Here is a 57,173-nt window from a genome sequence, read left to right as displayed (position 1 = left end):
AGATTCTCCGCCAGAATGCGATCCTCAACAAGACGGACCACGCGGTCCTTCGCATCCTGGTCAAACTTCTTAGGCATGTTCCAGATTTTCCCATCCACTCAAGCGGAACAAAACCTGGGGCACTTCAGTTTTATCCGCCCGACTGAGCGCGATATCAACTGTCTATTAACTCTAAGCAGCGGGGCCAGAGACGCGAAGCTACGAGGCCAGCGTGGACACAATGTCGTCGATAAGTCGGGCTGCTAGTTTCGCCGATCGCCCATCGACATCAAACTTTGGGTTCAGCTCGACTACATCCACGAGCCGCAGCTTACCGGTCTGTGCTGCAGCAATCGCCATGGCACGAATACGAGGCAGATCCACACCTAAACCAGCAGGTGCAGAGACCCCGGGCATAACCCCAGCTGGCAGAACATCCAAATCAATGGACAAATGCACGTGATCGACTTCAGCAGCGGAACGAGTCACCAATTTTGCGCATTCTTGGAGAGGCAACGCTAACAGCTCCTCATCTAATGCCACAGTGACACCCAAGCGATCCGCCTCTTGGAACAGTGCCACGGTGTTGTTCGGTTTCGAAATGCCAAACACCGAGTAGTGGAAATCGTGAGAGAAACGATCCGCAATTTGTTTGAAGGGTGTTCCCGAGGTCGGCAAATCAGCGGTACGCAGGTCAAAGTGGGCATCAAGGTTTATGATCCCCATTGATCCTGGGACAGCGGACCGCAAACCGCAATGCGAACCATACGCAGTTTCATGTCCTCCCCCTAGCACAATCGCGGTATGCCCTTGGCCAATGAGCGATGCAACTTGCCCTGCGAGCTCTTCGTGGCCTTTTTCCAAGTCACCGTCATCCACAGCGACGGTACCTGCATCGAAAAGTGGCAGATCATGGTGGACCGCCAGCCCAGCCAGCGTCCCACGAATCTGGTCAGGCGCCTGAGCTGAGCCCACGCGCCCCTTATTGCGACGCACCCCCTCATCGCTCGCGAATCCGATCAACGCAACACCCGGTTCAGACTCGAAACTAAAGGGTTGTATTCTCGAATTCCAACGAGCGTGTTCTTTCCCGGGACCATCGACGCGTCCCTGCCAAGCAGCAATGTTTACAGTCATGGTTTCAAAAGGATAGCAACGAATGGGAGTCTGTACAGTGGCAACATCTAGTTCCCAAGTACCGGCAGCACGCAACACGCTGCGGATTCTATCTCTCCTCACAAGCATCGATACGCCAATTTCAGCATCCCGAATCCAGTCGGAGCTAGACCTGCCCCGCTCCACTGTGTACCACCTACTTAAAGTCATGGAAGAATCCGGATTTGTGGTTCATTTACCAGGGCAACGAACTTATGGGCTAGGGCTGGCGGCTTACGCCATGACCAGGGCGTATGCGAGCCAACAACCACTCGTGCGAGTGGGGGCAAGACATTCGAAACAGCTGGCTCATGCAGTGGGTGGCAGCGTACACATTTCTTGTCTGGCTACGACCCAAGTTTTGTATCTGTTGGAGGAGCGTGCCCCTCAAGCAGTCAGCCTTGTTACCGATGTTGGCGTGCACCTTCCTGCATTGCTCACCGCGAGCGGAAAGTGCCAATTGGCCTATCTTTCAGAAAAGGATCTCCGCGCCACGTTCACTCTCGCGAGTCCGACTGGATCGACCTGGGCCCAGCTCTCTGAAGAATTGGAAATGATTCGAGCGAACGGCTTTGCGGAGGAAATCGGCATCGTATCTCCCGGACAGCAAACTGCGGCGGCGCCCATCTTGGACCATTTGGATCGACCGGCGGCTGCGCTTGCAGTAACTTTTGGCATCGGTTCATTGAATGAAGACCAAATACAAGAAGTGCGCGCAGAGGTCATACAACGGGCGGGTCAAATTTCCACTGCCCTTTACGGACGCCACACCGACTAGACAAATATGGTGCGCGTCACATAGAATAAGTCCATGCGCAGGCTGTCGCGCATATTGCCACTTTCCCGTTTTGCCGACCCCGTCGGCATATTTCGAAAGCGTACAATCATGTCCCCGCAGCCTCATGCCAAAGTGCAAAACCATCATCCAAATGCCAATGCAATTGAACATTCCATTCTGCGTTCCGGAACCCACGCCCAACACAAGCCGATTTGGCCGTTTTTCCTCTATTCAGCGATCGGTATTTTCGTCTTCTTCGTACCCATCACCTGGCGCGGGAATAATACCATTATCGTTGACCACGCCGTCTCAGCTTTGCGAGCCTACGCGGGATCGATCGTCCCATGGGTATTGCTCGCGTTGATGTCTTACGGCATGATCCGCCAATTTGTCACGGGCAAGTGGCGTAACGACGCCCTCACCATGGTTTTCTCTTTTGCCAACATCGCAGGAGTGATCGTGTCCGCCCTGTACGTGACGGGCACGCTAAAGGGATTTCTCAATGCAAAAGACCTTGTCCCTTTTCTATTTGAGAAGATTGCTACCCCGGTGGGCCTGATTGTCCCCATCGGCTCGATGTTTCTTGCCCTCATCGTCTGCTATGGACTCCTCGAATTTGTAGGAGTGCTCATGCAACCGGTCATGCGGCCAATTTGGCGCACGCCGGGACGCTCAGCAATCGATGCGGTCGCATCCTTTGTCGGCTCTTACTCCCTCGGCATTCTTATCACGGACAGGGTGTACCGTGAGGGTAAATACACCACCCGCGAAGCTGCTATTATTGCCACCGGATTTTCCACCGTCTCCGCAGCGTTCATGGTTATTGTGGCCAAAACCCTGGACATTATGCAGTATTGGGGCCAGTTCTTCTTCGTCTCCCTCATAGTGACCTTTGTGGTCACGGCAATCACCGTCCGTATCCCGCCGCTTTCCCTGTTCCCAGACGATTACCACAAAGATGCCGCCCCTCAGCCGGAGGAGAAGATTACTAAAGGCCGATTCACGTCGGCGTGGGGAGAAGCCCGCGAAACGCTTGATGAAGCCCCACCACTACCAAAGGCCGTATGGATCAATTTTGTGGACGGCACAAATATGGCTGCCGCAATCACACCGTCGATCATGTCCGTAGGCCTTGGCGGCCTTCTATTGGCCAAATTCACTCCAATTTTTGACTGGCTCGGGTACCTCATTTATCCCTTCACCTGGGCTGCCCGAATTCCCGAGCCTATGGTGGCAGCAAAAGCCTCTGCCGTAGGCATCGCGGAAATGCTCCTTCCCGCCACCCTGGCAGCAGATCAGCCTTCATTGGTATTGCGTTTTGTGATTGCTGTTGTTGCCGTCAGCGCCATCATCTTTTTCTCCGCGCTGGTGCCCTGCATTTTGGCCACTGAAATCCCAGTAAAGGTCTGGCAAATGGTGGTGATTTGGTTTGAGCGCGTCGCGCTGACCATCCTACTGACTGCCCCAATCGCACACCTGCTGCTTTAGCTCTGAGTCTGGCATCCCAGACAGAAGCATTGTTTTTCTGCTTCTCTCGCGATACATCGCTACATACACTCAAATCTACAAGTGACCTACACCACTATCTGTGGCAGGGTTTGATGACAGCCCCGGTTCGCCGGATCATCCCGCCACAGGCAGTGCTTAACATTCAAGGAGACTTGGCCAATGTCTGAGCCACGCACCGTCCGAGCCCCACGTGGAACCGAAATATCTGCAAAATCCTGGCAAACTGAAGCGCCACTGCGCATGCTGATGAACAACCTCGATCCGGAAGTAGCAGAACGTCCAGAGGATCTCGTTGTTTACGGCGGTACAGGCAAAGCAGCCCGAAACTGGGAATCCTTCGACGCCATCGTGGCTTCGCTTAAGGACTTGGAGGATGATGAGACGCTCCTCATTCAATCCGGTAAGCCAGTAGGCATTTGGAAGACTAATCCCTGGGCTCCTCGCGTGCTCATTGCCAATTCAAACCTGGTGGGAGACTGGGCAAACTGGCCCGAATTCCGCAAACTTGAGGCCGAGGGTCTCATGATGTACGGACAAATGACCGCCGGATCGTGGATCTACATCGCCACCCAGGGCATTTTGCAGGGCACATTCGAAACCTTCGCTGCCATCGGCCGCAAAAGGTACAACGGCACGTTACAGGGCACCATCACGCTCACCGGCGGGTGCGGCGGTATGGGCGGCGCACAACCTCTCGCCGTGACGTTGAACCACGGTGTGTGCATCATTGCTGATGTAGATCGGAAGCGTTTGGAGCGTCGACAAGCAAAGCGCTACCTAGATGAGGTCGCAGACAGCCTTGACGACGCCATTGCCCGCGCCAACGCCGCCAAAGAAGAAGGCCGTGCACTGTCCATCGGTGTCGAAGGCAATGCTGCGGAAATCTTCCCTGAGCTGCTTAAACACCACCGGGCCGGTGACATCAAAATTGATATCGTCACCGACCAAACCTCGGCGCACGATCCGCTGTCATACCTGCCCACCGAAGTGCCCTTCGAAAACTGGAACACCGAAGCAGAAGAGGACCCAGAGACTTTCACTAAAAAGTCCCGGGAGTCCATGGCAGCGCAGGTCCAGGCCATGGTTGAGTTCCAGGACGAGGGCGCTGAGGTCTTTGACTACGGCAACTCCATCCGCGATGAAGCCCGCAAAGCCGGCTACGCCCGCGCCTTTGAGTTTGCAGGTTTCGTGCCGGCTTACATCCGCCCACTGTTCTGCGAAGGGCTCGGCCCTTTCCGCTGGGCTGCGCTGTCCGGCGATCCGGAGGATATTCGCGTAACGGACCAAGCTCTGAAGGAGCTATTCCCTGAAAACGAGCACCTGCATCGCTGGCTCGACGCCGCCGAAGAGTACGTGGAATTCGAGGGGCTACCGGCACGTATTTGCTGGCTGGGTTACAACGAGCGCCACAAGGCCGGCCTGCTTTTTAATGACCTCGTGCGAGAGGGAAAGGTGACAGCACCGATCGTGATTGGCCGTGACCACCTTGACTCCGGTTCGGTGGCTTCCCCTTACCGCGAGACCGAATCGATGCTGGACGGTTCCGATGCCATTGCTGACTGGCCACTGCTCAACGCTCTGACCGCCACCTCCTCAGGTGCCACGTGGGTGTCCATTCACCACGGTGGTGGCGTAGGTATTGGGCGTTCGATCCATGCTGGCCAGGTATCCGTTGCAGATGGTACTGATCTGGCCGCTGAGAAGCTCGCCCGAGTGCTGACCAATGATCCTGGCATGGGCGTGATCCGCCACGTGGATGCTGGCTACGATCGGGCTGATGAAGTAGCTAGGGAGCGCGGTGTGCGCGTCCCGATGCCATTCCACTCCCGGGAGAACTAACCTTGAGCACTCTTTTCACTGGAATTTCTGAGCTCCGTACTGTCTCTGAACTGGGCACGCTTGAAGATGCTGCCTTAGTCGAAAATGGGGGCGTCATTCAGTGGATCGGACCGGCCGCCGAGGCTCCAGCTGCAGACAATGCGGTGGACCTCGGCGGTCGCGCCGTTCTACCAGGTTGGGTGGATTCCCACACGCATATGATTTTCGATGGCGATCGCGCTGCCGAATTCGAAGCCCGCATGGCCGGTGAATCCTACGCAGCCGGTGGCATTGCGGTAACTATGAACGCAACCCGCGCTGCCGGTGATGCACGCCTGATTTCATTGCTCGATGAGCGCATCGCCGCAGCCCGGGCGGGCGGCACTACCACCGTGGAGACCAAAACTGGGTACGGATTGGATGTTGCGTCCGAAGCTGAAGCCGCTCGGATCGCAGCCTCCAGACTCGAAGATGTCACCTTCCTCGGAGCACACCTCGTACCTCCTGGAGCCGACGCTGACGAATACGTCGACTTGGTCTGTGGCGAAATGCTTGACGCTGTCGCTGATCACTGCACATGGATCGACGTATTCTGCGAGCGTGGCGCATTCGACGAAGAGCAGTCCCGACGCGTTCTTAGTGCCGGTGTTTCTCGGGGGCTTATTCCCCGTGTTCACGGTAACCAAATCGGTCACGGTCCGGGCGTAGCATTAGCCGTTGAAGTTGGCGCAGCCAGCGTCGATCACGTGAATTTTGTTACCGATTCCGACATCGAACTTCTCGCGGCCTCCGACACTGTCGCCACCGCACTTCCGGCCTGTGACCTTTCCACCCGCGCCCCACTAACCCCGGCCCGCAGGCTTATCGACGCGGGTTGCACACTAGCTCTTGCCTCCAATCTCAACCCCGGCACTTCCTACACCTCCGCGATGAACTTCTGTGTCGGCACTGCCGTTCTTCAGATGGAGCTGACTCTCGAAGAAGCGATTCGCGCCGCCACGTATGGCGGAGCCCGGGCTTTGCATCGCGAAGATGTTGGCACCGGACAAGATCGTCATGGCCGTCCTGCGAAAGGCACACTCGTTGTCGGCGCGGCAACTGACCTACATGTGCTGAATACCCATACGGCAGTTGACCTAGCATATCGGCCCGGGATGCCTCTTTCCTACCAGACCTACGTGGGAGGGATATTGGTGTAGCAGGAACGGGCAACAGCGCCTCGATCGGTAGAAGTCGGGACTGCTAGATTCGCAGTTTCGACTCCCTTAAAACCCCATCACCCGCTGAAATTCCAACCCGACCTCGTCCCCAATAGCCACCGGCTCTGATGCGAACGCCCGAAATGTCAGCCCCCCGGAAAGCACGGTGATCGAGTACCCGGTGCGCTCGAACAGCACGGATTGAACGATGCCCCGACGCGAGGCTGCCTCAGACAAGACCACATCCGCAGGCATCACGGCTTCCCCAGAGGGAAGTACAGTGGCGTCCCCCATGAACGATGCCACGAAGGCAGAAGCGGGACTAGCCAAGATCTCACGCGGCGATCCAACTTGCTGCACAATGCCATCGGAAAGCACCACTACCCTGTCTGCCAGCGCCAATGCTTCCGAGCGGTCATGAGTCACGTGCACCGTGGTGAGGCCCTGGCGCCGGACTAATGCGAGGATGTCTCGTCGCAAAGCATCACGCAACGGCTCGTCGAGTGCGGACAGTGCTTCGTCGAGAAGCAACACGCGCGGGTTGGCCACCACTGCACGGGCCAAGGCAACGCGCTGCCGCTGACCGCCGGACAGGCTCGCCGGGGCGCGCTTCCCGAACCCGTCGAGCCCCACTAGAGAAAGGGCCTCGGAGACTGCCTCGGCGCTGAATGTGCCAGCGCGGCGTAGCGGATAGGCCACGTTTTCAAACACGTTCATGTGCGGCCACACCGCATGCTGCTGGAACACCATGCCGAGGCCGCGCTTTTCCGGTGGCACGCCGTCCATCGCGGCACCGGCGATCGATAGCGCCCCGGAGGAAGGCGAGACGAAGCCGGCGATGGTGCGCAGGAGCGTCGTTTTGCCGGAGCCGGAGGGGCCGACCAGGCAGATGAACTCGCCGGGCTCCACCTCGAGCGAAATATCGGACAGCCCCACCGTCCCATCCGGGAACGTCACGGATACGTCAGTCAATGAGATCAAGAGACCTTCTCCCTCAAAGTTAAGCCCAGCGCCAAAACGCCGATGAGCACGAACAGCAGTGACAGCGCGCTGGCTTGGTTGTAGTCGCCAGCCATCTGGAGGTTAAACACTTGGACACCGAGAGTCGTGGTCCCCGGCGCGACCAGCAGAACCGAAATGGTCAGCTCACGCACTGCAGTGACCAGCACCAACACCGCCCCGGAAATCGCCGCGGGCAGCGCCATCCGGCCGGTGGTATCGAGCAAAGAGCGCAGCTGAGAGGCACCCGAGATCCGGGCTGCTTCCTCCACCGCGAGTGGGGTTTGCTGCAACGGGGCGCGCACTGCCTGCAGCACCAGCGCGGTGAAAGCGCAGACGTAGGCGCCGAGGATGACCCAGCGGGTGTTGTACATGCCGGTATAGCGCCCCAGAATCAGCCAGCCAACACCGATGATCAGCCCGGGCAGCGCCGTCGGCAACAAAATCACCAAGCTCATCGCGGTGTTCGACCAATGCCGAGTCCGCGTGAGCAGAACTCCCGCGAGCCAGCCCAGCACACCACACAGCACAGCTGCACCGCACGCCAGCAGCGCCGAATTGCTAAAGCCTTCGATCACCCGCGGGTTACCCAGCGCCAGCTCGAAGTTGTCCAAGGAGATCGTTTCGAGCGTGAACGGCACGCCCGGTGCGGGCAGCAGAGATCGGTATCCGAGTCCCACCAGCGGTGCGAGCGTGACCACCAGGCCCAGCAGCCAGGCGATGGTTGTGGTGAGGCCACGTGCCCGGCCCAGCGGGTAGCGTTGGGTCGCGCCGTCCGCCACGCTTGTCGACGCCCACAGCGACACCACATAATCGCAGATCACTGCCCCAATGCCAAGCAACAGCAATACCACTCCAACGGTGGATACCACCTGGAGCGGATTAGCCACGGTGCCGGAATCCATGAAGCGGTAGATCATGGTGGCGAGCGTCTCAAAGCGTTCCGGAGAGCCGAGGATCGCAGGGATGCCAAAGTCCGCGAGGTTCGCCACCGCCGTCAGTGTGAAGGCACTCAGGATTGCGGAGCGCAGCAGCGGCAACGTCACGGTGCGCATCGCGGTCCAGGTGCTGGCACCGGAGATGCGGGCAGCGTGTTCCATGTCGCCGGGAATGTGCTTGAGGGCGCTAGCGATCACCATGTACACCACCGGGTAAGAGTGCAGGATCATCAGGACCACTACCCCATCGGGCCCGTAAACATTCCAGATTTCGCGGTCGAACCAACTGTTCACGCCCTGCCGCGGGCCGAACAGCTGCATCCACGCGATCGCCCCAATGAACGGCGGCACCAGCAGCGGGCTCAGTACCAACAACCGGAGGGCTTTGGCGCCACGGATGTCGGTGCGTTCCAGCATCAGCGCCGCCAGCGTGCCGACGACCACTGCCCCAACGCTTGCCAGGACCGTGGTGTACGCGGAATTCCACGTTGCCGTGGCGATTCCCTGTTCCAACAAAACTGGGACTTGGTTGCCACCCAGCGCCAAGGACACCACCAGGCCGAGCGGTGCGAGGAAAAGGCCAATGAGGATGAGCCACAGGCCCATCCTCATGAGTCGAACCTGGGTCACTTCATCGCGTCCTGGAACGCAGCGGTGGCGGCCTGCTTATCAGCAGTGATCTTTTCCAGATCCTGATCCATCAGCTTGATGTCCTTCAGTGCTGGGGCGTCCTTCGGGGAGCCGGCATCCTCACGAACGGGCAGGTAGTTCTGCTTCACCGCGAGCTCTTGGCCCTCCTTAGAGATCAGGAATTCCAGGTACTTCGTTGCGGCGTCCTGGTTGGCGGAATCCTTGAAGATTCCCGCTGGCTCCGTGATGTACGGTGCGCCCTCCGTTGGGTAGGCCACTGCAACGGGCGAGCCCTTCACTGCGAGGTCACGTACCAGGTAGTCCACCACGATGCCGACTGGGCGAGAGCCGCTGGCGATCTCCTGGGAGGTGGGGCCGTTGGACTTAGCGATCATCGGCTTGTTCGCGCCGAGCTGCTTGATCCACTCCTCGCCCAAAGCTGAATCGTTCTTCCAGGCAGCGGCGTTGAACGCAGCGGCACCGGAGACCGCTGGGTCCGGGAGGACCAGCTTATCCAGGTACTTCGGATCGGTCAGGTCTGCCCACGACTTCGGCGCGTCGGTGATGTCTTTGGTGTTGTACGCGATCACGGTAGGGATGAAACGGGTGCCCACATAGAAGCCGTTGGGATCCTTGGCCTCTGCTTTTATCTTGGCAGTATCCAGCTTTTCGAGCTTGGCGAGGTCGCCTGCTTTTGCATAGGTCTCAAAAGTCGGGGCATCGGCGGCCCACAGGATGTCGGCGCCGACCTTGCCGGTCTTCTTCTCGGATTCGATGCGCGCATTCAGATCGCCGGTGCCGGCGCGGAACACCTCGACCTGGATGTTCGGATTCTTCTCCATGAATGCCTTGTTGATCTCATCAACCTTGGCCTCCGGCTCGGAGGTGTAGACGGTGATCTTGGCGTTATCTGCGTTCTTATCTTCTGCTTTGTTGTCTGCAGCTGGCTCAGCGCAGGCAGTGAGCAAGGCAGCCGCGGTTACGACGGCAATTGCTGGCTTGATCAGGTTCGTTGCGTTCATTGCGGGGTCTCCGATTCGCATTCGGCGGTAGCGATTGGTGCGAATCTTGATCTTGGTATGGGTAGCCTAAGTTCGCAGGGTGAGGGTGAAGAATGGGGGTAGGGGTAGAAAATGATCTTAGACCGAACTTTGCATTATGTTGAGCATCATGGATGCAAAAGAGTTTCCCGAAGATTTGCTCGATCGGACGCTTACAGAGGAGGAAATCGAAGACCAGTCTGAGGCCCCTCCCCAAGAAGAACGCGTAACCTTTCACACCCAAGACTATCCAGTTGACGGACTCGTTAAGCGCCTTGAGCGTGGCACAATGCTCATTCCACAATTCGGCACACCGGATGACAAAGTTCAATCTGCACTTTTCCAAAGAAAGTTCGTTTGGACAAAAAAACAGATGGACAGATTCATCGAGTCATTGCTTTTAGGATACCCGGTACCTGGCATTTTTTTAGTGAAACAGGCACCCGATAATAAACTCCTTGTTCTGGACGGTCAGCAACGATTGGAAACTCTACGCCGCTTTTACTCAGGGATTCATAATGGACGAGAATTTCGCCTCGAGAATGTAAGTGGAGATTTTAAGAATTTAACATACAGAACTCTTCCTGAAGACTATCGCAACCAACTTGACGATTCATTTCTAACAGCTACTATTGTCGCCGCGACCGACGATGATAGTTACGAAGCTGTGTATCAGATTTTCGAAAGGTTGAATGCCGGGGGAACTAACTTAACCCCCCACGAAGTACGAGTAGCATTATTCCCAGGTGAATTAATGTCGAGAGTAGCAGAACTCAACGACAATACACATTGGCGGTACCTGTACGGAAACAAGTCAACACGACTGAGAGACCACGAACTTGTATTGCGTATTCTAGCACTATCGTTTAGAGGAGCAGTTTACCAGCGCCCTCTAAAATCATTTCTTAATAGTTTCACGTCTGACTTTCGGAAAAATACGGAAAAATTGGAGCCCTACTTTCAAAAGTTTGAAAGTACTGCAGAGCTAATCCGCAAGTTCATCGGCCCCGAAGCCATTCGGCGACCTGGAAATAACCAGGTAAACGCCGCACAAGCTGAGGCTATCTTTGTGTCATTGATGAGAAGCGACAGCGTAGCAAATCTTGAAGACCTGAAAGAGCAGTTTGAATCACTCATCCATAACCAGCTCTTTGTTCAATCTACAACCAGAGCAACGGCGGATTCGGATGCTGTTTTTTCTCGCCTTCAACTTGCAACCGAATACCTGACCACTCCTGCTGGAGAATAGAGACATGAAAGGCCTCCCGACACATCAATGGCCACCATTGATAGTAAAACAGCAAATCGATGAATACCAAGGACTAATCAGTACAATTCGCACTTCAGTATCAGATTCAATGCCCCCACGTGTTGAAGCTTACTTAGTGCGCTACGCAGTTGTCCGTTCCGCTGGACTTTTAGAGTCCGTACGGGATGACCTCGCCCGTGAATATAGTAGAACTATCGCCCCGGAGAGAGTCTTTAATCGCATCAAGAAGAGCCTAACCAGTTCTTTAGGCTGCACTCCAAAGCAGCTTCAAGACTTTGTCCGCACTTTTGATTCAATCTGGGCTGATGAACTGGCTAAACTGTTTCAAGCCGATGATTCTCGTCATTCAAATAACGTCGGCAGTTTGGTTGAAACAAGAAAGAAAATCGCCCACGGAAAAAGCTCCCAGGTTTCGACAAGCCAAATCCTTCGATGGTCTGACAGCGTAATTCAAATTACCAAATGGATGGTTAACCGTTTCGACCCAAACAACTGAAAACTTATCGCATACTCCCAATTAACATTGGGGCAGATTTCTTCTGATGAGATCTGTCTTCAGCTAAACTTGTTTGGCTGACGCTTTCACTTTAAACAGCAAAACAAGTACGGTAAAGATCTAGATCTAGAATCAAACAGGAAGGTCGGTTGGCTAGCCACAAACTGTTGCACCCTACGCCAGCTCGGGATCCGCAAACTAGGCCTACAGACAATGTGCGCAGCTAGTCTCGATTCGGTCAGATTTCGTCTTTGTTTTTCCGTCTTTTACCGGTTTGATCTTCACATTACACAAATCAGAAGACTTTAAATGGCTGACTGTGCAGTCCACTTCTTAGTCAGGTCCGACCAAGACGTTTTTCCAAACTCATTCGACAAATTCCTCCGTCAACTTCGTTTGCAGTCCGGATCCGAATCTCGTTAAACCAGCGACACTCTCACGAAATTACAACTCGACCCTCTAGACTTTAACCCAAATCATATATTCCACTTTCCAGGAGCAGACTTTGCGTAACTAACTCCGATGGTCTTGAAGTGCTCAGTTGCGGCATCAATTTTTGCTTGCTCTGTAGATCTAAGAAGGTGCTCGCTCATCGTGCTCTTGGTCTCGCGGACCATATAAAGCTTGTCTTCGCCTTCAACACGTTTCACAATCGCCCAGTCCGGGTTATAGGGCCCGACCGGAGTGTCGATCTTGAACATTGGCGGAAGTTTTAAGAACAGCTTGATATCGTCGCGGCTATCGAGAAGCTCTGCAAACTCTCGCTCCGTCTCGGAGTCGTACACAACAAAGTCGTAGTCCGTCTTGTCCTTGTTCTTCACCTTGTAGAGGTTATCCAGGAAGTACTGCTTTTCTTCCAAACCATCGCGCTGAAGTTCCGTTAACGAATAGACACTTCCGCCGATCTTCTCGTACTGAATACCTTCAGTCACGATCGCCGCCAGCTCGGCCTCAATAATTTCGCGGACCATCTTGACGTAATCATTAGGGTTAGCAATGAAGTCATCCAAACGTCTGCTTTCAATCAATATTTCGATGATCGTCTTGCGAGTCAGAGAAGTAGCTTCCTGGAGTTCAGTCACAATATTGGGCAGCTTATACCCGCCCCGCAGATCAGTGGTACGACTACTAGTTTCGGCACCCTTCGTGCCACCGCGAGCAATACTGAGCTTGGCCTTCTTCACTTCGATGCGCAGTGGCTCAATTTGTTCAGCTTTCTTAATTTTCGCAACAGCATTCTTGATCAACACGTTGCGGTCCACTGACACACTGTAGGTCGTGCGCTGACTAATCTTTTCCCAAAACTCCTCAAACTCGCGAGATGTGAAATACAGCTGCTTGTTGAGCTTTCGGGTTCTGCGGTCGCGCTTAGGCTTGACATGATTCTTGATATTGGCGCGCTTGAGGACATCAATAATCAAGGCCTCAACGACGCTAAACTCGGGGCTTAGATTGAGAGCGAAGTCCTCAGCATCCGGCCTAAACGACTCAGTGACATAGCCGTCCTTTTCCAGGAAACCTTTCTGTTTGAGTTCTCCCCAAATCTTTTCGGACAACGCATACCCCAAGTTCTGTTCACCTGCGGTTTCAGGCTTCGGCAGTTTAGCGAAATCTCCCTTGCGGATGTATCCAATGGCAACGCCCGCCTTCTTGTATTCCTTCTGAAGGTTGTTCGCGAATTCCTGGTAGGATTCGTTCGCCACGACGGTCAGCTGGGCGACAGACCTGTCAACCACGCGCTCACCATCTTGGTTAACAGGTAGACGAAGTCCACGGCCAATTGTCTGGCGACGCTCGGTCTCTGAGCCCATTTCCCGCAACGTACAAATCTGAAAAACGTTCGGGTTATCCCAGCCCTCTCGCAGCGCCGAGTGCGAGAAAATGAAGCGCACTGGCTCGTCTTCGCTGAGCAGTCGAGCTTTGTCTTTCATGATCAGATCGTAAGAATCGTCATCTTTCGACGTCTCACCAGAAGTGTCGCCGTAAACACCTTTCTTGATCTGCGAGAAGTAAGCCCGTCGCAGCTCAATGGGGTCCTGGGGCAACAGCTCCTTGTAGTGCGGGAAGCGTTCTCGCTCTTCAACGAATAGCTCATCGAACCACTGAGCGAATTTGCCATCTGCGGTTACATTGTCGCTGCCTTCGCCGAGGTAACTAGCAACTTTATCGACGAAGAACAGACTCAACACCTTAATGCCATGCTTGCGCATCAGAGATTCTTTACGGAAATGCTCGCGAATAGTCTCACGGATCATCTCCCGATAAACAGCTTCATCATTGCTGCCAATAGACTCCCCTACCTGAAGAATTCCGTGATTGGTGAGCTCGATGAAACCTTGACCGTCAAGATTGATCTCATTGATACGCCAGTTATTGTCGTAAGCCGGGTTGTCAGTCACCTTGGCCAAGTCTTGATTCTGCTTGACCTTTTTGACCTGTCGATCGAACGATCCGTCTTTCTTTCGGCACACCAGCTCTAGGGTTGCTTGCCATGGGTTACTTTCTACCGAGAGGAGCTTGATGTACGGCTTGGCATCTCCGCCGTGTTCTGTTGCTTCGGCCACCACAATCTGTTTGACCAAGCCAAGCTCATGGGCATCGACCGGGTCGAGTCGATACGTCACGTTTCGGGTCTCGCGATGGGTCGCACTATAACGCAGAATGAAGGCTGGATCCATTCCTGCGAGGGCTGTCTTGGACAGCTCCGACTCCATATTCTGCGGCTCATCCATGATCAACACCGGACGTGTTGCACGAAGGAAATCGATGGGGCGTAGACCGTTCAGTTTGTCACGTGTCTGATTCATGATCAGGTTATTGCCCCGACCACGAACCGAACCAATCGTCATAACCATGATCTGGATGCTTGTCGACGTCGCGAACGACTGAACCTCTTCCGCGTTTTTGCCGCTGTACACCATATGGTCGAACGGCAACTCTGGGTAAAGCTGACGGAAGTGATCGTACATCAACTCAATACTGGTTGTGACGCCTTCGCGAATTGCAACGCTTGGAACCAGAATCACAAACTTGGTGAAGTTGTACTTTCTGGCCAGCTCGAAAATGGTGCGCAGGTAGACATAGGTCTTACCGGTTCCGGTCTCCATCTCAATATCGAACTGCAAACCATCCTTCAGTTCACGTGCGGGCTTGAGGCCTTGTGCGTTCTGCACAACTTTTAAATTTTCAAGCACAGTTTCTTCGTCTAGAAGAAAGTTGTTACCAACCGCACCAACCTCTTCACTAAGATCCAGATCCAAAGCTTGGTTGCCAGATTTTGGCAGCTCTGTCGTAGTAAGAAAAGTCGTAAGAAAATCGCCTGCATTGCTCGGCTGACCATCGAACAGATCGGTCACCGAATTGATCGCCGCTATCTGATAATCCTGTTTTGCATCAAACTTAAATTTCATTGTCACCTCCTCCTACGCGGTCCATAATTCAATATTGTTGGTCTTACACATCTGCGCCAGATTCGTCTTCAACTCATCATCGCCCTGGAAAGCATCTTCCAAAATGATGAACTGAACTGGCTTTGTATCGACAGCCGCCCGAAGTTGAGACAGGGATGGCTTAGTGTGCTCATCGAGGTAGGCAAGTACAAAGGTGTCTTCTTCGTCCTTCTCCTCATCCAGTCGAACTACAGACTTGTACTTCAAGTCAGCGATTGAGAGTTCACGAATCTGCTCAACTAAAGAATGCCCTTGCTTGATCAAGATCTCGGTTAGCAAGTCATCTGCAGTCGCATTGTCGTCGCTGCTGTCGCGCAATTCCAACAAATGCTGCTCCAACTTGGTTGCATCGATGTCAGACTCGGTTCGCCATTTGGTGAAGTTGGTGTCGGCGAGCATGTAAGAACGAAAACCGGTATCAAGTCGACTTGAGCAAGTAGGTGCCTCGTTTTTAGTCACTTTCGAGATTTGTTCGGCTGCTCGACGAACGCGTTCTCGTGACACTTCAGCGATCGTCTTGTAACCTTCAGATTCAGCAATCGACCCGCTAGGTACTGGTTCTGGCAGCTGAACAAGGATAAATCTTCTTCTGTGTTGATCAGAGCTATTTACTCGCATGACGGATTCTGCGGTGGTGCCGGAGCCAGCGAAGAAGTCCAGAATAATACCAGGCTCGACAAGGGAAACCAAGTACTGAATCAAAGAGGTAGGCTTCGGATAATCAAATACTTTCTTTTTCATCAAGCTGCTCACCTCGGCGGTTCCCTCATCGCTGGTGCCAACCTTTTGGCCGAAGCGGCTTTTTGTCGCGTTGACCGCGCCACCGTTCGTGAAAATCAACTCTCTGGGCGACTCTTTGAAAGTCTTGCCAGCACCGTAAATTGCACGAATTGCAAATGCTTGTGTTTTTACCCAGTAGGTAGTCCCCATTGAAACTTCGTCGATTACTTTTTGAGCAGACCACCTTGAACGAAACTCAAGTTCAAAATCATTAAGGTTTCTCCCATCAACGACCCGAACTTCAGACAAAAGACAGTATTTTTCATCCGTTGAACGTGAATACTCGCCGTCCTTGATATTGAACTTGACTGTTCCTGCCGGAAATTTGACTACTTTAGTTGGATTCGATGCATTATAGAGAGGTGCATCTTCAAACTCGTTCTTTTCATACTCAACCAGTAGTTCCTTTTTCATGCCGTCACGGCTATAAAGCTGACGCGCAAAACATAGCACATAGTCATAATTCGAGTAGGTATTCACCTTTTGACGGCCAAAATGTTGAGTCTTTTCCCAGACAAAGGTGGCAATATGGTTTTGTTCTCCAAAGACTTCATTGCAGATCTTCTTCAGATTGTCCATTTCATCGACACCAATGCTAATGAAGATAACGCCATTGGCTTCAAGTAGATTTCGCGCTAGCTTCAACCTCGGATACATCATATTGAGCCAGTTAGAGTGATAGCGCCCCTCAGATTCTGAATTCGAAGACATCTTTTTGCCTTCTTCGTTGACCTGCTTAGACCACTCCAAATAGGTGTTAATTCCCTCTTTGAAATCGTCCTGGTAAACGAAGTCTTTGCCTGTGTTGTACGGCGGATCGATGTAAATCATTTTGATCTTGCCGTGGTAGTGCTTCTGCAGGATCTTCAATACTTCGAGATTGTCGCCCTCGATGAACACGTTTTTGGTGGTGTCCCAATCTTTGGAGTTTTCCTTGTCGGGGCGAAGAGTCGCGGTCGTTGGGGTTTGGGCTGCGCGCATAGCACGCTTTTTACCTGGCCAAAACAAACCAAAACGCTCGCTAGTGTCAGAAGCATCGCCTTCGAGTAGCTCCTTGAGCTTTTCAACATCTATCTTGCCGTCAGCGATCGCCTCAGGAGCAAGATCCGCCAATTGCTCAGCGAGCTCAGTGCGGAACTCAGGGCTACTGCCTGGCACTTCATTGATCATTTCTCGTTCTTCGTTCACCATTATCTCCTTTTGCCTTTTGTTTACGATTTGATCCGCCACCGAATAGTGAACATTTCTTTCTCTACCCGCTTGCCCTGCAACGACTGCTTAATCAGAATATGCAACTCATCGACATGATCTCGCAGATCTCGCTTTTCTTTTCGATACCTATCTTCGATCTCATCAATTTCAACATCCAGCGCGCGAGCCTTCTTCTTAAACCTGAGCTGCTCCATCGAGTCATCCGCTTGGTTTGCCTGCTTACGCAAGTCCTTGCGCTTTTGCTCTAGTTCCCGAACAGCTTTTCTGCGCTCAGTGTCCAAGTCGAGAATCTGCGACTCAAGCAACTCCTCTTGCTGGTTGTAATAACTCGAATTGCGGAGTTGCACTTCCTTTTCCAGTGACTCTTGCTGCTTGCGTATAGCCTCAGCAAACACCTCCGGAGTGATTCCTCTTTCCCCATCGAGGTACTCGGATACCCGCAGGTCCATCATTTCGGCAACATCTTCTTGGTTGAGGGATTCACCGTTATCGGACTCACCAGCTGCCAGCAGATAGCTTTCAGAAATGTCGTTATCGTTGGCCTTCATCGTGAATGTCAGGCTACGAACCGTCAGAGCGCCAGATTGTCCAACTAGTTGCTTCATTCGAGAGCTCACACGCTCTGATTGACTGATATCAAACACCAGCTCTTGATAAGGCGTTTCGGCGCTCATTGCGCCATCAATGACATATTTAGCCAAGTCGCTGTGGTAACGGTACTGTCGAGAATTCTCGCTCGGTGAAGACTTAAAGTGATAGCGACCTGTCGCAATGTCGCCTATAGGAGCGGTATGAAGCACGAAGTTGCGACCATCACCGTCAAACTCAGCCATGTTCTGCAGACGATAAATCGTCAAGAGTAAGAGCAACTGCTCAAACTTATTGAGCACCTCGCCAGACTGTTCATCGTACGACTTCAAACGGTCACGAACCGATGGATCAAGATTGTCGAAAACCTTTGATCGGGCCTCAGCCATATCTTTACTGACCGTATCAGCGTACTTTTCTTCCAGCACTTGGAATGCCGTGTTGATTTCATCTGCTGTGCGGTAATTGTCGTAAATCTTGGCGATCTCCTGGGCGAAATCAAACCCACTCTCGATTCGACCAAGCACTTCGTCACTGGCGCCGAAGACGCTATCAAACAAGTGGAATTTGTTTTCAAGCAGCTCCAGGATGCGAGCTTCAGCGGCATTACCTTCATTAAAGAAATTGACGATGACGACATCGTACTTCTGGCCATATCGATGGATACGGCCAATACGTTGCTCAACGCGCTGAGGATTCCACGGCAGATCATAGTTAATCAGCATCGAACAGAACTGAAGGTTGATACCCTCCGACGCCGCTTCGGTAGCGATCATGATCTTGCCGCTGTCGCGGAAGTAGTCGACTATGGCCTTACGGCGGTCCGCTGACGGATTACCAGTAATGACGTCACTGCCAGCGTTCTTCTTGAGCCAGGCCCGGTAGATTTCTGTTGACTCGGGAGAGTTATTTTGACCATTGAAAAACACCAATCCGTCGCCATAACCGGCAGTCCGCAAAGTCTCCGCTAGGAAGTCCTGGGTAGCAGTGTATTCAGTGAAGATAATGGCCTTCTCAGGCGCTCCAACTTCCCGAAGCCTTTCAAAACCACGCTCGATAGCTTCACCAAGTTTCAGCGACTTCTGATTCTGGTGGATCGATTCCGCCAACGATGCGTACTCGTTAAGCTCATCGATCTCGGATTGCACAAGCCGTCTAACCTGCGGATCTGACCAATCGTGTCCTCGATCATTCTCGGTCATTTCACCGAATGCTTCAAACGCCGCTTGTTCTTCATCAAGAAGTTCATCTTCAAAATCAAAGAAACTCTGTTTGCTGATGCGACGGCCCTCAGCCGCCAACTCTTCAGCCAAACGACGAGCCGTATTACGAAGAGTAATACCAACCGCATACGTGGACGAACCGAGTCGCTTACGGATCACCTGCGAAGACAACGACCGCTGAGAACTATTAAAGGCATACAGCGTCTCGCGCTGAAGATAGCTATTAACCAGATCATAAAGTTCCATTTCAGCCTGGGAAGGCTGAAACTTAACAGTGAGCGGATCACGCTTCGTAAAACGAATATACTTTTCGGCATCCCGACGCAACGTTCGCTTGGTCAAATGACCGACACGTTCAGCTAAATCGTCCGGACTAAACTGCGAACCATTGGACTTAATATAACGCTCACGAAAAACCTCCAACGAACGGAAGTACTCCGGGTCGAAAAGCGAAACTAGGCCGTAAATCTCTTCCAAACGGTTCTGCAATGGAGTGGCAGTCAGTAATACAATTTTGCCTGCACCATCCAGAACATCACCGACCGATGATGCCACCTTGGACTGAGCACGGCCCTTATAGAAGTTGCGCAGACGATGCGCTTCATCAGCGACAATCAGATCCCAACGCCTGAGCAGATCGGCCTTGTTTTGCTGCACAAATTCATAGGACGCGATCAAGACCTGACTCCCGGTCTTCACTTTGAGCAAGCTAACCTTAGACTTTGAATCCAGCAATTCCGAGGGAATCAAAAACTTCTCGTATAACTCCTGCTTCCACTGCTGCCGAAGGCTTGCCGGAGCAATAATTAGAATCTGGCGCTTACGCTCCGCCCAATACTGCGTAATCACAATGCCGGCCTCAATCGTCTTACCAAGACCAACCTCATCCGCCAGAATCACACCGCGAGTTGCATTGCCCTTAAGCGCAAACAAAGCCGCCTCAATCTGGTGCGGCTTCGGCTCCACCTGAGCATCAAACAAAAGCCCAGCCAACTTACCCACATGATCATTGGAATAGCTACGCTCTAGCTCATGAGCAAAGTATTTCGCCTGATGATTAGATAAATGAGTAGCAAAATCCCTCATTTCAAGCCTTCCTTGAGAAAAGCTGAACTCGTTGGCCGACCACGATGCTTGTTGAGAATGCCGCTCATTCCTATTATTTTCCTCAATTGCGGTACAAAAGCTCGAATTTCAATAATGTAATTATAAAGGATCAAACTGACTCTGTAGTCAATTCATCTCAGTCGAACGCCATCGGCCAGAAACGGAAATCATTAGGAACTTGTCCCGAAAGTATTGCGATAGAACTCATTCTATGTAGAGACAACGAGGACTTAAGTTTGCCCGATTCTAGACATACCCTGATGGCCGCCCCCCAGAATTCCCCGAAAATGGCCGTCGAGAAGCCAAAAGCAAACTACCCCTCATCCGTACTCAGCGCCGCCACAAACGCTTCCTGCGGCACGGACACGGAACCGATGTTCTTCATGCGCTTCTTGCCTTCCTTCTGCTTTTCCAGCAGCTTGCGCTTACGGGAGACGTCGCCGCCGTAACACTTGGCCAGCACGTCCTTGCGCAGCGCACGGATGTTTTCGCGGGCGATGACCTTCGTGCCGATCGCAGCTTGAACAGGCACTTCGAACTGCTGCCTAGGAATAAGCTCCTTGAGCTTCACGGTCATCTTGTTGCCGTACCACTGGGCGTTGTCGCGGTGGACGATGGCGGAGAAGGCGTCGACAGGCTCGCCCTGCAGCAGGATATCCACCTTGACCAGGTCAGACTCCTGCTCCCCTGCTTCCTCGTAGTTGAGGGAGGCGTAGCCACGCGTCCTACTCTTGAGCATGTCAAAGAAGTCGAAGATGATCTCGCCAAGCGGCATGACGTAGCGCAGCTCCACGCGGTCCTCAGATAGGTAGTCCATGCCGCCCATTTGGCCGCGCTTTTGCTGGCATAGCTCCATCGTGGTGCCCACGAACTCTGCCGGCACGATGACGGTGGTTTTCACGATCGGCTCCCACACCTCACGCAGCTTGCCGCCCGGCCAGTCCGAAGGGTTGTGCACCATCATCTCTTCGCCGTCTTCGGCGACGACGCGGTAGCTTACCGACGGCGCGGTGGAGATCAGGTCCAGGTCGAATTCGCGCTGCAGGCGGTCGCGGGTGATTTCCATGTGTAGCAGGCCGAGGAAGCCGAGGCGGAAACCGAAGCCGAGGGCGACGGAGGTTTCAGGCTCCCAGGTCAAGGCGGCGTCGTTAAGCTGCAGTTTCTCCAGCGCATCGCGCAGGTCTGGGTACTGCGCCTGGGAGATTGGGAAGAGACCGGAGTAGACCATCGGCTTCGGGTCTGCGTAACCCTGGAGTGCATCTTCGGCACCGTTTTGTGCCCAGGTGACGGTATCGCCGACCTTGGACTGGCGCACGTCCTTTACACCGGTGATCAGGTAGCCCACCTCGCCGGGGCCCAGGCCCTTGCACTTCTTCGGGGTCGGGCTCACGATGCCGATTTCCAGCAGCTCGTGGGTAGCGCCGGTGGACATCATCTTGATCTTCTGGCGTGGTTCGAGCTTGCCGTCGATCATACGAATATAGGTGACCACGCCGCGGTAGGTGTCGTAGACGGAGTCGAAAATCATGGCGCGGGCAGGCGCGTCCACCGGCAGCGCGTTGGACGGTGAGGGCACGAGTTCGCACACCTTGTCCAGCAGCTCTGGCACACCGACACCGGTCTTTCCGGACACACGCAGCACGTCTTCTGGCTCGCAGCCAACGATGTTCGCGATCTCCAGGGAGTACTTCTCCGGATCGGCGGCTGGGAGATCGATCTTGTTCAGGACTGGGATGATCTCCAGGTCATTTTCCATGGCCAGGTAGAGGTTAGCCAGCGTCTGGGCTTCGATGCCCTGGGCGGCGTCGACAAGCAAAATGGCGCCCTCACAGGCCTCCAACGCGCGGGAGACCTCATAGGTGAAGTCCACGTGCCCCGGCGTATCAATCAGGTGCATGACGATCTCTTCGCCGGCATGCTTACCCGTGGTCGGAGTCCACGGAATGCGCACGTTCTGCGCCTTGATGGTGATGCCGCGCTCGCGCTCAATATCCATGTTGTCCAGGTACTGATCGCGCATGTCTCGCGCCTCGATGACGCCGGAAAGACCCAGAATGCGGTCGGCCAGCGTGGACTTGCCGTGGTCGATGTGCGCGATGATGCAGAAGTTACGAATCTGCTTCGGATCCGTGAACGTGGTTTCCGCAAAGTTCTTTGGCATGGATGTAGGGGCCCTTTCCTCTATAACGCTTTAGAAGCCTACCTGAGATGCGCAGCATTCCAGAACCAAACGATGGCTAGCGCGCAGCCTTCGCATGAATTCGCATTCGCGCAGGATTAATCCAAATACTCGAGCACTCAATCGCCTGCTGATCTGCTGCAAAAGACACCTGCTCCATGTACAGCATCGGGGAACCGGGCGCTATGCCGAGCGCTCGCGCTTCTTCCCCACCCGCAGCTACCGCCGTGATGGAGCGTTCGCCGTATGCGATGGGGTGTTCCTGAATCCGCTCAATCTCCGCGAACAGGGATTCCCGCTCCAAGTTGGTGGCCAGCAGCTCCGCCCGCTCGGCGGCCGACAGGGTGACGTAGTTGCGGATGAAGGCGATGGGGCCGATCGCGTCGAAACGCAAACGCTCCAGATGCACCAATTTCTCGCCGGGGGGCAAGCCCAGCCGGGCCGCGATGGACTCATCCGCCCGGCATTCTTCTTGGGTGAGCACCCGTGTGGAAAAGTCGATGCCGCGGCGGGTCAATTCCTCAAAGATGGAGGACAGCGTGGTGGTCATCGCAGAATCGATCGCTTGTTCTGTCACGAATGTTCCGCGCCCTCGCACTTGCACGAGGAGCTTTTCTGCTCGTAGCTGCTCAATCGCCTTGCGCAATGTGCCCCTGGAGACGCCACATTCTTTTGCTAAATCCGGCTCAGAAGGCAACCTCAATTTCGAGGGCCACTGCCCAGAAAGGATTTTCCCGCGCAAATAGTCCGAGACCTGCCGATACAACGGATCGGGCAGGCCCAAGTCAATGACCTGTGCCGTGTTTTCCTTTCCGATTCCCACTCTTTCAGCCTAGCTTGCATGGAGAAAACAAAGGCAATGGGGAACTCATCACAATTCATGTACATAGTTGTTCACATTGTGTAGATTTGTACACATATCACAGGCTGCATTCACATCGCCCTTTCCCCGAAGGAGAAGCTAGATGAAACTCTTGGTTGTTGGAGGCTACGGAGTCGGCCTTTCGTTCTATACCCAACGAGCGCCGACAGCGGGAGAAACCGTCTCTGGCGCTCGGTTGGAAGAACACCACGGCGGCAAAGCTTCAAACCAAGCGGTCGCCGCTGCTCGGCTTGGAGCACACGTCAGCCTCTTTTCGGCTGTCGGCGAAGACGAACGCGCGAAGCTCGCCCGCACCCTCTGGCACGAGGAAGGCATCAATGCCGACGGCGTGATATCCATACCGGGCAACACGATGGTGGGCTGCATCATCACAGAAGCCTCCGGCGAAAACCGCATCGTCCTCGCAAACGGGGTTCTCGACGATCTAACGCCCGCGCTGTTACAAGATCGCGCCGCGGCTTTCGAGGAAGCAGACATCGTCTTGATCTCCTGTGAAATCCCCGAGGACACCATTCGCGCCGCGATTCGGCTTGGGCGCGAGGCAAACTGTCGCGTCATTTTGAATCCCGCGCCCGCGCCGCAGCTCACAGAAGCGGACTGGGCGAATCTGGACCTGATTACCCCGAATTACACCGAGGCCTGCCAGCTGCTTGGCGTCGGCGAAGCAGTCGGCGAAGCTGCCGACACCGCCGAGGATATCGCCTCGCAGCTGGCCCAGCGCCACCACGTGGATGTGATCCTCACCGACGGTGCACGAGGCGCCGTAGTTGTAAGCAAAGACTCCCCGTGCAAAGCGCACCGAGTTGATCCAATAGTCCCGCAGCAAATCGTGGACACCACCGGCGCGGGAGATACCTTCAACGCCGGTGTCGCCGCGGCGCTGCTCTATGGCCACGACCTCACCTTCGCGAGCAGTTTCGGCTGCCTCGTCGGTTCAGTTGCAGTTGAGTCTGAAGGTGTCATCCCGGCTTTGCCGACGGCTCAACTCATCAAAAATCGTTTCAATATCACTCTCTAAGGAAAGGTCTTCATGACTGTCTCACCGGAAAACATCGTCAATCCGAGCGATCTGGCTCCATACATTCAGCACACCCGCATCGCCATTGGCACCACTAAAGAGGAGGCAATCCAGCACGCCGAAGAAGCCGTCACCTATGGCTTCAACGCTGCTATGGTCGCCGGCTCCCGGGTAAAGGAAACCGCCGCAGTCCTGCGTGGTACCGGCATCGAAGTCGCTTCGGCATTGGACTTCCCTACCACTGGTGTGATGACCTCCCGTGGCAAGGCTGCGGAGGCAGAAGAACTGGTACGCCTGGGCGCCACCCAGATTGATATCGGAGTGCAGATCGGCTGGCTCAAGGATGGCGAGTTCGATCGCTTCCGCGAGGACATCGCCGGCGTCGTCGCCTGCGGCGTGCCTATCAAGGTGATGCTGGAGCTGCCACTGCTCACCCCTGAACTGCAGAAGACTGCCGTGGAGCTCTCCATCGAGGCGGGCGTGAAGTACCTCAAGAACGCCTCCTCCGGCTCGGTTCAAAAGGCGGATGTGGAATCCATCAAGTTCCTCAAGTCCCTCGCTCCGGAAGGGGTGCTGGTGAAGGGCTCTGGCGGTATCTCCACCTTCGAGCACGCCCTCTCCCTGATTCAGGCGGGCGCTGCCCTCGTTGGTTCCTCCAACTCGGTAGCAATCGTCACGGGCCACCTAAATAACGCTGATAGCTACTAACCACATAAGGATTCACGCCACATGTCTAAGATCCCTTTCATTCTTGACACCGACACTGCTCAAGACGACTGTGTCGCCATCATGCTCGGTCTGCTTGACCCGGTAGCCGATCTCCGCGCCATCACCATGGTTGCCGGAAACGTGGGCTTTGAAAAGCAGATTGCTAACGCTCACATGACGTTGAGCGTCTGCGGCAAATTGGGCGAGGTGCCCATCCATATTGGTTGCGATAACCCCATGATGCGCCCTTGGGCCTCTGCGGAAAACGTCCACGGCGATGGCGCCGGCGGCCTGTCCATGGACTTCAGCAATTGCTCCACCTCTACCGAGCATGCTGTGGATGCCATGATCCGCATCGTGGCCGAAAACCCAGGCGAAGTCTCCGTCGTCTGCATCGGTCCGCTCACCAACATTGCGACGGCCATTGTTAAGGATCGCAGCTTTGTAGACAACGTTAAGAGTGTCTACATCATGGGCGGCTCTAATAACGGCCGTGGCAACATCACCCCGTCCGCTGAATTCAACTTCTACGTTGACCCTGAGGCTGCCCAGATCGTCATGGATGCCGGCTTCAAAGACATCGTGATCCTGCCATGGGATCCAGTAACCCTCGACGACGCCACCATCACCCGTGAGGTCTATGACCGCACGGTGTCCGTGGATACGCCTATCGCACGCTTCTTCAAGCGCGTGTGTGACACCACCTTGGACTTCAACGAATCCGTCGGTGTCTTCGGCTCCACGCACCCAGATTCGATGACCTTGGCAGCATTGCTGCACCCTGAGATCGTCCTGCAAGATGGCCGCTACCGGGTTGATATTGAGACGAACTCCGAGCTCACCCGCGGCTTCTCCGCGATGGCTTGGGACAAGTATGACCTCACCCCTAACGCCACGGTGATTGAGAAGGCCGACCACGCTGCGTTCTTCGCGATGCTGGACACCATCCTGGCCACCCCAACCGTCCCTTCGATCGAATTGATGTGGTGATGTCAGGCTCAGCTCCGGTAGCCGTGGATAAAGTCCGCGGTAAAGATGCCTCCCCGGCACTCGTATTGACCGCGTTGATGCTGGTCATCTCAAGCTTCCAGCTCAACGCCACCATGCTTTCGCCGTCGATTGGCGATATGGCCCACCGCCTCCACACCAACCCGGGTGTCATCGGCTGGTCCTCTACTGTCTTCCTTTCAGTAGCTGCCGCGCTCGCCGTCTTCTTCCCTCCTTTCGCGGACAAGATCGGCCGTAAAAGGGTTCTGATCGTTTCCGTTTCCGTCATGATCTTCGGAACCCTGCTGATCCTGTTCACCGCATCCCCATTGTGGCTGATGATCGGCCGCGCACTGCAGGGCTTCTGCGGTGCGACCTTCGCGCTGGGCAACCTGACTCTGCGCGCCATCCTGGATCCGAAGCGATACGGCTTCTACATCGGCCTGGTCGCTGCCATCAACTCCGGTGTCGCGGGCATTGATACCTTGGTCGGCGGCATGCTTACCGACGCCTTCGGCTACAAAGCCGTGGTCCTGTGCATCCTGGCCGTGGAGCTCATCGCCTTGCTGACGCTCCTGGCCTGGGTCCCAGAAACCAGGGTCACCGCGGTAGCGAATATGGACTGGCTGGGCGCAATCGCGCTCACGCTGGCACTGTGGTCCTTCAACATGGGCGTGACCTTCGGTTTCAGTGAGCTGGGTTGGTCGAGCATGTGGACCATGGCAATGTTCGTCATCGGCATCGCCTCCGCATTCGCCTTCGTCGCAGTGGAGAAGAACCACCGTGACCCGCTGGTTCCACTCGTCGAGCTGAAGAAGCGCTCCACCTGGGGACTCTTGGGCACCACCCTGTTCACCATGGCCTCGGCCTTTGCCACCCTGCTCTACCTCATCCCAGCGATCTCCCAAGATCCCGCCGGCTTTGGTATGAGCAGTACGGTGTCCGCGCTGATGTACCTGACGCCATTCTCGCTGGCTGGTTGGCTGATCTCCCCGTTTGTTGGCAAGTACGCGCCACTGGTGGGCTACCGCCTGTTGCTGCGGATCGGTTTGTTCGGATCCACCGTGTTGCTGGCGCTGTTCGTGTTCACCGGCTACCACGACAAATGGATCGTCTTCGCGATTGCATTGTGCCTGGGCATCAGCTACACCGCGATGTCCAACACCACGATCAACGCGATGGGCGTGCTCTACTCTTCAGAAACCCGCCCTGGCGTGCTCCCGGGTCTGAACTCTGCGGCCTTCAACTTGGGTGCCGGCCTCGGTATCGGTGTGATGGCCTCGACCGTCGCCCAGGCTGCTGCCACCGGCGGATCCGGCTACTCCACTGCCATGATTATCGGCGTGGGCTGCGGCCTGATCGCGCTACTGTTCTCCCTGGTACTGCCAGGAAAGGAAGACAGCGAAGAGAAGATCTAGCTGCTAGACCACGCCACGCGGCACAATAACCGGGCTCGCGGACGCAGGATCATCCCAGATTTCTGCGCGAAGCCCATAAGCCTGTGCCAGGTTGTCGGCGGTCAGCACACTAAGTGGGGATCCGTGCGCAAGCACGGATCCTTCTTTCATGAGCACCAGCTCGTCAGAGTAGGTACCCGCCAGCATCAAGTCATGGAGCACCATGATCACAGTCTTTCCAAGCTCCGCCTGCGCCCGAGCCAGCTCGAGTACCTCGATGGCATGGGCGGGGTCGAGATAGGTGGTGGGCTCGTCCAGCAGGATCACCGGGGTATCCTGCGCGAGCACCATGGCAAACCACACGCGTTGGCGCTGTCCACCGGAAAGATCATCAACCAGGCGATCCGCGAGCTCGCTCGTGGCGGTGGCCGCAAGGGCGGCGTCGATGGCGGAATTATCGGCGTCGGAAAGCCCGCCGAAGAATCCCCGGTGCGGATGCCGCCCCCTTTCGACGAGCTGGCGCACAGTCAACCCCGCCGGTGCCAGCGGATGCTGCGCCAGCATGCCGACGAGCCGCGCCGCCTCCCGCGGTCGCAGGTCTGCCACCGCTTGTGCCCCGACCGTCACCGTTCCGGAGCGCGGATCGAGCACCTTGGACATCGTCTTGAGCAGTGTGGATTTGCCGCAGCCATTAGGCCCGAGCAGCGTGGTCACAGTCCCGGCAGCGGCCTCGAGGCTCACCCCGCGCACCACTTCCGGCTCCTCGCCGTAACCGGCCACAACATTCGAAGCTTTCAGGATCATCGCTTCCTCCTAGCGGAAACCAGATAGACGAGCATGAGTCCGCCGATCGCGGACGTCACCAAACCAACTGGCGCCGTAACCGGCAACAGCGCCACGAGGACGCCACACACGAGCAGCAGTGCCGCCCCCATCAGCGCAGACAGCACCACACCGGGCACTGCGGTACCGCCAAGGATGCGGGCCAACTGCGGCGCAACCAGTGCCACGAAGCCCAACGGCCCCACCACGGAAACCACCACCGCCACGATCCCAGTTGCCGCCACCACGAGTAACAGTCGAGTGCGCCGCAATGGCACACCCAGAGCAATCGCGGTGGCATCATCGTGCGCGAGCACCGGCAGATCGCAGTGCTGGGAAAGCCCCAGGATCACGAAGGGCGCCAGCCCCAACACGAGCGGCAGCACTACCTCCCAGCGCGCGAAACCGGTGGAGCCAGCAAGCCACACCTGGGCCTCTGTCGCACGCATCAAGTCCGCGCGCAACAGCAGATAGGACACCGCGGACTGGGCAAACAGCGCCAAGGCCACACCAATGAGAATCAGTTGCTGGGTGGTGCGCCCCAACCCGAGCAGCAGCAACAGCGTGAGCGTAACGATGCCGCCCAGCAGGGCGAGCCCGGCGCGCGCCCAGAAATCATTCACCTCGAGCAGCACGGTACCCGCGACGACTGCAACAGCAGCGCCACCACTGATACCGAGCATGTCCGGTGATGCCAGTGGATTGCGGGCCAGGGTTTGGGTCCAGGCACCGGCCGTCGATAATGCTGCGCCGACGATCGCAGTGACGAGGGCGACTGGGAGCCTTAAGTCCCACACCACCTGAACAGCTCGGGCAGAGCCGCCGCCGGTGAGCGCGGCCAGCACGTCAGCGGGAGTCAATGCCACCGCACCCAGGCACAGGAGGCAGATGTATGCGGCGCTCGCTAGCAGCGCTACGCCGACGCACGTGAGTACGTAACGGGTCACAGTCGGGCCCCCTTGCGGATCAGCCAGATCATCAAAGGCGCGCCGATCGCTGCCAGGACCACGGAGAACTCTACTTCGCCGGGCCGCAGGGCAAGCCTGCCGATCATGTCTGCCAGCACCGCCAAGATGCTGCCGACGAGAACCGTGGGCAATAGCAGGTCACGTACCGTCACGAGCCCGAGGCTGCGTACCATGTGCGGTGCGGCGAGGCCGAGGAAGGCAACTGGCCCCACCACTGCCGTCGCAGAGCCAGCGGCAACGACGAGCGCCGTGATCACGAGGGCCAGGGTTCGATTCACCGAGATCCCGAGCGCGGCTGCGGTATCGCTGCCCATCGCCAGGATATCGAGGTCCCGGGCGACCACGATGCTCACCAAGAACGCGATCAGGAAACCGACCAACGCCACGAGCACCTCGCCATAGCCCCGCCCAACGGTGGATCCCACCGACCACTGGCGCATGTCATTGAACACCGACTCCGACTGCAGGGCCAGCAGCATGGTCAGTGCCATGAGCATCGCGTTGATGCCCACTCCCACCAGGATCAAGGTCATGGAATCGCTCGTGGTGCGGGCGACCAGCAACACAACACCCGTGGCCACCAATGCCCCCAGCAGCGCCAGCACGCCCTGAGTCCACAAGCCACCACCAACACCAGCGATCGCCGCGAGGGCAATAGCAAATCGCGCACCAGCGGTAATCCCCACGATGCCCGGGTCCGCCAGTGGGTTCCGGGTCCAGGCCTGAGCAAGCACCCCGGCCAACGCCAATGAACCGCCCGCTAGACACGCCAAGAGCCCACGCGGGATACGCATGCCCCACACGATGTTGTGAATATCGGCGGGGCCGTTGCCCGCGAGGGCAGAAAGGACGTCGGCTAGCGGCAGTGCCCTAGAACCAACGGCGAGTGATACAACGAGCAGTGCAACGAGGGTGAGCGCGCTACTTAAGCTTTTCAAGAGCCCACGGGATGCTGACAGGGTTCGGAACACTCATGGCGTTACCGACGGACTGCTCAATGAACTTGGCCTTTGGTAGCAAAGCGGCGAAGGCAGGATCCGTCTTGAGAGGCTCGGCGGAGCCCTCGTAATCCAGCACGTACAGCACGTCTACCTGCTCCAGGATGGAGTAGTTCTCCGGCGCAATATCGAGGTAGAACTGGGACTTATCTGTGCCCTGGACCCCGTCCGGGATCTCCATACCCATGGACTCGATGAACTGGCCACGGCCGTCCGCATCGGTGTACAGGCCCAGCTTGCCGCTGTATGACATCACGACGGCAGCCTTCTTGCCTTGCAGCTCAGGGTGGCTCTTCTTGTACTCCTCGAAGGCGGCCTCCGTGTCCTTGATCAGCTTCTCACCCTCCTTTTCCTTATCCACGGCTCCGGCGATCTGCTCCACCTGGTCTTTCCACGGGATCTGCCAGTCCGCAAAGCCTTCTGGCTTCAGGGTGGTGGGAGCGATCTTCTCCAGCGCTTCCTTCGCCTGCGGATCCACTGCCTGGTTCACGGCGATGATCTGGGAAGGGTTGGTGGCAGTAACCTCTTCCAGCACCCCGGCGGTAAAGCCCTTGGAGGTGTTGAAGATCGGGGTCATTTCTTTGCCCTCACCGAGCTTTTCAGCCCATGGCTCGAGACCATTCTTGGACACTGCGTCAGGCGCGGAGAATGGTGCGACTGCCACTGGGGTGACGCCGAGAGCGAGGAGGGTGTCAACGTCGCCAAGCCCAAGGGCGGCGATACGCTCTGCACCCGGACCAGTCTGTTCGACATCGGCCTTAGAGCAACCGGTGAGCAGCAGGACGGATACCGCTGCAGCGGCAAGGAAGGAACGGCGATTCATCATCAGAATTTCCTTATTGTCGTTCAATACATTTGTTAGTAAGGTTAGCCTAATCAAAACCTAGGAGGGAAATTGTGTCAAACCGACTACTTTGCTGCACCGTAGCAGCGACCGCAGACATAGCGCCCAACCTGCGCAGAATCACCCTCCACTCCCCCGGATTCTTCGGCTATAAGCTCGACGGCCCCGACGAATTCTTCGGCCTCCTCATGCCCCAACCCGGCCAAGAATTCACGCCATTCCCCAGCAGCGAACCCAACATCCGCGCAAGCGTCGCCGCCCTCCCTGCAGACATTCGCCCCGGGCTGCGCTGGTACACCATCCGCTCGGTCGACCCAGTACAGGGGCTGCTCGACTTCGACGTTGTACTCCACCAAGACGCCCCCGGCCCCGGCTCCCACTGGACCTCCACCGCTAGCGTCGGCGACACCTGCGGTTTCTGGATCTGCCAAGCACTCTGGCAGCCCACCGCCGGACCACAGGTATTGGTCGCGGATGCTACCGGCACACCCGCCCTACTGTCCATCCTGGACCAACTCGACTCCCTCGCAAGCACCTCAGCCCTCGTAGTAACCCCTTCATTAGAAGACATCGAGCTGGACGCATTAGAGCGGCTCCCCCTACGCAACCTCGCCGTCCACGTCGCCCCGCCAGCCGAAGCACCGAGCACGCTTAACGACGTCCTTTCCGACTGGTCACTCACCGACACCACAAAACTGTGGGCCAGCGGAGAGGATCGACTAGTAAAGGCAGCGCGCGCCTTCGGCATCAAATCACTCGGAATGAACTCCAAGAACATCACGTTCGTACCATTTTGGTACGAGGGACGCCCCAGGCCTTAGCGAGTCCCTGCGCCTTCCCGTCCCGCGCTGTTCTTGTCCCGCGCGAACCCCTTTTGCCGAACTTTCCAGGACACGGCTATTGAAAACTAGTGACATCCAGGAATGTTCACCCAAAGGGGTTCACCAAATTCAGCGCGGCCCGCGCTCCAGTAACCTCCGTAGTCCTGAAATGAATGAACCATCACACAAATCGCGCCACTTCACCCGATACAACGTGTAGCCCGCATTCAAGAAGTCGCGCTCACGCTCGCGCTCTAACTTGATTACGAACGCGGGGTCACCGTACGTGCCGTCATATTTGATTTCCCCGTCGACTTCAATGACCAGCCAGCCGTCGATAATGAAGTCCGCGCGTCGTCCACGCCGGCCCACCACCATTTCGGCATTTTGAACCACACTGCGCGTGTCTACCCCTGCCTCAATGATCTGGGATTTTGCCAAGCTTTCCGCAACAGATTCCGATTTCCCGGTTGCATGCGACAGGACCCGGCGCGCTTTCGCCACCCCATGGCCCCGGCCAATCCCGCGCAGCACTCGCCACAATTCTGACTTCCGGTACCCTGCACGGAGATAGCTTTCCGCGACGACGATCCCGTCGGCGAAGCTGCCCCACCTGCACGTGTCCACCACGGTTCTGGCCGCCGAGGTGTACGCAACCCCTTTGCCTTCCAGGATTTCCGCGCGAGGTAGGTACATCGTCCGATAGCGGATGCCCGGGGCCCATTTTCTGCGCGGCGGTGGCCTGCCCGATCCGGGATATGCCAGCTCGATAGGGAAACTAGCCTCAAGTACCCCGAAGCCCCACAGCACCGCCGCGGCTCGACCTACCACCACCGCCCGATGCGCCTGCTTGCCGACGGCAAGCACCTTCAATCGATGGCGTTCCCACTCCTTGAGCGCATCATAGTGTTCGCGCCATATATAGAAGCTGCCATGAAGCTGTACCCAATTGCCACGAAACTCTTCCTCGTAATACTGCTGATCAGCTGCAGAGATCGCGCGTCGATCCTGCACCGCAATGCCATTCCCCCACAAAGACATGCCGTTGACCCTAGTGTGAAGGGCTACTTGCTGTGGCTCAGGGGCGGAGCTGGATGTGAATAATGCCTGTCTATCCACAATCCCGGAACCCCTTTTGCCGAACTTTCCAGGATGTCGTCGATTTTCAATATCAGCCACCTGGGACACTCGGCAAAAGGGGTTCGCGCGACAGCGCGCAAACTAGGCATCACTCATTCAGAATCTCAGCCCACTGCCAGCTTGGGGCAGGTAATGTGGTGAACCATGGCAGGAGAAGAAGTATCCACCACTTGGTCCGCCCGCTTTAGAGACAGTCTTCGCTCTTTCGTCGCCGCCCGCGCAGAGGCGCGGCGCTCCCGCTTGGACCGCGGCCTAGACCGGATCGGTAACCGGTTGGGATTGCAGCAAGACCCTGACGGCACGGACACCGAGCGTGTGGAAGCTGTCTGCAACGTGCACCCCACTGAACAGATGGTGCGCAATATCTACTACGCCCCCGACATGGATGGACACGCCGAACCTGGCGAGGTGGTGTGGATCAAAATCAGCACCGACGACGAGTCCGCGGCCCAAGATCGCGCACTGCTCGTGGTCGGCCACGGCCTGGAGACCATTCTTGGCCTGCTGATCAGCGCCAACTCGGATCATGCCAAGAAGAAGGGGTGGATGGACATCGGTTCCGGTTCCTGGGATTCGAGTGGCGCCCCTTGCTGGCTCCGCCTCGATAAGGTGATCGAGGTGCCAGAACTCGCTATTCGACGCGAGGGTACGGTGGTGCCCCGCCGTCGATTTGAGCGCATCGCCACCAAACTCCGGACTGATTATCACTGGGGCTGATTTCTATTCCGCGCGCGTGAGTGCTAAAGTTTGCGTGTTGTTCACTTTTCACCTGTGGGCGTTAACAGGCGGTCAGGACCTTGGGTCCGCCTCAGCACGCAGGTTTCTAGTGGAAACAGTTCAATAGTTTCCTACTTTCAAGAGGTATTTACGATGGCAAACATCAAGTCTCAGATGAAGCGCATCAAGACGAACGAAAAGGCTCGTCAGCGCAACCAGGCAGTACGTTCCGCAGTTCGCACCGAGATCCGTAAGCTCAATGCCGCTATTGTGGCTGGCGACAAGGCTGCTGCAGAAGCTCAGCTCCGCATCGCTTCCCGCTCCCTGGACAAGGCAGTAACCAAGGGCGTCTTCCACCGCAACAACGCAGCCAACAAGAAGTCCAACATGGCTGCTGCAGTGAACAAGATGGCTTAAGTTTCTCTGCTTTAAAAAAGCCCGCCATTCGGTTCTTCCTAAGGAAGATCTCCGAATGGCGGGCTTTTTTATCTCCTGCTACAGCAACGCAGCGCAGCCCTCTTTCACCATCCATGCGCCGACTGCCAGGAACAGCAGCCCTGCCACGAAGTCAATCCACGGCCCAGCGGATACGATGCGACGGCGCACCACATCCGCCGACACGATGACTACGAGCACGCTAAACCCAATGAAGGTAGTGAGGGTAATCGCCAGGATAATCGCGAGGGAAACTCCCCAACTCGGGTCAGTGGGCATAAACGGCGTCATGATGGACGCGAAGAACAGTACTGCTTTCGGGTTGGAAAGATTGGTCATTAACCCGAGTCGATAGTTATGGCCCGGGGTCCCGAGCATTTCATCCATCGTGATCTCGCTAAGCGTCACTGTGGTCATGCGTTGCTGCCAGCCGGACTTGGCCATGTTGAAGCCCATCCACAGCAGCCAAGCGCCACCTAGGAGCTGTACCCAGCCCAGTATGGACGGATTAGCCACAAACAATGCTGAAGCGCCCAGTACGGTCAGCGAAACCCACACAACAATGCCGGTGGTGATGCCACCCACCGCTGCTAACGCGTGCGGGCGCGAGCGCGCCGCCAAGCGCAGCAGAAGGAAGACGTCTGGACCGGGCGTGAACATGCCTGCCAGATTCAATGCAACGACGGTCCCCAGAAGTCCCCAGATCATGCGTTAGTTAGCTCTTCCTGCTGGCGCTCCGCACAGTTCAACAATGTCATGTCCGCAAGTTTAGCTAGCGGTTAGCAAGCTCCGATACTTGGCGTACGGCATTCTCGATCGCGAACTCGATATCCCCGCCCTGACCTTTCACCCGCGCGTCTAACTCGGCCATGAGGATTGCCGCGTCGGAGACGGCATCACCATTCCACCGGCGGGCAACCTGCAGGATAGATTTCACCTTGAACGGCGGCACACCCAGCGTTTTTGCCAGTTCATAGTCATTGGCCCGGCCACGAATCGCGTAGGAACGCGCGATGGCTATCACCGAGTTTGACAGCGCGGCAGCAATGAGAACCGGTGGCACACCCAACTGCAGTGCCCGGCGCGTAGAGCCCACTGCCCGCGCGGTCTGCCCGGAACATGCCAGGTCTGCGATGTCGAATCCGCTAACCTCAGCGACGCCCTCGTAGTACCTACGCACGTCCGCAACAGTGACTTGGGCGTTGGTATCGGCCACAAGCTGGCTGACTGCAGCCGCGAGTTCCCGCAGATCCGAACCGACACCTTCGAGCAGCGCATGGACTACATCAGGCGTGGGACGTACCCCTAAGTTGCGGAACTCGTTGGTAACAAACCCTTGGCGATCCCGAGCACTAAGTTTTGCAGCCTCGTGGACCTCCCCCAGCTTCTTGAGCTTGTCCACCGCCGACTTTGCGCGACCTTTGCCGCTGTGCCGGATGATCACGGTGATGCCGGGTGCGACATCGCGACAGGCGTCGATAAGCAAATCAAGCGGTTCCTTGCCGGACTCCCCCGCATCAGTGAACACCAGCGCGCGGTTGTCGGAGAACAACGACGGGCTGAACATCTCCACCAGGTCCGGCGGGGTGAGCTGGCCAGTGCGCATGGTGGTGACCTGTAGCTGCTCGCCTGCGGGAAGCTCTACGCGCAGCTGATCCAGGATGTTCTTCTGCTGACGCTCGGCGAGGAAGTCTTCTTCGCCGAGAATGAGGTGCACGGGATTGATCACCAGTTCATCGTAGCTAGAAATGCCCGCGGTGTGCGTGTTGCGTCCCATCACGTAACACGCGGACAGGCCCGTCCCGATTCGGATAGAGGATCGGCACCCCGTCCTGAGTCACATGTGGCCGCTTACTCGGTTTCCCTGGTTCCAGCACGATGATCGCCTGCACCCCAGGTGGCGCGCGATAGTCCTTGGGGATCGTCTCTAGCTGAATGACGCTTTCTAGATTGGTCTCTGCTGCGCGGGGCTCCGGAATCGCCAAAACGAGTCCCGCCAGCAGGTAATGCGCCCACTTCTTGTGGATCAACCACACCAGCCACCCCGCAAATAGCAGAGCCCAAGCGGCGCCCAGCTGCAGCTTCGGCATGCCTGCCACGGCGCGCGCCACCGTAGCAATCCACCAGGTAAATGGCTCGGCAAGCCGCAACAGCAGCATTTCAAGCGGAGCGGGCAGTAGCACTGCCAACAGTCCGAGAATCGTGACGGGAGCAACCGCCGCCGCCACTAGGACGTTTGCGATTATCGACGCCAACACCACCCTGCCCGTCATCGCCGCAACGAGAGGCATCGTCACCAGATCAGCAGCAATTGCCACCGCGAGGGCGCGCAAAACAATGTCAGGCACGCGTCTGCCCAACGGGTGCCGCGCTAATGCGCGATACAGCAAAGGCGACAACGCGATGAGGCCGGCGGTGGCAGCCACGGAAAGTGCAAAGCCGTAGGAGACGGCGAGGTCACTATCATAAAGTAGCAGCGCGATCACCGCGAGACTGAGGCCATGCGCGGGTTCGGCTTGCGCCGAGCCCAGTACAGCCAGCAAGCCGACGATCCCCGTGACCGAAGCGCGGAGCACCGATGGCTCAAAGCCCACCAACCCAACGAATACCGCCAACGTGATGGCAGCGCAGCCTACTTGATACCGCGGGCCCAGCGTCACCGCCTTAGCCAACAACACAGCCGCCACGGTCAAGATCGTGATGTTGGATCCACTGACCGCTGTCAAATGAGACAGATCCGTGTCCAGAAACAACTGCTTTTCTTCCAGGCTTTGCGCCGAGGTATCTCCCAGCACCATGCCCGGCAACAACCCCTCCGATGCTGGTCCAAGGTGCTTGGCGCAGGCTACAACAAAATCGGCTTTGACGCTCGCAGCCCAGGCATCGAAGCCCCGCGGTGGCGCCACTACCTCAAGCTCGCTAATGTTCAGCACCACCGGAGTTACACCTGGCCTGTCGGCGGGGCCGCTAGTTACCTGCGCCACCACACTGGTTCCAAGCGGGGGCGGTTGTTGTTTAAGAAATGCTCGGACCGTGGCGCCATCGACGGACAGCGTGGTAATCCACCCACCAGTTTTGGTCATCGTCGGGCTCGTCTCTATGCGCGCCAACACCGCAGCCGGGAAAGCGGCAGGCGCGGTGTGGATGCGAACCAGGGACGTCGATAAGCCAGCCACCCCCAGGGACAGCGCCGTCAGCCCGGGCCCCGGGAATTTCAGCATGGACAGGGCTGCCACTGCCAAGAGGCCCAAGCCCAGCCACGCCTCCCGAGTTACTACGGTGGCCAGCACAATCGCCCACACCAGCAGCGCTGCCGGAACCAGACGAAGCTCCCTCATGGGTTCACAGGGTCACCTCGGGGGAAATCGCCGCGAACTTCGCCGGCCCAATCCCTTTGACCTCTTGCAACTGTTCGATAGCGGAGAATCCGCCTATCTGCTCCCGATGCGCGATGATCGCCGCTGCGGTTTTCGCCCCGACCCCGTCCAAGGACTCTAGCTCGGCGGCCGTCGCGGAATTCAGTGAGACTTTCCCCGGCTCGCTAGCAGCCTGGACGGGTGCTGCACCAACCACAGGGACCTGGATCTGCTTGCCATCACTGAGCTTTTCCGCGAGATTCAGGCTGGCCAGATCCGCCTCCGGCAGCGGCTGCGCTGCCTGCAGGGCGTCGTCGATACGCGCGCCGGGCGTTAGCGTGACCAATCCCGGCGCAGAAACCGCACCGACGACACTGACCACCGCCATCGTCTCTGAAGTCGGCGCTGCAGATACGGAGGCGGGGGCATATGAGTACCCGGGCGAGGTTGGTTGGCGCAGGAAGAACCACGCTGCCAGCCCGATGACACACACTAGCGCCACCCACATGCCATGACGCGGGGAAATCATAAATCGTGGCTTCGGATAGTGCACCGCGAGGAGGTCTTCCTCGCCGGTTGGTCGGGTCAGATCTGCGACACGTTCGGAGAGCTTCATGGCGCTCAAGTTAGCCGCAACCGGCACTTTCATGCGCAGAGCGCCCCAGCCAGCCTGTGGATAGCTACTGGGATGTGGATAAACTTAGGCGGGCTTGCGGGCCACCAACGCGATGGCTCCGAGTTCATCAGCATGCTTCCGAAATTCGGCTCGCATCGCGAGCACCCGCTCCCGGGCAGGCCGGTTACGCAGCAGATTAAACCCGAAACGCGCTGCCCCGAGCATCCCTTCATCGGAAATCAGACGAGAAGGCTCGAGCAAACGCATGGGTGCTTCGCCTTGCCACTCCACCTCCAGTCCGGCCTCTTCCAGCAGCGCTATCCAGTGCGCTACCGGCAGCGGCCGAGCGCCCACCTTGATCGTGCGGGATAGGTCCTTTTCTACCGCGTCGCGTGGTCGAGCTTCTGTCTCCACCCCGGTGCGAGACAGTTCATGAATGGCATAGCGTCCGCCTGGGGCGAGCAATCGGGTAGCTTCCGCCACCACTCGCGCCTTGTCTGTTTGACTTTGCATGGTGAGCATCGCCTCACCGATGACGAAGTCTGCTTCCCCACTCGGCAGACCTGTGGTGGCAGCGTCAGCAGCGACGAGCTCTGTGGGTACGGTGCCACCTAGCAGGTGCCCCAATACTTTAGGTGCGTCCGGATTGGGATCCACTCCAATCCAGCTCGCTGGGTGTGTAGCCAACAGCAATTTTGCGGTAGCCCCGACGCCTGGACCGAACTCTATGATTCGATCCCCGGCGCGTGGTCCGGCAGCAGTGAGCATCCGTTGCGTGAGCTCACGACCACCTGGTCGTAGTACCCGTTTACCGAGCTTTGCCAGCAGCCAGTGCCCCTGGAGGCGCTTTTCTTCCGGTGCCTGACGAGTCATCTCACTCATGCTGATTCCCCTTCCCCAGAGTCAACTTCCACCATGGTCAGTGTCAGTCGCGAGGGTTCTTCGGCCACGAGCGCGTGTGGCTGTCCGGGCGCTAGATAGATAACGTCGCCCGCGCTCATGGTTAACTCTTCTGTCCCCAGAGTCCACAGCATGCGCCCCTCGTTTAGTAGGCATGACACCGCCCGGGGCGTACTGTGCTGGCTGAGGAGCTGTCCGGTGTCGAAGGTGAACTGGACGACGCGCATCATGCTGTTGCTAATGAGCACTCGTGACGTGGTGGATTCTGCGACGACAGGAAGGGATTCAGCCAGCCCTAGATGAGCAGATGATGAGTGTAGGTTGTGGTTGGGAGCCATGGGCATCCTTAAGCTCGGAGAAACAGGATATGAGCTTAGCCTAACCTAATTTATTACACCCAAGGTGTGAGAAATCTCGCCGCTAGCCCTCCGGCTGCGCGGAATACACCACGGAAACCGCCAATGCCCCCGGGCCAACGTGGGCGCCGATCGCATCATCCAACTCTGATGTCAGATAAGAGGTCCCCTCAGCCAATACCGCCTGCATCGTCTTCAGCAGTGCCTTCGCGGCCTCACGAGCCTCAGTCTGCTGAATCGCGATGAAAACCGGCTTGCCACCAGCCTTTTCCGCGATCATCTCCACCAGTTTGATGAAGGCCTTGGTCTGGGTGCGCGTCTTCGCCGCCAGCTCAACTTTGCCGCCGCGGATCGTCATGATCGGGCGCGTCGCCAGCGCCGAGGACATCAACGCAGTCGCGGGCGAGAGCCTGCCAGACTTACGCATGTCCTCGATCCGGTGCAAGTACAGGAAAAGGTCCGCACGCTCAAGAGTGTTTACTGCCGCTTCATAGCAGCGTTCCAAATCGGCGCCTTGCTTGGCCAAGCGAGCGGCCGCCATCGCCGCAGCGCCAACCGCCATCCCGGCCGAATTCGTATCCACCACTCGCACGGTGTCATCAAATACCGCTGCCGCCGCAGTCGCGTTTGACCACGTCGAAGAAAGCTCCTTAGACAGATGCAAAGCTAAAACGCCCTCATCATGCCCACGTTCCAGCTGGCGCGCATACGCTGCAGTCAGCTCCAGCGCGCTGAGACCGGCGGTAGAGGTGGCACCGCCACGACTCATCACGTGCAAGGGCACAACGGTGATATCGAGTTCCTCAACAATGTCAGCAGGCAACCCCGCTGAGGAATCCGTAACGATCCGAACCGGCATTTACATGCCTCGCTTTGGCGCAGACATGTTCCACCCGTCTAGGTACCACTGTGCGTCGTCGACATTTTCGGCGGTAAAGCGCGCCTGCGGAATAATGGGATCGCCTTCGCCGTCGGCATCCGGGCTGCCCTGGAAGTAGCGCGGGCGGGCAGTCAACTGCGCCCAACACGTATTCTTCAGTCCGGAAAAGATCGGATATTGCTCCGGGCTAAAACCCAGCAAAGAGGAGGTCAGTGCTGCGATCGTCCCACCGTGAGCGACCACAACGACTGTGGAATCATCCCACTCCGAGAAATCACGCATCTGTTCGTCGATAACCGCACGAGCACGCTGCGCAACCTCGAGCCGCGACTCACCCTTAGGCGGTGCCCAACTGGCGTCGTGACGCCACAGCGCACGCGCACCGGGGAACTGTGCATCAACTTCCTCGTGGCTCATCCCCTGCCACTGGCCGAGGTGGGTTTCCCGCAGGCGCTTATCGACGCCCACAGCAACCCCCACCCGCTGCGCTACCGCCTTCGCTGTCTCCTGCGCCCGCTCTAGGTCGCTGGAGACGATCCTGCCGATCTTGATGTCTGCGAGAAAATCAGCCGCATTCTGGGCCTGCTGAACTCCCACTTCAGATAGCTCGGTGTCCATCTGCCCTTGCATCCGACGGGTGGCGTTATAAAACGTCTCCCCGTGTCGCATCAGGATCAGCTGGCGAGTCACAGCTCGTCTTCCGGCTCTTGCTCAGCCAGCGGAATCTCGTCGATGGAGCTTACTTCACGCTCGTTAACATCGCTCGCCCATGCCTGCGGGCGCTGCGGGGTCTCGATGCCGTCGATGGCGATCAGCGGGCAGTCACGCCACAGGCGATCAAGAGCATAGAATTCGCGCTCCTGCTCGCGGAACACGTGGACCACGAACTCGCCGTAATCCAACAGCGCCCAACGTCCTTCACGTGCTCCCTCGCGGCGGATCGGATCTGTACCGGCTTCGGTGAGCTTGTCTTCAATCTCCTCCACGATGGAATTGACCTGACGCTCAGTGCTGGCAGAAGCGATCACGAACACGTCCGTAATGGTCAACACCTCGGAAACGTCGATGACGGCGATTTCCTCAGCCAGCTTTTCACTCGCAGCGTGGGCAGCGATGGTGGCGAATCGAATCGAATCTTGAGATGCAGTCACGAAAGTCCTTTGAGATTGTTGAGTCTTACTACTAACACCATAGTTTCCCACGTTTGGGGCAGTTTAGGCTAGTTGACGGGGCAATCTTAAGAATACAACCCAGTTTTGTTGATGAACTGCACCACACCATCCGGTACGAGGTACCAAACCGGGCGCCCTGCGGCGGCCCTCTCCCGGCAATCCGTGGAGGAGATCGCCATGGCTGGAATCTCCAGCAAAGTCACGCGTCCCTTATGGATAGCGGGGTCAATGGAGGAGGTCAGTTCGTAACCAGGACGGGTCACACCGACGAAGTGCGCGAGCTCAAACATGGAGGGCCAGTCACGCCACGTGACGATCTGTGCCAGGGCGTCCGCGCCAGTGATGAAGTACAACTCTGCATCCGGGTACTCCGCGCGCAGATCATTGAGGGTATCGATGGTGTATGTTGGCCCCTCCCGCTCAATATCCACCCGCGAGACCGCGAACGACGGATTGGAGGCCGTAGCGATCACTGTCATCAGGTAGCGATCCTCCGCCGAGGACACCTTCCGGTCCGCCTTCTGCCATGGCTGCCCGGTGGGCACAAAGATAACCAGGTCTAGGTCGTAGCGGGAGGCTACCTCCGAGCCCGCAACTAAGTGACCGTTATGGATCGGGTCGAAAGTGCCGCCCATGATGCCGATGCGCTTCGGCGAGATGTGATTCGGTTGTCCCATAACGGACAACTTTAGTCTGTGGACTAGGGTCGAGTCTGCCCAGTGCCCTGCAGAATCCATTTGGTGGAGGTGAGCTCCGGCAGAGCCATCGGACCACGCGCATGGAGTTTCTGGGTAGAAATGCCGATCTCCGCGCCCATGCCATACTGCTCGCCATCCGTAAACGCAGTGGAGGCGTTGACCATCACCGCGGCGGAATCCACAGCATCGCAAAAGAGCTGAGCAGTACGGATGTTGTTCGTCGCGATGGCCTCCGTATGGCCCGTGGAGTAGCGGGCGATGTGAGCGATGGCGCCGTCCACGCCGTCGACAAGCGCGGCAGCGATATCCATGGACAGGTACTCGTCGCTGAAGTCAACCTCGGTGGCGGCCACATCTGCGCCGAGCTTTTCGACGTCCCCGTGTACCCGCACCCCGGCGTCCTGCAGCGCGGTGATGATACGTGTTTGATCGGCAGCGGGCAGGGCAGAATCGATAAGCACCGTCTCGGCCGCATTGCACACGCTAACACGGCGCGTCTTGGAATTGAGCAGAATCGCGATGCCTAGCTCCAAATCAGCGTCGCGGTCAATATAGACGTGGCAATTGCCAGTACCGGTCTCGATCGTAGGGACAGTTGCGCCCATGACCACAGCGTTAATCAGCCCAGCTCCACCACGCGGAATCACCACGTCCACCAGGCCACGAGCCGTAATCAGATCTTGCACGCTGCCGTGAGTCTCACAAGGCAGCAACTGCACGGATTCGGCAGGCAGCCCATGCTCAAGCAGCACTTCCTGCAGCACCGACACCAAGAAAGCGTTGGAGTTACGCGCCGTCTTAGAACCGCGGAGCAGCGCTACGTTGCCAGATTTGAGCGCCAGCCCGAAAGCGTCAACAGTAACGTTGGGGCGTGCCTCGTACACCATGCCCATCACACCAAGCGGCACGCGCACCTGTTTCATCTGGATACCGTTAGGCATCGTCGCACCCTGCAGCACCTGGCCTACCGGATCTTTCAGATCCGCAACTTGGCGCAACCCACCGGCGATACCAGCAATGCGTTCTTCCGACAGCGCAAGGCGGTCAATGAGGGACTCCGCCATTCCTGCGACTCTGCCGGCATCGATGTCAAGCTGATTTGCCCGGAGAATCTCCAGGGTACGCTCCTCCAGGCGATCCGCCGCGGCGCGCAGGATCACGTTCTTCTGGTCAGAGGTGAGCCGTGCGAGGACCCCAGCGATCGCCTTAGCTGCGCGAGCCTTGGCCAACACCTCGTCCCGTTCGGCAGAATTCGATCCCAAATCAGCAGTCATGCTGGACTATTTTAGCTCAGTATCCCTGCCCCGGAGTCACTTCTGTAGGCATCTTCTCCCCTGCGGCGAAAGCCTGGGCATTAGCCAGGATCGCCTTCGGCATCAAGGCTTGGATCCGCTCGCTGGTATTAGCAATATGCGGCGTGATCACTACGTTTGGCATGGCCCACAGCGGGTGTTCCGCTGGCAATGGCTCTGGTTCGGTTACATCCAAAGCAGCGCCCGCGATCTGCCCGGTTTCCAGGGCGTGTGTGAGCGCATCGGTATCAATGAGCGGTCCGCGCCCCACGTTCACAACCACCGCATGCGGCGGCATCTCGGCGAGAACCTGTGCATCCACCATGTGATGAGTTTCAGCTGTGAGAGGCGCGGCCACAATGAAATAGTCTGCCCGCGACCACGCAGCCTCCGTTGTTGTCTCATCTGCCCCCGGTACCGGACGGCCGGAACGATTGACTGCGATGACGCGGCAGCCAAAGCCATGCAGCATTGGGATGAGCTCCGTTCCAATACCACCCGCTCCGACGATGGCCACGGTCTTATCGTGGAGCCAGCCGGTAGCGTCCTCTGCTGCTGCACGCGCATCCCAGGAGGTGCACTGTTTGTGCGCATGCAACTGGGCGAGGAGCAACGCTACTGCCGATTCCGCGACGGTGGTGGCAAAGATGCCCCGGGCGTTTGCCCACCGCCGATCCGAGGTCAAGATTCCTGCGGCTTCAAAGCCGTCGATACCGGCTAGGCAAATCTGCACCCAGCGGATATTTTCCGGCAGCTCCGGGAATTCTTCCGGGGTCCCGTTGAAGACCAAGAAATCAGCCTCGCCGAGCTCGGTTTCTTCATAACCGTTCTCACTGAGGTAATCGATGACGGTGGACCAGCGATGCGGGGTAATCGAAAATTTCATGCCCCCCAGGCTACGCGCGAGTAGCAAAGTTGGACAGGTAGTCCGCGTGTACCACCGGCCGTTGCATACCCTCCGGCAGCTCATCGCTGTGTTTTCCGAGCATCGGCCGTAGCGTGCGAGAGTCAAAGGCCACTTCCCCACGCCCAATAATTTCTCCTTCAGGCCCAAGGATTTCTACGATCTCGCCGGAGTGGAAATCCCCGTCAATTTCGGTGATACCCACCGCCAACAGCGAGTTACCTCCGGCCGTCACTGCACTCACAGCACCAGCATCGATCTTCAACGTCCCCGCAACATCTGCCGCGTAAAGGGCCCAGAATTTCCAGGCACTGATTCCATTGTCCTTGGGGTGGAACACCGTGCCCACCTCAGCGCGATCCAGCGCCGGACCAATGTTGTCCGCGCTGGTAAGCAGCACTGGGATCCCACCGCGGCAAGCAAGCCGGGCAGCCGACACTTTGGTGGCCATGCCACCAGTGCCCACCACGCCCCCAGAGCCGGCGATCACTCCTTTGAGATCATTGCCGTCACGCACCTCGGAGATGAAACGCGCAGTCGGGTCCACCGGGTTCTTGTCATAGAGGCCATCGACGTCGCTCAGCAGCACCAGCGCATCCGCGCTCACGAGGTTTGCCACGATCGCAGCCAAACGGTCATTGTCACCGAACCGCACCTCAGTGGTGGCTACTGTGTCGTTCTCATTGATGATCGGCACTGCGCGCAGCTGGCGCAAGCGATCAATGGTGTTCTGTGCGTTACGAGCCCGGTCACGCTGCCCAGCGTCACTCGCAGTGAGCAGCACCTGACCCACCGCCCGACCATAACGAGCGAAGCTGACTCCCCACTGGTGCGCAAGGTAAACCTGGCCGACCGCGGCCGCCGCCTGACGGGTGGCAAGATCACTCGGGCGGTGCGGCAGGCCGAGGGGGGCCATCCCCGCGGCAATAGCGCCAGAGCTGACAACAATGACATCAGTGTTACGCGCCATGCGAGCTTGGATAGCATCAACCAGCTTATTGATCTGCGCCGGCTGCACAGTGAAATTCTCGTCCGTCAGGCTACTCGAGCCAATCTTGACCACAATGCGCTTGGCGCGCGAGATCTGCTCCCGCACGCTCGAATGGTGCCCAAAAGCAGGCCCTCCAGGCTCGGCCACGGGGAAGGTTGCTTCCGGGGTCGAATCGGCGGTGAAAGGCTTGAGCGGGAGGGTGGACATGGAAGTAAATATAGTCGCCCGCACGCTGCTGCGGGGCTATGGGGTTGGATCCCCACCCGTTGCACCGAGCGTTTCACCGGAGACGAAAGACGCCTCATCGCTGGCGAGGAAAACATAGGGACCAGCCATCTCGACCGGCTGCCCTGCCCTGCCTAAACCAGAATGTTGGCCGAAGGAAGTGATCTTCTCTTGTGGCTGACCGTGTGAGGGCTGAAGTGGGGTCCACACCGGGCCAGGTGCTACCGCGTTGACGCGAATGCCCTTCGGTGTCAGTTCCGTAGCCAAACCCTTGGACAGATTATTCATTGCTGCCTTAGTCATCGCATAATCGAGCAGGGTGTTCGATGGCGAGTACGCCTGCACGGAAGAACTGAAGATAATGGAGGCACCCGGCTTCATATACTTCAGAGCTTGCTTTGTGACATAGAAGGTGCCATAAAGGTTGACCTTCATCGTGCGGTCAAAGCTCTCATCAGAGATGCTTGCTAGGCCTTCATTCCACACTTGGCGACTGGCATTATTGACCAAGATGTCGAGTCCACCCAATGTCTTCACGGCGTCATCGACAAGCAAACGGCAATAATTCGGATCGAGGAAGTCACCTGGCAGCGGCACTGCCTGGCGCCCAGTCTCCTCAATTGCTTTAATAACTCGCTCGGCATCTTCTTGTTCAGCTGGCAAATACGCCAGTGCGATGTCGGCACCTTCACGGGCATATGCGATAGCTACGGCGGCACCGATTCCGGAATCACCACCAGTGATCAATGCCTTCTTGCCGTGTAGCCGTCCGCTTCCGACGTAACTTTCCACCCCGATGTCAGCCATGGGCTGCAGCTGCGCATCTAGCCCTGGCTCCGGCTGAGTTTGCTTGGGTGGAGAGATCCGAGGGTGCAATTCGCGCGGGTCAACAGTAGCTTCCTGGCTTACTCGAGTCATCGAATCCTCCTAAAGTTGCTGTGCTTTCCACCGTACTGATGGACGCGAAACGGCCCCTCAAATTTGAGGGGCCGTTATTTTTTCGACAAAGAGTGTTGATGGAGCTGTTATTAGCCCTGCCAACGCTCTCGGTCGGCAACTTCGCCATCGCCATAATCCAGTTCGTCGATAAGGCCACGACGAGCCTGGGAGGCGCGCTTACGCTCGGCGGCGGAGATACGCTCGGTCTTTTCCAGTCGAACGTCGGTGCCTCGCCCTGTCATCAGGGAGTCAGCACCAGCAGCGGTCATTGGCTCCCATTCGAAGGTGACATCGCCGATGGTTACCTGCGCGCCTTCGCTTGCGCCGGCCTTGAACAATGCGTCTTCCACCCCGGCACGCGCCAAACGGTCAGCAAGGTAGCCGACTGCTTCATCGTTCTCGAAGTCAGTTTGGCGAATCCAACGTTCCGGCTTTTCGCCGCGGACCACAAAAGCGCCCTCGAACCCTGGGTCTTGTTCCACCACGAAGCCCAGCTTGTTCTTGACCGCATCCACAGCCTGTGGCCGGATGATCGTACGGACCTCCGCCTTGGCCTTCGGATTGACCTTGCGGTGCTGCTGCACGATTTCCAACAGTTTGAACTTCAGCGGTTCCAGCCCCTGGTAGGCGGCAGCGGAGATGATGAACACCGGCCAGCCGAACTTCTCTTCGATGTCGGATTTGAGGAACTCAGCCAGCTCCAGCGCCTCTGGGACGTCGGTCTTGTTCAGCACGACAATTCGCGGACGATCTTTGAGGTCTCCGAGCCCAACATCGTGGCTGAGCTCGGATTCGTACAAGGCCAGCTCGTTTTCCAGCGCCTCAATATCGCTGATCGGGTCACGACCAGGATCCATCGTGGCAGTGTCAACGATATGTGCCAGAACTGCGGTGCGCTCAATATGGCGGAGGAAGTCCAGACCAAGACCCTTGCCCTCGGAAGCGCCAGGAATTAGGCCTGGCACGTCTGCAATGGTGAAGGTCTCATGGCCCACTTCCACCACACCAAGGTTTGGCGCGAGGGTGGTAAACGGGTAGTCGCCGATCTTGGGCTTCGCAGCAGAGATGACAGAGATCAGACTGGACTTGCCGGCGCTGGGGAAACCGAGCAAACCGACATCCGCCATGGACTTAAGTTCCAGGGTCACATCGTGTTGCTCGCCTGGCTCGCCCTTCAGCGCGAAGCCCGGCGCCTTGCGGGCGCGACTGGCCAGCGAGGCGTTACCCAGGCCACCGTGGCCGCCTTCAGCAGCGATGTAGCGCATGCCTACCGCGGTTAGGTCTGCCATGACCTCACCCTTGTCATTCATCACCACAGTACCTGCTGGGACCTCCAGCACGAGGTCTTCTCCGCGCGCACCATTGCGGTGGTCACCGGCGCCATTAGTGCCGCGCTGTGCCTTGATGTGCGGCCGGTAGTGCAAGTCCAGCAGGGTGTGAACTTGCGCGGAGGCCTCGAGGACGATGTCGCCACCGTGACCGCCGTTACCGCCGTCGGGGCCGCCAAGCGGCTTGAATTTCTCGCGGTGGATCGAGGCGCACCCGTTACCGCCGTCGCCAGCCATCAGGTGCAGGACCACGCGGTCAACAAATCGGTTCATGGGGGTTCCTTCAATCTAGGGCGCGCTTCTCGACGTCAATAGTGCCCAATTCTACTGTGCCTTCGAGCAATCGATTGATTGTAGCCAACCACCAGCCGGAAAGGCTAATGCCAGGCAGCACTCTGACGCCAGTTGCCACGGATAAGCGAAAACCCGCACTCACATGGAGTGCGGGTTCTAGCGATGTCAAGCTTAAGCTTCTACAGCCTCAGCTGGAACAATGTTCACCATGCGACGGTTGCGCTTGGTGGAGAACTGGACTGCGCCAGCCTTGAGAGCGAACAAAGAATCGTCGCCGCCACGGCCAACGTTCTCGCCTGGGTGGAACTTGGTTCCGCGCTGACGAATGAGGATCTCGCCGGCCTTGACCTGCTGACCACCGAAGCGCTTGACGCCGAGACGCTTTGCCTCGGAATCGCGACCGTTAGAGGTCGAGGATGCACCCTTCTTATGTGCCATTTGGTTTCCCTCCTTCAGGAAAGCTAAAAGCCTGCCGGCTTATTTGATGCCCGTTACCTTGAGAACGGTCAGTGGCTGACGGTGGCCCTGGCGCTTCTTGTAACCGGTCTTGTTCTTGTACTTCAGGATCTTGATCTTCGGGCCCTTGGTGTGCTCGACGATCTCGGTGTTGACGCTGATCTTGGAAAGCTTGGCAGCATCAGTAGTTACATCGGCGCCATCGACGAGCAGAACCGGGGTGAGAGCCACGGAAGAACCTGGCTCACCCTCGATCTTCTCGACCTTGACGAGGTCACCTTCGGCAACCTTGTACTGCTTGCCGCCGGTCTTGACGATCGCATACATAGGAGGGCTACCCCTTTATCTAGAACTCGGCTCGGACACACGGTCGCGCGCCCGAATGGACAAATGATTTTTTTGGCGTTTACAAGGGATCTTCGCAGCGATTGAAGCACGCGGAACTCACCTGTAAACAGCGACTGTCAAAGACTACCCGGTAACGCGGCGAAAATACAAACCGCGTGCTCGCTAGCCTCGGTTGCGACGTACCACGCGACGACGTCCGCGAGACTGCTGTGGCTGCTGTGGTTTTTCCGCAACCGGTGCAGCAGGCTCCGCGCTTGCCAGCTTCTTCACCACGCGGCGACGTCCGCGACGCGGCGATGTCTCAACAACCGCAGCTTCCGGCTCTTTCGATTCCGCCTTCGGCGCAGCAGCACGCACAGGCTTCTCGACGGCAACCGCTTCCGGCTCCGCAAAGTCAGACTTGCGTGGAGGTACATCAGACTTGGAGTTGCCCCGGGTGGCCCGGCGGCGACGCGGCGAGTTGTTGTACTGCTCCAGCGCCTCCTCATAAGACTGCGCTGGCTGATAGTCCTTGCCGGATGGCTCTTCAGGATCTTCCTCGTCTGCCGTCGCTACGGCAGCGGCTGCGATTTCCTCGATCTCAGAGACATTGCGGTTCTTGCGCCGACGACGCGAAGGACGAGTGTCCTGTTGCTTTTCCGGCTCCACTGCCACAACCGCCGCTGCGAGCTCCTCGATGGACTTTTCTTCTTCCTCGTCCTCGCGGTGTATCGCCTTGATCGCCGGATGCTCTGCGCGCTTTGTGGCGGCGCGCTTGCCGTAGACCGGGACATCTTCTTCCTGCTCAATTGGGTCAGTATGCAGGATGATGCCTCGACCTTGGCAGCACTCACACTCGGTGGAGAAAGTCTCCAACAGGCCGGTCCCCAGCTTCTTGCGCGTAACCTGCACTAGCCCCAAGGAAGTGACCTCAGATACCTGGTGACGGGTGCGATCCCGCCCAAGCGCCTCGGTGAGTCGACGCAGCACCAAGTCGCGGTTTTCCGGCAACACCATGTCGATGAAGTCGATGACGATCATGCCGCCCATGTCACGCAAGCGCATTTGACGGACGATCTCCTCGGCCGCCTCGAGATTGTTCTTGGTGACGGTTTCCTCGAGGTTGCCGCCGGCGCCGGTAAATTTGCCAGTGTTCACGTCGATGACGGTCATAGCTTCGGTACGGTCAATCACCAGCGTGCCACCGGAAGGCAGCCACACCTTACGCGCTAGCGCCTTGTGTAGCTGTTCATCGATCCGGTAAGACTCGAAGGCATCGACCCCGCCGTGCTGGGAGGAATCGAACTTCTCCAGACGCTCAACCAAGTCCGGCGCCACCGAATTTACGTAGGCATGCACGGTCCCCCATGGGCGGCTACCATCCACCACAAGCTTGTCAAAGTCCTCATTAAACAGATCACGGACCACCTTGACCAGCATGTCCGGCTCTTCATACATGGTCACAGGCTTCGCGCCGCGCCCCTGCTTTTCACGCTTAGTACGGTCTTGAATCTGCTCCCACAGATTGTGGAGACGCGAAACATCAGCAGCAATCTCCCGCTCGTGCACGCCTTCCGCAGCAGTGCGGATGATAGCGCCGCCATCCCCCGGAACAACTTCCTTCAGGATTTCCTTGAGACGCTTGCGTTCCGGCTCTGGCAGCTTTCGTGAAATCCCCGCGGAACGTCCTCCTGGGACATACACCAGGAAGCGACCAGCCAGGGAAATCTGCGTGGTAAGGCGTGCACCCTTATGCCCGATCGGGTCCTTGGTTACCTGCACCAAAACTTGATCACCGGACTTGAGGGCCTGTTCAATCTTGCGGGATCGTCCCCCAAGACCTGCGGAGCGCCAATCAACCTCGCCGGCGTAGAGCACGCCGTTGCGGCCCTTTCCGATATCGATGAACGCTGCCTCCATCGAGGGCAGCACGTTTTGCACGCGGCCAAGATAAATGTTGCCGACCATCGTGGACTGCGTTTCCGAGGTGACAAAATGCTCTACCAGCATCGAGTCTTCCAACACACCGACCTGAGTCACGCGGCCCAAACCATCTTCCCGCTCCCGCTCGCGCACGACCATGACACGTTCTACAGATTCGCGGCGCGCCAAGAACTCTGCTTCGGAAACGATATGACGCTTCTTGCGACCTTCCTCCCGACGCTCTGTACGGCGACGACGCTGTGCTTCGAGACGCGTGGAGCCCTTGATGCCCATCGGCTCCTCAGTGACCTCTTCTACTGCCTCTACCTGAGGCTCATCGGAGCCCTTGCCGCGCCCTTTGCCTCGACGTCCACGACGCTTAGGAGCAGAGGTCTCTTCGCTGTCCACAGCAGGAGCAGCCACTGGCTCTGGGGCTTGGAAAATAGGTGCGATGAAGACGTTTTCAGGGGCAGGCGTGATCTCTGGGACTACGTCTTCCAGCAGTTCAGCGTCCTTCTCCTGCTCTACGGCTGTCGCTAGGTCGATGGTGGCCAGCTCGCGCTCGACCTTTTCCTCGATTTGGTGAATCTCGTTAGCTACGTTCTTTTCCACCCGCTTACGGATGACGTCTTCGTCTTTGCCACTGAGGGCGTCGAGAAGCTGCTCGGCTTCCTGCTTGGAGATGGTGGACTGGGCGACCTTTTTCAGCCCTAGATTGGCGAGCTCCGCGATGAGTTCCTTAGATGCCATCCCGAGTGCTTTCGCAAGGATGTGTACGCGGTTCTTCTCCCCTAGTTGGGTTCTATCGAATTGTGCTGCGCCGTTTGCCACGGTCAACTCCTATGTTCATTTTTTGGCGCGTGTCCCGGGCGCTGGCACTTCTTGCCGCCGCCACACAGGTCGCGCTTCATGTCGTATAAAGCCTTATCTCGCCAGTCATCGTTCAGCGATCCTGCGGTAGCGAGCGAACAACAACGTGCGTGCCATCCATTGTGGCACAGATTCGCCACCAAGTGACGCAATCAAGCTAACCTCGGCGCTATGAAGAATCGTTTTCACAATGCGGAATTGGCGGTGGTGCCGGCCATAAGTCTCGCTGCGGTGCGCTCTGAACTGCTAACTACCCTGCCGCTCGATCTCCCCGGGTTGACTGCGGTACTGCTCATACTCTGCGGCGTGATTTTCCTCATTATCGCCCTCGTGAAGGAGCAACGGACCACCCAGCACCTTCGGTTTGACATATATCGTCTCGAGGAAATCAATCCGCCGGTGCCCTGGTTGCGTATTTTTGGCCCGCTCATTGCGCCGATCTCAGCTGAAATCGCACTGGCAACAGGGGGGGCCGTTGACCCGATCTTCGCTTCCAGTCTCCGGTTCCTGGTGACAGCTTTCGCACTCTTCTTGATGTTTAGCGCCACGATGTCGCCGGATATGCGCACTGGGCCGCGTCGAGCCCGGGAAATCGCGGGGACCAGCTTAGAGGGGGTCACTGCTTCTCGGATTGAATCGCTACGCCCCCATGCGGCGTTCGCCGCGTACCTGATCCAGATCAATGCTATTTATGGCAGTCGGGTACGCGTCGATTCGCTGGCTGCACAGTTGGAGCGTCCAGCTTCGGAGATACTTGAAACGGCAAAGCAGCTGCGCGAAGTGGGCCTAGCGAACGTCTCTACCCTCATGTCCCCTGATACACCGGAGAAGTGGTGGATTGAGTTGACCGAGGTGGGCGTGCGCACTTTCTATCACCTGAAACGCTAAAACCGCGGCTTCCTCAATGAGGAAGCCGCGGCAGTTAAGCGTTTAGAGGTTAGGGAACCAAATGCCAATCTCGCGCTCTGCGGACTCTGGAGAGTCGGAGCCATGGACAACGTTCTCACCGACAGTCAAAGCGAAGTCGCCGCGGATGGTGCCCGGGGTGGCCTTGGATACTGGGTCCGTGCCACCGGCAAGCTGGCGCCATGCCTCGATGGCACGTGGGCCCTCGACGATGCCGGCAACGAGTGGTGCAGAGGTGATGAAGGAAACGAGCTCACCGAAGAATGGCTTATCAGCATGCTCGGCGTAGTGCTTCTCTGCGGTTTCCTTGTCTGCAACGCGCAGATCCATAGCGACGAGCTTAAGACCCTTGCGCTCGATGCGGGAGATAATTTCGCCCACGTGGCCGTTTGCGACGCCGTCTGGCTTGATCAGGATGAGTGTACGTTCAGTCATGCCGGTAATCATACCTGTTCAACTATTGACACCGCAGTCTTTAGGTCGGCGTAGCGGTACCACAGGCGCACCTGCCGAATCGCAGCGTAGCCCTCACCACGGTTTTTCATGTCGCGGATGGTTTTCCTTTGCTCCGCGGTGAGCTCGATCGGGTGCTCTGCGAGCTTCTGCTGATTGGACCGCTTCACCAAACCACTGATCAAGCTGGAACCGGCAGCGATGATAAAGAGAATCGCCAGCCACATCCCTAGGTCCGCGGCGCGAACATAAATGGCGAGGAGAGCAAATACGGCCGCTGCGATGAAGTCAAGGTTGCGCGAAAGCATGACCCTATCCTACGTGTGCTGCGTGGTGAGCAACCCGCGGTTCATTCGCTCAAGGAGATTCTTGCGCAGCACCAAGATGTAGCCCCACACGGCAGCATAAATCAGCCCGAGGATGCCCATCGAGGGATGCACGAAGAATCCCACAATTGCCAATGCTTGCAGCGCCAGGTTCACCGGCAGGGCTACGGAACGCTTTTGCATGAATGCCCACAGAAACATGAGCGCGCCGACAACCGTCACGTAGAGCCAGTTGAATGTGGTCCAGTGTTCGCCGTTGTCCACCCGCAAGATCACCGTGAGTACGAGCCAGATCGATATTGCTTCCATGACCAGGGTGCCAGCCATGACACCGCGCAGGCCCTTCATTGGGTCTTTGACTGGCGCATGCCCGGGCCCTAGCGGACCATACTTTTCGCTCATGCTGGTTCCTTTCCAAACAGTGCGCGCGCCTCGCCCGCAGTTACTACGGATCCAGTGATGATCACTCCCGCGCCGGATACGCTACCACCTTCAGAGGTGTCTTCTGCCAGCTCGACGGCCACTTCCACGGCGTCGACAAGCGAATCAGCCACGTGCACGCGCTCCTCGCCGAAGACCTCGCGGGCCAGCTCGGCTAGTTCGTAGGCATCGAGCGCGCGTGGCGACGCGTTCTGGGTAACCACAACCTCATTGAGGTAAGGCTCCAAGGCCAGCAGCACACCGCGCACATCTTTATCCGCCAGCACCGAAACCACACCGATGATGCGGCTAAAGGAAAAGTCTCGATCCAGCGCAGCCCCAAGAGCCTTGGCACCATGTGGATTGTGTGCCGCGTCTACGAAGACAGTTGGAGTAGCCCGAACGCGCTCCAGGCGGCCCGGCGACTCCACGGTGGCGAAACCTTCGCGGACCGTATCAAGATCTAGCTGCCGTCCCGCGCCAGCACCGAAGAATGCTTCCACGGCTGCCAGAGCGACGGCGGCATTGCGCGCCTGGTGCGCACCGGACATCGGTAGGAAGATGTCCTCGTATTCGCCACCCAGCCCCCGCAGCGAAATCTGCTGGCCGCCAACCGCGATGCTCGAGCTGATCACGCCGAACTCTGCCCCAGCGCGAGCAACAGCGGCATCCACCGACACCGCTTTCTCAAGAATGACCTGCATCGCTTCTGGCTCTTGTTCCGCAACAACTACGACGTTGTCCGGAGGTGCCAGCAGATCGTCAGCGTCCCAGCGAGACTTGATGATGCCCGCCTTTTCCGCGGCGATGTCAGCGATAGTGTCGCCCAAAATACCGGTGTGGTCCAACCCAATCGGAGTAATTACGGAGACATCCGCGTTGATCACGTTCGTGGCGTCCCAACGGCCACCCAGCCCGACCTCAACCACAGCAACATCCACGGGTGCGTCTGCGAAAGCGGCGTATGCCATACCGATCAGCACCTCGAACTTCGACATTGGAACGGAGGCGCGTTGGTCTACCATTTCCACATAAGGCTTGATTTCCGACCAGATCCGCACATAGTCGCGCGGATGAATGGGACGGCCGTCGATAGCAATACGCTCGGTGACCAGCTGCAGGTGCGGGCTCGTGGTGCGTCCGGTGCGGCGGTGGAAGGCGCGCATCAGGGACTCGATCATGCGAACCGTCGAGGTCTTTCCGTTGGTGCCGGCAACATGAATTGCTGGGAAGGAACGCTCGGGGTTGCCAAGCAGATCCATGAGCATCTCGATGCGCTCCAGCGAAGGATCGATGGTGGTCTCGGACCAGCGCTGATTCAACTCGTCTTCCACCATCGCCAATGCGGCAAGGTCCTGCTGCGTGATGTCGGTAGCTTCCGGCTCATTGGCTGGACCGGCCTGATCGATGGGCAGCGTGAGGCCGGAATCGTTGAGCTCTACTTCCATTATCCGAGCTCTTTCAATCGTGCCGTGATGCGGTCGAACTCTTCCTGCGCCACGGTTTGACGAGCCTTGATCTTCTCCACCACTGCTTCCGGAGCCTTAGCAAGAAAAGCCTCATTCCCGAGCTTCTTCGCGGTGGTGTCCAGTTCCTTCTCCGCAGTCTTGAGGTCCTTCTCCAGTCGCTTCCGCTCGGCTGCAACATCCACGCTTCCTGAAGTATCCAGCTCTACCTCGATGGTTGCTTGGCTCAGACGCACCTCAATGCTTGCGCTTGGGTTAAATTCCGCAGGCTTTTCGACGCGAGCGAGGCTACGAATCATGTCCTCGGAGCCAGCCAAATCCGCCTTCTCAAAGTCAATGCGCGCAGGCACCCACTGGGAAGGCTTAACACCCTGGTCGGAACGGAAGCGGCGGATCTCAGTGATCAGCTTCTGGGCATCTTCGATGCGACGCTGTGCGACGTCATCGGTTGCCTCACCACCGTTGGTCATCTCGGCCGTCGGCCACTCCGCGATCACGAGAGATTCGCCATCGGTGAGCGCCTGCCACAGGGTCTCCGTGACAAATGGCATCGCTGGGTGCAGCATGCGCAGCACAGCGTCAAGTACGCGGCCGAGGACCAGCTTGGTGTTCTCTCCTTCCGGAGTCTCCCCTTCCCGCGGAATCTGAACCTTGGCGATCTCCAAGTACCAGTCACACACCTCGCCCCAGACGAAGGCGTAGAGCTCTTCGTTTGCCTTGGCGAACTGGTAGCGGTCCAGGTAATCGTCGATATCCGCGCGGACCTGCTCGAGGCGGTCGAGGATCCACTTGTCGGCGTCGCTCAGCTCTGTGCGGTTGGGCAGCCCACCGACGACGGCACCGTTCATCAACGCGAACTTGGTGGCATTGAAGAGCTTGGTGGCAAAGTTGCGGGAGCTCTGCGCCGCGTCCTCGCCGACCGGTAGGTCAACGCCTGGGTTCGCGCCACGAGCCAGAGTGAAGCGCAGGGCATCCGCACCGTACTTGTCCACCCAATCCATCGGATCGATACCGTTGCCCAGGGACTTGGACATCTTGCGGCCCTGTTCGTCGCGGACGAGGCCGTGGAGGAAGATGTCAGTGAATGGGATCTTTGGCAGGTCACTGTTCTTCCCTGCGAAAGTACCGAACATCATCATGCGAGCAACCCAGAAGAACAAAATGTCGTAGGCAGTGACCAGCACGGAGGTCGGGTAGAACTTTTCCAGCTCTGGGGAGCCTTCTGGCCAACCCATCGTGGAGAATGGCCACAGGGCGGAGGAGAACCACGTGTCCAGCACGTCTTCATCCTGGACATAGCCTTCCGGCGCGGTCTCGCCTGGGCCTACGCAGACGACTTCACCGTCTGGGCCGTACCAGATTGGGATGCGGTGGCCCCACCACAGCTGGCGCGAGATGGTCCAGTCGTGCATGTCATCGACCCAGTCGAAGTAGCGTGGCTCAAGGTTGGTTGGGTGAATTTTGGTATCGCCATTTCGTACTGCGTCGCCAGACATCTTCGCAAGCTCTTCGACCTTGACGAACCACTGCAAGGACAGGCGTGGCTCGATAGGCTCGCCGGAACGCTCAGAGTGTCCCACGGAGTGCAGGTACGGGCGGACTTCCTTGACGATTCTGTTTTGCGCCGCCAAGGCTTCACGGATCTTCACGCGGGCCTCGAAACGATCGAGCCCATCGAACTGGGTGCCGGTGTCGGCGATATGACCAGTGGCATCCATGATGGTCGGCATCGGCAGGTTATGACGCTGGCCAAGTGCGTAGTCATTAGGGTCATGCGCTGGGGTGATCTTGACGGCACCGGTACCAAACTCAGGGTCGACGTAAGTGTCCGCAACGACAACCATCTCACGGTCCGCGATGAATGGGTGCGGAAGGGTCTTGCCGACCAGGTCCGCGTAGCGTTCATCATCTGGGTGGACAGCAACCGCGACATCGCCCAACATCGTTTCCACACGAGTGGTAGCCACGATCACATGATCGCCCTCTGG

The 57,173-nt window shown here is 57.5% G+C and carries 51 protein-coding genes (1 of these 51 only partly in view); 14 read left to right on the top strand and 37 right to left on the bottom strand.

Annotated features, from left to right (window positions below):
- Nucleotides 1-198: 198 nt before the first annotated feature.
- A complete protein-coding gene (gene hutG, locus WG936_RS06410; RefSeq protein ID WP_339565474.1) occupies nt 199-1,116 on the bottom strand; it encodes a formimidoylglutamase in 918 nt (305 codons plus the stop codon).
- Between the two features lie 37 nt (nt 1,117-1,153).
- Here hutG and WG936_RS06405 point away from each other — a divergent pair, with 37 nt between their 5' ends.
- The 4 genes from WG936_RS06405 (at nt 1,154) to hutI (ending at nt 6,438) form a co-directional block, all read left to right on the top strand.
- Nucleotides 1,154-1,912 carry an IclR family transcriptional regulator gene (locus WG936_RS06405; RefSeq protein WP_339565473.1) on the top strand — a complete coding sequence of 253 codons (759 nt, stop codon included), beginning with the start codon at nt 1,154-1,156 and terminating at the stop codon, nt 1,910-1,912.
- Between the two features lie 108 nt (nt 1,913-2,020).
- Nucleotides 2,021-3,400, top strand: coding sequence for a YjiH family protein (locus tag WG936_RS06400; RefSeq protein WP_339565472.1), 1,380 nt, complete (start codon nt 2,021-2,023; stop codon nt 3,398-3,400).
- A gap of 180 nt (nt 3,401-3,580) precedes the next feature.
- Entirely contained in the window at nt 3,581-5,260 is a 1,680-nt protein-coding gene (hutU, locus tag WG936_RS06395; protein WP_339565471.1) for a urocanate hydratase, read from the top strand.
- Nucleotides 5,261-5,262: 2 nt separating this feature from the next.
- Complete coding sequence (gene hutI, locus WG936_RS06390; RefSeq protein ID WP_339565470.1) at nt 5,263-6,438, top strand: imidazolonepropionase; 1,176 nt, start codon at nt 5,263-5,265, stop codon at nt 6,436-6,438.
- A 66-nt stretch (nt 6,439-6,504) separates the two neighbouring features.
- Here hutI and WG936_RS06385 read toward each other — a convergent pair whose 3' ends face one another.
- The 3 genes from WG936_RS06385 to WG936_RS06375 are packed head-to-tail and all read right to left on the bottom strand — an operon-like array spanning nt 6,505 to nt 10,027.
- Complete coding sequence (locus tag WG936_RS06385) at nt 6,505-7,419, bottom strand: ABC transporter ATP-binding protein (protein ID WP_339572423.1); 915 nt, start codon at nt 7,417-7,419, stop codon at nt 6,505-6,507.
- Complete coding sequence (locus WG936_RS06380) at nt 7,416-8,987, bottom strand: ABC transporter permease (protein ID WP_339572425.1); 1,572 nt, start codon at nt 8,985-8,987, stop codon at nt 7,416-7,418. The genes WG936_RS06385 and WG936_RS06380 overlap by 4 nt, the downstream gene beginning before the upstream one ends.
- A gap of 14 nt (nt 8,988-9,001) precedes the next feature.
- Nucleotides 9,002-10,027: an ABC transporter substrate-binding protein gene (locus tag WG936_RS06375; protein WP_339565469.1), complete on the bottom strand. Its 1,026-nt coding sequence runs from the start codon at nt 10,025-10,027 to the stop codon at nt 9,002-9,004.
- 148 nt (nt 10,028-10,175) lie between these two features.
- On the opposite strand from WG936_RS06375, the gene WG936_RS06370 reads away from it, so the two are divergent.
- Nucleotides 10,176-11,294 carry a DUF262 domain-containing protein gene (locus WG936_RS06370; RefSeq protein ID WP_339565468.1) on the top strand — a complete coding sequence of 373 codons (1,119 nt, stop codon included), beginning with the start codon at nt 10,176-10,178 and terminating at the stop codon, nt 11,292-11,294.
- A gap of 4 nt (nt 11,295-11,298) precedes the next feature.
- A complete protein-coding gene (locus WG936_RS06365) occupies nt 11,299-11,811 on the top strand; it encodes an MAE_28990/MAE_18760 family HEPN-like nuclease (RefSeq protein ID WP_339565467.1) in 513 nt (170 codons plus the stop codon).
- Nucleotides 11,812-12,287: 476 nt separating this feature from the next.
- On the opposite strand, the gene WG936_RS06360 is transcribed toward WG936_RS06365, so the two are convergent.
- The 5 genes from WG936_RS06360 to WG936_RS06340 all read right to left on the bottom strand — a co-directional run bounded on the left by WG936_RS06360 (nt 12,288) and on the right by WG936_RS06340 (nt 23,172).
- Nucleotides 12,288-15,221 carry a restriction endonuclease gene (locus WG936_RS06360; protein WP_339565466.1) on the bottom strand — a complete coding sequence of 978 codons (2,934 nt, stop codon included), beginning with the start codon at nt 15,219-15,221 and terminating at the stop codon, nt 12,288-12,290.
- 12 nt (nt 15,222-15,233) lie between these two features.
- Nucleotides 15,234-17,231: a site-specific DNA-methyltransferase gene (locus tag WG936_RS06355; protein WP_339565465.1), complete on the bottom strand. Its 1,998-nt coding sequence runs from the start codon at nt 17,229-17,231 to the stop codon at nt 15,234-15,236.
- 20 nt (nt 17,232-17,251) lie between these two features.
- Nucleotides 17,252-20,149, bottom strand: a complete 2,898-nt coding sequence (locus WG936_RS06350) for an SNF2-related protein (RefSeq protein ID WP_339565464.1) — start codon at nt 20,147-20,149, stop codon at nt 17,252-17,254.
- Between the two features lie 334 nt (nt 20,150-20,483).
- Entirely contained in the window at nt 20,484-22,331 is a 1,848-nt protein-coding gene (gene lepA / locus WG936_RS06345; protein ID WP_339565463.1) for a translation elongation factor 4, read from the bottom strand.
- Nucleotides 22,332-22,407: 76 nt separating this feature from the next.
- The gene (locus WG936_RS06340) at nt 22,408-23,172 is read right to left on the bottom strand and encodes a GntR family transcriptional regulator (protein WP_339565462.1); all 765 of its coding nucleotides are present in this window, start codon (nt 23,170-23,172) and stop codon (nt 22,408-22,410) included.
- A 142-nt stretch (nt 23,173-23,314) separates the two neighbouring features.
- Here WG936_RS06340 and WG936_RS06335 point away from each other — a divergent pair, with 142 nt between their 5' ends.
- From WG936_RS06335 to WG936_RS06320, 4 genes are read left to right on the top strand one after another with little or no spacing between them, the layout of a single operon-like run.
- Nucleotides 23,315-24,250, top strand: a complete 936-nt coding sequence (locus WG936_RS06335) for a ribokinase (RefSeq protein WP_339572422.1) — start codon at nt 23,315-23,317, stop codon at nt 24,248-24,250.
- Between the two features lie 12 nt (nt 24,251-24,262).
- Nucleotides 24,263-24,958 (top strand): deoxyribose-phosphate aldolase, encoded by a 696-nt coding sequence (gene deoC, locus WG936_RS06330; protein ID WP_339565460.1) that lies wholly within the window; start codon nt 24,263-24,265, stop codon nt 24,956-24,958.
- 21 nt (nt 24,959-24,979) lie between these two features.
- Nucleotides 24,980-25,948 (top strand): nucleoside hydrolase, encoded by a 969-nt coding sequence (locus WG936_RS06325; RefSeq protein WP_339565459.1) that lies wholly within the window; start codon nt 24,980-24,982, stop codon nt 25,946-25,948.
- Complete coding sequence (locus WG936_RS06320; RefSeq protein ID WP_339565458.1) at nt 25,948-27,363, top strand: MFS transporter; 1,416 nt, start codon at nt 25,948-25,950, stop codon at nt 27,361-27,363. The genes WG936_RS06325 and WG936_RS06320 overlap by 1 nt, the downstream gene beginning before the upstream one ends.
- A 3-nt stretch (nt 27,364-27,366) precedes the next feature.
- On the opposite strand, the gene WG936_RS06315 is transcribed toward WG936_RS06320, so the two are convergent.
- From WG936_RS06315 to WG936_RS06300, 4 genes are read right to left on the bottom strand one after another with little or no spacing between them, the layout of a single operon-like run.
- Nucleotides 27,367-28,146, bottom strand: a complete 780-nt coding sequence (locus WG936_RS06315) for an ABC transporter ATP-binding protein (RefSeq protein WP_339565457.1) — start codon at nt 28,144-28,146, stop codon at nt 27,367-27,369.
- Entirely contained in the window at nt 28,143-29,111 is a 969-nt protein-coding gene (locus tag WG936_RS06310) for a FecCD family ABC transporter permease (RefSeq protein WP_339572421.1), read from the bottom strand. The genes WG936_RS06315 and WG936_RS06310 overlap by 4 nt, the downstream gene beginning before the upstream one ends.
- A complete protein-coding gene (locus tag WG936_RS06305; RefSeq protein ID WP_339572420.1) occupies nt 29,108-30,070 on the bottom strand; it encodes a FecCD family ABC transporter permease in 963 nt (320 codons plus the stop codon). The genes WG936_RS06310 and WG936_RS06305 overlap by 4 nt, the downstream gene beginning before the upstream one ends.
- Complete coding sequence (locus tag WG936_RS06300) at nt 30,054-30,956, bottom strand: ABC transporter substrate-binding protein (RefSeq protein ID WP_339572419.1); 903 nt, start codon at nt 30,954-30,956, stop codon at nt 30,054-30,056. The genes WG936_RS06305 and WG936_RS06300 overlap by 17 nt, the downstream gene beginning before the upstream one ends.
- A gap of 71 nt (nt 30,957-31,027) precedes the next feature.
- Between WG936_RS06300 and WG936_RS06295 the strand changes: the two genes are divergently transcribed.
- Nucleotides 31,028-31,795, top strand: a complete 768-nt coding sequence (locus WG936_RS06295; protein ID WP_339572418.1) for a siderophore-interacting protein — start codon at nt 31,028-31,030, stop codon at nt 31,793-31,795.
- A gap of 129 nt (nt 31,796-31,924) precedes the next feature.
- Here the strand turns inward: WG936_RS06295 and WG936_RS06290 are convergent, their stop codons facing one another.
- Nucleotides 31,925-32,836: a hypothetical protein gene (locus WG936_RS06290; RefSeq protein WP_339572417.1), complete on the bottom strand. Its 912-nt coding sequence runs from the start codon at nt 32,834-32,836 to the stop codon at nt 31,925-31,927.
- Nucleotides 32,837-33,079: 243 nt separating this feature from the next.
- On the opposite strand from WG936_RS06290, the gene WG936_RS06285 reads away from it, so the two are divergent.
- Together WG936_RS06285 and rpsT are read left to right on the top strand one after the other, a co-directional pair.
- A complete protein-coding gene (locus WG936_RS06285) occupies nt 33,080-33,652 on the top strand; it encodes a type II toxin-antitoxin system PemK/MazF family toxin (RefSeq protein ID WP_339564892.1) in 573 nt (190 codons plus the stop codon).
- A gap of 153 nt (nt 33,653-33,805) precedes the next feature.
- Nucleotides 33,806-34,069: a 30S ribosomal protein S20 gene (gene rpsT, locus WG936_RS06280; protein WP_339564893.1), complete on the top strand. Its 264-nt coding sequence runs from the start codon at nt 33,806-33,808 to the stop codon at nt 34,067-34,069.
- Between the two features lie 78 nt (nt 34,070-34,147).
- Here rpsT and WG936_RS06275 read toward each other — a convergent pair whose 3' ends face one another.
- The 18 genes from WG936_RS06275 to WG936_RS06190 all read right to left on the bottom strand — a co-directional run bounded on the left by WG936_RS06275 (nt 34,148) and on the right by WG936_RS06190 (nt 51,575).
- The gene (locus WG936_RS06275) at nt 34,148-34,795 is read right to left on the bottom strand and encodes a LysE family translocator (protein WP_339564894.1); all 648 of its coding nucleotides are present in this window, start codon (nt 34,793-34,795) and stop codon (nt 34,148-34,150) included.
- A gap of 64 nt (nt 34,796-34,859) precedes the next feature.
- On the bottom strand, nt 34,860-35,864 hold the full coding sequence (gene holA, locus WG936_RS06270; RefSeq protein ID WP_339564895.1) for a DNA polymerase III subunit delta: 1,005 nt from the start codon (nt 35,862-35,864) through the stop codon (nt 34,860-34,862).
- Complete coding sequence (locus WG936_RS06265) at nt 35,830-37,425, bottom strand: ComEC/Rec2 family competence protein (protein WP_339572416.1); 1,596 nt, start codon at nt 37,423-37,425, stop codon at nt 35,830-35,832. The genes holA and WG936_RS06265 overlap by 35 nt, the downstream gene beginning before the upstream one ends.
- 4 nt (nt 37,426-37,429) lie before the next feature.
- Nucleotides 37,430-38,059 (bottom strand): ComEA family DNA-binding protein, encoded by a 630-nt coding sequence (locus WG936_RS06260; RefSeq protein ID WP_339572415.1) that lies wholly within the window; start codon nt 38,057-38,059, stop codon nt 37,430-37,432.
- Between the two features lie 84 nt (nt 38,060-38,143).
- On the bottom strand, nt 38,144-38,941 hold the full coding sequence (locus WG936_RS06255) for a class I SAM-dependent methyltransferase (protein WP_339564898.1): 798 nt from the start codon (nt 38,939-38,941) through the stop codon (nt 38,144-38,146).
- The gene (locus tag WG936_RS06250) at nt 38,938-39,297 is read right to left on the bottom strand and encodes a cupin domain-containing protein (protein WP_339564899.1); all 360 of its coding nucleotides are present in this window, start codon (nt 39,295-39,297) and stop codon (nt 38,938-38,940) included. The genes WG936_RS06255 and WG936_RS06250 overlap by 4 nt, the downstream gene beginning before the upstream one ends.
- Before the next feature lie 82 nt (nt 39,298-39,379).
- The gene (locus WG936_RS06245; protein ID WP_339564900.1) at nt 39,380-40,174 is read right to left on the bottom strand and encodes a DegV family protein; all 795 of its coding nucleotides are present in this window, start codon (nt 40,172-40,174) and stop codon (nt 39,380-39,382) included.
- Complete coding sequence (locus WG936_RS06240) at nt 40,175-40,885, bottom strand: histidine phosphatase family protein (RefSeq protein ID WP_339564901.1); 711 nt, start codon at nt 40,883-40,885, stop codon at nt 40,175-40,177.
- Complete coding sequence (gene rsfS / locus WG936_RS06235; RefSeq protein WP_339564902.1) at nt 40,882-41,346, bottom strand: ribosome silencing factor; 465 nt, start codon at nt 41,344-41,346, stop codon at nt 40,882-40,884. The genes WG936_RS06240 and rsfS overlap by 4 nt, the downstream gene beginning before the upstream one ends.
- Nucleotides 41,347-41,432: 86 nt before the next feature.
- Nucleotides 41,433-42,044 carry a nicotinate-nucleotide adenylyltransferase gene (nadD, locus tag WG936_RS06230; RefSeq protein ID WP_339564903.1) on the bottom strand — a complete coding sequence of 204 codons (612 nt, stop codon included), beginning with the start codon at nt 42,042-42,044 and terminating at the stop codon, nt 41,433-41,435.
- A 23-nt stretch (nt 42,045-42,067) separates the two neighbouring features.
- On the bottom strand, nt 42,068-43,339 hold the full coding sequence (locus WG936_RS06225; RefSeq protein ID WP_339572414.1) for a glutamate-5-semialdehyde dehydrogenase: 1,272 nt from the start codon (nt 43,337-43,339) through the stop codon (nt 42,068-42,070).
- Between the two features lie 16 nt (nt 43,340-43,355).
- Nucleotides 43,356-44,243: a D-isomer specific 2-hydroxyacid dehydrogenase family protein gene (locus tag WG936_RS06220; RefSeq protein WP_339572413.1), complete on the bottom strand. Its 888-nt coding sequence runs from the start codon at nt 44,241-44,243 to the stop codon at nt 43,356-43,358.
- Between the two features lie 10 nt (nt 44,244-44,253).
- Nucleotides 44,254-45,357 carry a glutamate 5-kinase gene (gene proB, locus WG936_RS06215; protein WP_339565011.1) on the bottom strand — a complete coding sequence of 368 codons (1,104 nt, stop codon included), beginning with the start codon at nt 45,355-45,357 and terminating at the stop codon, nt 44,254-44,256.
- Between the two features lie 138 nt (nt 45,358-45,495).
- Nucleotides 45,496-46,395: an SDR family oxidoreductase gene (locus tag WG936_RS06210; protein ID WP_339572412.1), complete on the bottom strand. Its 900-nt coding sequence runs from the start codon at nt 46,393-46,395 to the stop codon at nt 45,496-45,498.
- Between the two features lie 110 nt (nt 46,396-46,505).
- The gene (obgE, locus tag WG936_RS06205) at nt 46,506-48,017 is read right to left on the bottom strand and encodes a GTPase ObgE (protein WP_339564907.1); all 1,512 of its coding nucleotides are present in this window, start codon (nt 48,015-48,017) and stop codon (nt 46,506-46,508) included.
- Between the two features lie 192 nt (nt 48,018-48,209).
- Nucleotides 48,210-48,476 carry a 50S ribosomal protein L27 gene (gene rpmA / locus WG936_RS06200; protein ID WP_339564908.1) on the bottom strand — a complete coding sequence of 89 codons (267 nt, stop codon included), beginning with the start codon at nt 48,474-48,476 and terminating at the stop codon, nt 48,210-48,212.
- A gap of 39 nt (nt 48,477-48,515) precedes the next feature.
- Nucleotides 48,516-48,821 (bottom strand): 50S ribosomal protein L21, encoded by a 306-nt coding sequence (rplU, locus tag WG936_RS06195; RefSeq protein ID WP_339564909.1) that lies wholly within the window; start codon nt 48,819-48,821, stop codon nt 48,516-48,518.
- 183 nt (nt 48,822-49,004) lie between these two features.
- On the bottom strand, nt 49,005-51,575 hold the full coding sequence (locus WG936_RS06190; RefSeq protein ID WP_339572411.1) for a translation initiation factor IF-2 N-terminal domain-containing protein: 2,571 nt from the start codon (nt 51,573-51,575) through the stop codon (nt 49,005-49,007).
- A gap of 210 nt (nt 51,576-51,785) precedes the next feature.
- Between WG936_RS06190 and WG936_RS06185 the strand changes: the two genes are divergently transcribed.
- A complete protein-coding gene (locus WG936_RS06185; protein WP_339572410.1) occupies nt 51,786-52,502 on the top strand; it encodes a hypothetical protein in 717 nt (238 codons plus the stop codon).
- 42 nt (nt 52,503-52,544) lie between these two features.
- Here WG936_RS06185 and ndk read toward each other — a convergent pair whose 3' ends face one another.
- The 5 genes in view from ndk to WG936_RS06160 are tightly spaced (at most 9 nt apart) and all read right to left on the bottom strand, a layout consistent with a single transcriptional unit that may run on beyond the window.
- A complete protein-coding gene (ndk, locus tag WG936_RS06180; RefSeq protein WP_339564912.1) occupies nt 52,545-52,955 on the bottom strand; it encodes a nucleoside-diphosphate kinase in 411 nt (136 codons plus the stop codon).
- 8 nt (nt 52,956-52,963) lie between these two features.
- The gene (locus WG936_RS06175) at nt 52,964-53,281 is read right to left on the bottom strand and encodes a hypothetical protein (protein WP_339564913.1); all 318 of its coding nucleotides are present in this window, start codon (nt 53,279-53,281) and stop codon (nt 52,964-52,966) included.
- Nucleotides 53,282-53,290: 9 nt separating this feature from the next.
- On the bottom strand, nt 53,291-53,701 hold the full coding sequence (locus WG936_RS06170) for a DUF4233 domain-containing protein (RefSeq protein ID WP_339564914.1): 411 nt from the start codon (nt 53,699-53,701) through the stop codon (nt 53,291-53,293).
- Nucleotides 53,698-55,167 (bottom strand): bifunctional tetrahydrofolate synthase/dihydrofolate synthase, encoded by a 1,470-nt coding sequence (folC, locus tag WG936_RS06165; RefSeq protein ID WP_339572409.1) that lies wholly within the window; start codon nt 55,165-55,167, stop codon nt 53,698-53,700. Before folC ends, WG936_RS06170 begins: the two co-directional genes overlap by 4 nt.
- A protein-coding gene (locus WG936_RS06160) for a valine--tRNA ligase (RefSeq protein ID WP_339572408.1) crosses the window boundary here: on the bottom strand, nt 55,167-57,173 show its 3' portion. It continues 633 nt past the right edge of the window; only the last 2,007 of its 2,640 coding nucleotides appear in the window; its start codon lies off the right edge, out of view; it ends in the stop codon at nt 55,167-55,169. The genes folC and WG936_RS06160 overlap by 1 nt, the downstream gene beginning before the upstream one ends.

Origin of the sequence: Corynebacterium sp. H127, assembly GCF_037482665.1 — a bacterium.
Taxonomy (GTDB): Bacteria; Actinomycetota; Actinomycetes; order Mycobacteriales; family Mycobacteriaceae; genus Corynebacterium.
Note: the sequence above shows the minus strand (reverse complement) of the source record. Positions and strands in the feature narration are given on the sequence as shown.

Bases quoted from the DNA above. Each gene is read 5' to 3' on its own strand.
- WG936_RS06375 (WP_339565469.1), bottom strand. From the start codon at position 10,027: ATGAACGCAACGAACCTGATCAAGCCAGCAATTGCCGTCGTAACCGCG.
- WG936_RS06370 (WP_339565468.1), top strand. From the start codon at position 10,176: ATGGATGCAAAAGAGTTTCCCGAAGATTTGCTCGATCGGACGCTTACA.
- WG936_RS06255 (WP_339564898.1), bottom strand. From the start codon at position 38,941: ATGAGTGAGATGACTCGTCAGGCACCGGAAGAAAAGCGCCTCCAGGGG.
- rplU (WP_339564909.1), bottom strand. From the start codon at position 48,821: ATGTATGCGATCGTCAAGACCGGCGGCAAGCAGTACAAGGTTGCCGAA.
- WG936_RS06175 (WP_339564913.1), bottom strand. From the start codon at position 53,281: ATGCTTTCGCGCAACCTTGACTTCATCGCAGCGGCCGTATTTGCTCTC.
- WG936_RS06220 (WP_339572413.1), bottom strand. From the start codon at position 44,243: ATGAAATTTTCGATTACCCCGCATCGCTGGTCCACCGTCATCGATTAC.
- obgE (WP_339564907.1), bottom strand. From the start codon at position 48,017: ATGAACCGATTTGTTGACCGCGTGGTCCTGCACCTGATGGCTGGCGAC.
- WG936_RS06170 (WP_339564914.1), bottom strand. From the start codon at position 53,701: ATGAGCGAAAAGTATGGTCCGCTAGGGCCCGGGCATGCGCCAGTCAAA.
- WG936_RS06210 (WP_339572412.1), bottom strand. From the start codon at position 46,395: ATGACTCGAGTAAGCCAGGAAGCTACTGTTGACCCGCGCGAATTGCAC.
- hutU (WP_339565471.1), top strand. From the start codon at position 3,581: ATGTCTGAGCCACGCACCGTCCGAGCCCCACGTGGAACCGAAATATCT.
- deoC (WP_339565460.1), top strand. From the start codon at position 24,263: ATGACTGTCTCACCGGAAAACATCGTCAATCCGAGCGATCTGGCTCCA.
- folC (WP_339572409.1), bottom strand. From the start codon at position 55,167: ATGGAAGTAGAGCTCAACGATTCCGGCCTCACGCTGCCCATCGATCAG.
- WG936_RS06315 (WP_339565457.1), bottom strand. From the start codon at position 28,146: ATGATCCTGAAAGCTTCGAATGTTGTGGCCGGTTACGGCGAGGAGCCG.
- ndk (WP_339564912.1), bottom strand. From the start codon at position 52,955: ATGACTGAACGTACACTCATCCTGATCAAGCCAGACGGCGTCGCAAAC.
- holA (WP_339564895.1), bottom strand. From the start codon at position 35,864: ATGGGACGCAACACGCACACCGCGGGCATTTCTAGCTACGATGAACTG.
- WG936_RS06265 (WP_339572416.1), bottom strand. From the start codon at position 37,425: ATGAGGGAGCTTCGTCTGGTTCCGGCAGCGCTGCTGGTGTGGGCGATT.
- WG936_RS06380 (WP_339572425.1), bottom strand. From the start codon at position 8,987: ATGAGGATGGGCCTGTGGCTCATCCTCATTGGCCTTTTCCTCGCACCG.
- WG936_RS06365 (WP_339565467.1), top strand. From the start codon at position 11,299: ATGAAAGGCCTCCCGACACATCAATGGCCACCATTGATAGTAAAACAG.
- nadD (WP_339564903.1), bottom strand. From the start codon at position 42,044: ATGGGACAACCGAATCACATCTCGCCGAAGCGCATCGGCATCATGGGC.
- WG936_RS06290 (WP_339572417.1), bottom strand. From the start codon at position 32,836: ATGTCTTTGTGGGGGAATGGCATTGCGGTGCAGGATCGACGCGCGATC.
- WG936_RS06360 (WP_339565466.1), bottom strand. From the start codon at position 15,221: ATGAAATTTAAGTTTGATGCAAAACAGGATTATCAGATAGCGGCGATC.
- rpsT (WP_339564893.1), top strand. From the start codon at position 33,806: ATGGCAAACATCAAGTCTCAGATGAAGCGCATCAAGACGAACGAAAAG.
- hutG (WP_339565474.1), bottom strand. From the start codon at position 1,116: ATGACTGTAAACATTGCTGCTTGGCAGGGACGCGTCGATGGTCCCGGG.
- WG936_RS06355 (WP_339565465.1), bottom strand. From the start codon at position 17,231: ATGGTGAACGAAGAACGAGAAATGATCAATGAAGTGCCAGGCAGTAGC.
- WG936_RS06250 (WP_339564899.1), bottom strand. From the start codon at position 39,297: ATGGCTCCCAACCACAACCTACACTCATCATCTGCTCATCTAGGGCTG.
- WG936_RS06245 (WP_339564900.1), bottom strand. From the start codon at position 40,174: ATGCCGGTTCGGATCGTTACGGATTCCTCAGCGGGGTTGCCTGCTGAC.
- WG936_RS06275 (WP_339564894.1), bottom strand. From the start codon at position 34,795: ATGATCTGGGGACTTCTGGGGACCGTCGTTGCATTGAATCTGGCAGGC.
- WG936_RS06260 (WP_339572415.1), bottom strand. From the start codon at position 38,059: ATGAAGCTCTCCGAACGTGTCGCAGATCTGACCCGACCAACCGGCGAG.
- WG936_RS06325 (WP_339565459.1), top strand. From the start codon at position 24,980: ATGTCTAAGATCCCTTTCATTCTTGACACCGACACTGCTCAAGACGAC.
- rpmA (WP_339564908.1), bottom strand. From the start codon at position 48,476: ATGGCACATAAGAAGGGTGCATCCTCGACCTCTAACGGTCGCGATTCC.
- lepA (WP_339565463.1), bottom strand. From the start codon at position 22,331: ATGCCAAAGAACTTTGCGGAAACCACGTTCACGGATCCGAAGCAGATT.
- WG936_RS06400 (WP_339565472.1), top strand. From the start codon at position 2,021: ATGTCCCCGCAGCCTCATGCCAAAGTGCAAAACCATCATCCAAATGCC.
- WG936_RS06225 (WP_339572414.1), bottom strand. From the start codon at position 43,339: ATGACTGCTGATTTGGGATCGAATTCTGCCGAACGGGACGAGGTGTTG.
- WG936_RS06350 (WP_339565464.1), bottom strand. From the start codon at position 20,149: ATGAGGGATTTTGCTACTCATTTATCTAATCATCAGGCGAAATACTTT.
- WG936_RS06185 (WP_339572410.1), top strand. From the start codon at position 51,786: ATGAAGAATCGTTTTCACAATGCGGAATTGGCGGTGGTGCCGGCCATA.
- WG936_RS06300 (WP_339572419.1), bottom strand. From the start codon at position 30,956: ATGATGAATCGCCGTTCCTTCCTTGCCGCTGCAGCGGTATCCGTCCTG.
- WG936_RS06335 (WP_339572422.1), top strand. From the start codon at position 23,315: ATGAAACTCTTGGTTGTTGGAGGCTACGGAGTCGGCCTTTCGTTCTAT.
- WG936_RS06320 (WP_339565458.1), top strand. From the start codon at position 25,948: ATGTCAGGCTCAGCTCCGGTAGCCGTGGATAAAGTCCGCGGTAAAGAT.
- WG936_RS06285 (WP_339564892.1), top strand. From the start codon at position 33,080: ATGGCAGGAGAAGAAGTATCCACCACTTGGTCCGCCCGCTTTAGAGAC.